General features: G+C 69.5%; 51 protein-coding genes (1 of these 51 running past the window's edge). 30 read left to right on the plus strand and 21 right to left on the minus strand.

What is annotated here, in order from left to right; translation table 11 throughout:
* On the minus strand, positions 1 to 73 hold the beginning of the coding sequence (locus tag AB0D53_RS17805) for a glycoside hydrolase family 18 protein (RefSeq protein WP_362447089.1). 1,595 nt of this gene lie to the left of the window's left edge; the window shows 73 of its 1,668 coding nt (coding positions 1-73); the start codon lies at positions 71 to 73; the stop codon falls past the left edge of the window.
* Between the two features lie 760 nt (positions 74 to 833).
* Between AB0D53_RS17805 and AB0D53_RS17810 the strand changes: the two genes are divergently transcribed.
* From AB0D53_RS17810 to AB0D53_RS17880, 15 genes are all read left to right on the plus strand, one after another.
* Positions 834 to 1,700, plus strand: coding sequence for a hypothetical protein (locus AB0D53_RS17810; protein ID WP_362446943.1), 867 nt, complete (start codon positions 834 to 836; stop codon positions 1,698 to 1,700).
* 75 nt (positions 1,701 to 1,775) lie between these two features.
* Positions 1,776 to 2,483, plus strand: a complete 708-nt coding sequence (gene cpaB / locus AB0D53_RS17815) for a Flp pilus assembly protein CpaB (protein ID WP_329818179.1) — start codon at positions 1,776 to 1,778, stop codon at positions 2,481 to 2,483.
* A 7-nt stretch (positions 2,484 to 2,490) separates the two neighbouring features.
* On the plus strand, positions 2,491 to 3,786 hold the full coding sequence (locus AB0D53_RS17820) for an AAA family ATPase (protein WP_362446947.1): 1,296 nt from the start codon (positions 2,491 to 2,493) through the stop codon (positions 3,784 to 3,786).
* A gap of 90 nt (positions 3,787 to 3,876) precedes the next feature.
* Positions 3,877 to 4,269: a TadE/TadG family type IV pilus assembly protein gene (locus AB0D53_RS17825; RefSeq protein WP_362446950.1), complete on the plus strand. Its 393-nt coding sequence runs from the start codon at positions 3,877 to 3,879 to the stop codon at positions 4,267 to 4,269.
* Entirely contained in the window at positions 4,266 to 4,664 is a 399-nt protein-coding gene (locus AB0D53_RS17830; RefSeq protein WP_362446952.1) for a TadE family protein, read from the plus strand. The genes AB0D53_RS17825 and AB0D53_RS17830 overlap by 4 nt, the downstream gene beginning before the upstream one ends.
* A 59-nt stretch (positions 4,665 to 4,723) precedes the next feature.
* Entirely contained in the window at positions 4,724 to 6,061 is a 1,338-nt protein-coding gene (locus AB0D53_RS17835; protein WP_329818175.1) for a CpaF family protein, read from the plus strand.
* A 10-nt stretch (positions 6,062 to 6,071) separates the two neighbouring features.
* Positions 6,072 to 7,010, plus strand: a complete 939-nt coding sequence (locus tag AB0D53_RS17840; RefSeq protein ID WP_362446955.1) for a type II secretion system F family protein — start codon at positions 6,072 to 6,074, stop codon at positions 7,008 to 7,010.
* Between the two features lie 14 nt (positions 7,011 to 7,024).
* Positions 7,025 to 7,912 (plus strand): DUF5936 domain-containing protein, encoded by an 888-nt coding sequence (locus tag AB0D53_RS17845; RefSeq protein ID WP_362447092.1) that lies wholly within the window; start codon positions 7,025 to 7,027, stop codon positions 7,910 to 7,912.
* A gap of 51 nt (positions 7,913 to 7,963) precedes the next feature.
* Positions 7,964 to 9,280 carry a histidine kinase gene (locus tag AB0D53_RS17850; protein WP_362446958.1) on the plus strand — a complete coding sequence of 439 codons (1,317 nt, stop codon included), beginning with the start codon at positions 7,964 to 7,966 and terminating at the stop codon, positions 9,278 to 9,280.
* 53 nt (positions 9,281 to 9,333) lie between these two features.
* Positions 9,334 to 10,431, plus strand: coding sequence for a response regulator transcription factor (locus AB0D53_RS17855; protein WP_362446961.1), 1,098 nt, complete (start codon positions 9,334 to 9,336; stop codon positions 10,429 to 10,431).
* A 245-nt stretch (positions 10,432 to 10,676) separates the two neighbouring features.
* Complete coding sequence (locus tag AB0D53_RS17860) at positions 10,677 to 10,907, plus strand: hypothetical protein (protein ID WP_329818171.1); 231 nt, start codon at positions 10,677 to 10,679, stop codon at positions 10,905 to 10,907.
* Entirely contained in the window at positions 10,907 to 11,521 is a 615-nt protein-coding gene (locus AB0D53_RS17865) for a pilus assembly protein TadG-related protein (RefSeq protein WP_362446965.1), read from the plus strand. Before AB0D53_RS17860 ends, AB0D53_RS17865 begins: the two co-directional genes overlap by 1 nt.
* Positions 11,522 to 11,552: 31 nt before the next feature.
* The gene (locus AB0D53_RS17870; protein ID WP_362446968.1) at positions 11,553 to 12,167 is read left to right on the plus strand and encodes a hypothetical protein; all 615 of its coding nucleotides are present in this window, start codon (positions 11,553 to 11,555) and stop codon (positions 12,165 to 12,167) included.
* A 23-nt stretch (positions 12,168 to 12,190) separates the two neighbouring features.
* Entirely contained in the window at positions 12,191 to 12,826 is a 636-nt protein-coding gene (locus tag AB0D53_RS17875) for an OmpA family protein (protein WP_362447095.1), read from the plus strand.
* Between the two features lie 125 nt (positions 12,827 to 12,951).
* Positions 12,952 to 13,848 carry a helix-turn-helix domain-containing GNAT family N-acetyltransferase gene (locus AB0D53_RS17880; RefSeq protein ID WP_362446971.1) on the plus strand — a complete coding sequence of 299 codons (897 nt, stop codon included), beginning with the start codon at positions 12,952 to 12,954 and terminating at the stop codon, positions 13,846 to 13,848.
* A gap of 62 nt (positions 13,849 to 13,910) precedes the next feature.
* Here the strand turns inward: AB0D53_RS17880 and AB0D53_RS17885 are convergent, their stop codons facing one another.
* Both AB0D53_RS17885 and AB0D53_RS17890 read right to left on the minus strand, forming a co-directional pair.
* Entirely contained in the window at positions 13,911 to 14,102 is a 192-nt protein-coding gene (locus AB0D53_RS17885) for a hypothetical protein (protein WP_329818166.1), read from the minus strand.
* 11 nt (positions 14,103 to 14,113) lie between these two features.
* A complete protein-coding gene (locus AB0D53_RS17890; protein ID WP_362446974.1) occupies positions 14,114 to 14,965 on the minus strand; it encodes a helix-turn-helix transcriptional regulator in 852 nt (283 codons plus the stop codon).
* A gap of 318 nt (positions 14,966 to 15,283) precedes the next feature.
* Here AB0D53_RS17890 and AB0D53_RS17895 point away from each other — a divergent pair, with 318 nt between their 5' ends.
* Positions 15,284 to 15,838: an ATP-binding protein gene (locus tag AB0D53_RS17895; protein WP_362446977.1), complete on the plus strand. Its 555-nt coding sequence runs from the start codon at positions 15,284 to 15,286 to the stop codon at positions 15,836 to 15,838.
* 134 nt (positions 15,839 to 15,972) lie between these two features.
* Here AB0D53_RS17895 and AB0D53_RS17900 read toward each other — a convergent pair whose 3' ends face one another.
* From AB0D53_RS17900 to AB0D53_RS17930, 7 genes are all read right to left on the minus strand, one after another.
* Positions 15,973 to 16,383 carry a VOC family protein gene (locus AB0D53_RS17900; protein ID WP_362446980.1) on the minus strand — a complete coding sequence of 137 codons (411 nt, stop codon included), beginning with the start codon at positions 16,381 to 16,383 and terminating at the stop codon, positions 15,973 to 15,975.
* A gap of 48 nt (positions 16,384 to 16,431) precedes the next feature.
* A complete protein-coding gene (locus tag AB0D53_RS17905) occupies positions 16,432 to 16,824 on the minus strand; it encodes an AraC family transcriptional regulator (protein WP_329818162.1) in 393 nt (130 codons plus the stop codon).
* Between the two features lie 53 nt (positions 16,825 to 16,877).
* Complete coding sequence (locus tag AB0D53_RS17910; protein ID WP_362446984.1) at positions 16,878 to 17,450, minus strand: dihydrofolate reductase family protein; 573 nt, start codon at positions 17,448 to 17,450, stop codon at positions 16,878 to 16,880.
* 242 nt (positions 17,451 to 17,692) lie between these two features.
* Positions 17,693 to 20,122: a hypothetical protein gene (locus tag AB0D53_RS17915; protein WP_362446987.1), complete on the minus strand. Its 2,430-nt coding sequence runs from the start codon at positions 20,120 to 20,122 to the stop codon at positions 17,693 to 17,695.
* Positions 20,123 to 20,289: 167 nt separating this feature from the next.
* Positions 20,290 to 21,012 carry a DUF6333 family protein gene (locus tag AB0D53_RS17920; protein WP_362446990.1) on the minus strand — a complete coding sequence of 241 codons (723 nt, stop codon included), beginning with the start codon at positions 21,010 to 21,012 and terminating at the stop codon, positions 20,290 to 20,292.
* A gap of 64 nt (positions 21,013 to 21,076) precedes the next feature.
* The gene (locus AB0D53_RS17925) at positions 21,077 to 22,315 is read right to left on the minus strand and encodes a serine hydrolase domain-containing protein (protein ID WP_362446995.1); all 1,239 of its coding nucleotides are present in this window, start codon (positions 22,313 to 22,315) and stop codon (positions 21,077 to 21,079) included.
* 118 nt (positions 22,316 to 22,433) lie between these two features.
* Entirely contained in the window at positions 22,434 to 23,105 is a 672-nt protein-coding gene (locus tag AB0D53_RS17930) for a hypothetical protein (RefSeq protein ID WP_362446997.1), read from the minus strand.
* 61 nt (positions 23,106 to 23,166) lie between these two features.
* Between AB0D53_RS17930 and AB0D53_RS17935 the strand changes: the two genes are divergently transcribed.
* Positions 23,167 to 24,036: an LLM class F420-dependent oxidoreductase gene (locus AB0D53_RS17935; protein ID WP_362447000.1), complete on the plus strand. Its 870-nt coding sequence runs from the start codon at positions 23,167 to 23,169 to the stop codon at positions 24,034 to 24,036.
* 27 nt (positions 24,037 to 24,063) lie between these two features.
* Here the strand turns inward: AB0D53_RS17935 and AB0D53_RS17940 are convergent, their stop codons facing one another.
* Complete coding sequence (locus AB0D53_RS17940) at positions 24,064 to 24,567, minus strand: DinB family protein (protein WP_362447003.1); 504 nt, start codon at positions 24,565 to 24,567, stop codon at positions 24,064 to 24,066.
* Positions 24,568 to 24,788: 221 nt separating this feature from the next.
* On the opposite strand from AB0D53_RS17940, the gene AB0D53_RS17945 reads away from it, so the two are divergent.
* The 3 genes from AB0D53_RS17945 to AB0D53_RS17955 all read left to right on the plus strand — a co-directional run bounded on the left by AB0D53_RS17945 (position 24,789) and on the right by AB0D53_RS17955 (position 28,725).
* A complete protein-coding gene (locus tag AB0D53_RS17945) occupies positions 24,789 to 25,382 on the plus strand; it encodes a hypothetical protein (RefSeq protein ID WP_329818154.1) in 594 nt (197 codons plus the stop codon).
* A gap of 232 nt (positions 25,383 to 25,614) precedes the next feature.
* Positions 25,615 to 27,945 (plus strand): Tox-REase-5 domain-containing protein, encoded by a 2,331-nt coding sequence (locus tag AB0D53_RS17950; protein ID WP_362447007.1) that lies wholly within the window; start codon positions 25,615 to 25,617, stop codon positions 27,943 to 27,945.
* A 51-nt stretch (positions 27,946 to 27,996) separates the two neighbouring features.
* Entirely contained in the window at positions 27,997 to 28,725 is a 729-nt protein-coding gene (locus AB0D53_RS17955; protein ID WP_362447010.1) for an Imm52 family immunity protein, read from the plus strand.
* A gap of 30 nt (positions 28,726 to 28,755) precedes the next feature.
* Here AB0D53_RS17955 and AB0D53_RS17960 read toward each other — a convergent pair whose 3' ends face one another.
* From AB0D53_RS17960 to AB0D53_RS17980, 5 genes are all read right to left on the minus strand, one after another.
* On the minus strand, positions 28,756 to 29,205 hold the full coding sequence (locus AB0D53_RS17960; RefSeq protein WP_362447013.1) for a DUF3592 domain-containing protein: 450 nt from the start codon (positions 29,203 to 29,205) through the stop codon (positions 28,756 to 28,758).
* A gap of 20 nt (positions 29,206 to 29,225) precedes the next feature.
* Positions 29,226 to 29,807 (minus strand): hypothetical protein, encoded by a 582-nt coding sequence (locus AB0D53_RS17965; RefSeq protein ID WP_362447016.1) that lies wholly within the window; start codon positions 29,805 to 29,807, stop codon positions 29,226 to 29,228.
* Between the two features lie 45 nt (positions 29,808 to 29,852).
* Entirely contained in the window at positions 29,853 to 31,856 is a 2,004-nt protein-coding gene (locus AB0D53_RS17970) for a hypothetical protein (protein WP_362447019.1), read from the minus strand.
* 196 nt (positions 31,857 to 32,052) lie between these two features.
* The gene (locus tag AB0D53_RS17975; protein WP_362447022.1) at positions 32,053 to 33,483 is read right to left on the minus strand and encodes an APC family permease; all 1,431 of its coding nucleotides are present in this window, start codon (positions 33,481 to 33,483) and stop codon (positions 32,053 to 32,055) included.
* Complete coding sequence (locus AB0D53_RS17980; RefSeq protein WP_362447025.1) at positions 33,480 to 34,628, minus strand: zinc-binding dehydrogenase; 1,149 nt, start codon at positions 34,626 to 34,628, stop codon at positions 33,480 to 33,482. The genes AB0D53_RS17975 and AB0D53_RS17980 overlap by 4 nt, the downstream gene beginning before the upstream one ends.
* Before the next feature lie 225 nt (positions 34,629 to 34,853).
* On the opposite strand from AB0D53_RS17980, the gene AB0D53_RS17985 reads away from it, so the two are divergent.
* Positions 34,854 to 35,438 (plus strand): XRE family transcriptional regulator, encoded by a 585-nt coding sequence (locus AB0D53_RS17985; protein WP_329818146.1) that lies wholly within the window; start codon positions 34,854 to 34,856, stop codon positions 35,436 to 35,438.
* A gap of 170 nt (positions 35,439 to 35,608) precedes the next feature.
* Here the strand turns inward: AB0D53_RS17985 and AB0D53_RS17990 are convergent, their stop codons facing one another.
* Positions 35,609 to 35,992, minus strand: coding sequence for a DUF192 domain-containing protein (locus AB0D53_RS17990; RefSeq protein WP_362447028.1), 384 nt, complete (start codon positions 35,990 to 35,992; stop codon positions 35,609 to 35,611).
* A gap of 112 nt (positions 35,993 to 36,104) precedes the next feature.
* Between AB0D53_RS17990 and AB0D53_RS17995 the strand changes: the two genes are divergently transcribed.
* From AB0D53_RS17995 to AB0D53_RS18005, 3 genes are all read left to right on the plus strand, one after another.
* Positions 36,105 to 36,902: an A24 family peptidase gene (locus tag AB0D53_RS17995; RefSeq protein WP_362447031.1), complete on the plus strand. Its 798-nt coding sequence runs from the start codon at positions 36,105 to 36,107 to the stop codon at positions 36,900 to 36,902.
* A gap of 69 nt (positions 36,903 to 36,971) precedes the next feature.
* The gene (locus AB0D53_RS18000; RefSeq protein WP_362447034.1) at positions 36,972 to 37,772 is read left to right on the plus strand and encodes a class I SAM-dependent methyltransferase; all 801 of its coding nucleotides are present in this window, start codon (positions 36,972 to 36,974) and stop codon (positions 37,770 to 37,772) included.
* A 74-nt stretch (positions 37,773 to 37,846) separates the two neighbouring features.
* A complete protein-coding gene (locus AB0D53_RS18005) occupies positions 37,847 to 38,305 on the plus strand; it encodes a hypothetical protein (RefSeq protein WP_362447037.1) in 459 nt (152 codons plus the stop codon).
* Positions 38,306 to 38,315: 10 nt separating this feature from the next.
* On the opposite strand, the gene AB0D53_RS18010 is transcribed toward AB0D53_RS18005, so the two are convergent.
* Positions 38,316 to 39,467 carry a winged helix DNA-binding domain-containing protein gene (locus AB0D53_RS18010; RefSeq protein ID WP_362447040.1) on the minus strand — a complete coding sequence of 384 codons (1,152 nt, stop codon included), beginning with the start codon at positions 39,465 to 39,467 and terminating at the stop codon, positions 38,316 to 38,318.
* A gap of 51 nt (positions 39,468 to 39,518) precedes the next feature.
* On the opposite strand from AB0D53_RS18010, the gene AB0D53_RS18015 reads away from it, so the two are divergent.
* On the plus strand, positions 39,519 to 40,058 hold the full coding sequence (locus AB0D53_RS18015) for a hypothetical protein (RefSeq protein ID WP_362447043.1): 540 nt from the start codon (positions 39,519 to 39,521) through the stop codon (positions 40,056 to 40,058).
* Positions 40,059 to 40,272: 214 nt separating this feature from the next.
* Here AB0D53_RS18015 and mgrA read toward each other — a convergent pair whose 3' ends face one another.
* Positions 40,273 to 41,313 (minus strand): L-glyceraldehyde 3-phosphate reductase, encoded by a 1,041-nt coding sequence (gene mgrA / locus AB0D53_RS18020; RefSeq protein ID WP_362447046.1) that lies wholly within the window; start codon positions 41,311 to 41,313, stop codon positions 40,273 to 40,275.
* A 200-nt stretch (positions 41,314 to 41,513) separates the two neighbouring features.
* Here mgrA and AB0D53_RS18025 point away from each other — a divergent pair, with 200 nt between their 5' ends.
* The 4 genes from AB0D53_RS18025 to AB0D53_RS18040 all read left to right on the plus strand — a co-directional run bounded on the left by AB0D53_RS18025 (position 41,514) and on the right by AB0D53_RS18040 (position 46,645).
* Positions 41,514 to 42,275 (plus strand): isoprenyl transferase, encoded by a 762-nt coding sequence (locus AB0D53_RS18025; RefSeq protein ID WP_362447098.1) that lies wholly within the window; start codon positions 41,514 to 41,516, stop codon positions 42,273 to 42,275.
* A 340-nt stretch (positions 42,276 to 42,615) separates the two neighbouring features.
* On the plus strand, positions 42,616 to 43,938 hold the full coding sequence (locus tag AB0D53_RS18030) for a PhoH family protein (RefSeq protein WP_362447049.1): 1,323 nt from the start codon (positions 42,616 to 42,618) through the stop codon (positions 43,936 to 43,938).
* Positions 43,939 to 44,328: 390 nt separating this feature from the next.
* Positions 44,329 to 45,039, plus strand: a complete 711-nt coding sequence (locus tag AB0D53_RS18035; RefSeq protein ID WP_362447052.1) for a lytic transglycosylase domain-containing protein — start codon at positions 44,329 to 44,331, stop codon at positions 45,037 to 45,039.
* A 136-nt stretch (positions 45,040 to 45,175) separates the two neighbouring features.
* The gene (locus AB0D53_RS18040) at positions 45,176 to 46,645 is read left to right on the plus strand and encodes an AI-2E family transporter (protein ID WP_362447055.1); all 1,470 of its coding nucleotides are present in this window, start codon (positions 45,176 to 45,178) and stop codon (positions 46,643 to 46,645) included.
* Positions 46,646 to 46,726: 81 nt separating this feature from the next.
* Here AB0D53_RS18040 and AB0D53_RS18045 read toward each other — a convergent pair whose 3' ends face one another.
* Together AB0D53_RS18045 and AB0D53_RS18050 are read right to left on the minus strand one after the other, a co-directional pair.
* Entirely contained in the window at positions 46,727 to 47,260 is a 534-nt protein-coding gene (locus tag AB0D53_RS18045; protein WP_072483998.1) for an alkyl hydroperoxide reductase, read from the minus strand.
* Positions 47,261 to 47,272: 12 nt separating this feature from the next.
* Positions 47,273 to 47,827, minus strand: coding sequence for a peroxiredoxin (locus AB0D53_RS18050; protein WP_150487917.1), 555 nt, complete (start codon positions 47,825 to 47,827; stop codon positions 47,273 to 47,275).
* A 131-nt stretch (positions 47,828 to 47,958) separates the two neighbouring features.
* On the opposite strand from AB0D53_RS18050, the gene AB0D53_RS18055 reads away from it, so the two are divergent.
* The gene (locus AB0D53_RS18055) at positions 47,959 to 48,927 is read left to right on the plus strand and encodes a hydrogen peroxide-inducible genes activator (RefSeq protein ID WP_362447058.1); all 969 of its coding nucleotides are present in this window, start codon (positions 47,959 to 47,961) and stop codon (positions 48,925 to 48,927) included.
* Positions 48,928 to 48,962: the final 35 nt, after the last annotated feature.

A 48,962-nucleotide genomic window follows, 5' to 3' on the forward strand; every position in this document is an offset into this window, starting at 1 on the left:
CGTTGATGTCGGCGGCCTGGGCGCTTCCGGCGAGACCCGTGGCGGTCAGCGCGCCGGCCGCGAGGACGGCCATGGTGGCGCCGAGCCGGATTCGGCGGCGCCTGTGGATTCTGTGGCCGCTGAGGGGGGAACGTTCCACTTGCTGCCTCCGTGGGGAGTTGGGGATGCCTGCCGGGGGTGCCCGGGGAGGAGCCGGCGGGGGACCGGCGGTACTCCGGACCGTCCTGGAGGTGACGGGGAGAAGAAGGGGATGTGGAGTTGAGGAACGGTGGCCACCGCTGGCCGATAAACTGGTCCAGACCAATCAAGTTGTCAAGACCTCTGGCAACGAGACCTGCGGTGATCGTGTCCGCCGGATGTGTCCGTGCGTGCTCCGCTTGCGCCCCGCGGTGGCCTCCGCGGGCCGTCGAAGTCCAGGCGGCGCGCCTGTGAATTGACGTTTTGTTGACCTCTCGGGGTCGCGCACGGGTGAAGAGGCGGGGTGCTCGGACAGTGACGATCCGGCCCCCGGCGCGAAGCCGGTGCGCAAGGTTCCGTATCCGCGCTGACGTGCGCGGATGAATTCCCGGGGCAAGGTGGCCGGGAGGTGGACCCGTAACCCTCCGCAGTTGTACAGAAGTTGACCATTTTCGATTTGATCCGATTTAGCACTCAGGCGTTACGCGGGCGCCTCGCACATGTTGTCGGACTGGCCTCCGAAAAGTGTTCTCTGCCAGGTAAGACGTGGATAAAGTGCTGAGGCAGAACCGCGGAGCAGGAGCGATTGCGGCCGACGTCATGACCGGCGTCCGGCCGGAGCCGAAACGGGGAACAGCGTGCCGACCGCAATAGCAGTGACCAGTGCTGACTTGGTACTACCTCCGACCGATCAGCAGACACCGACAGCCGCCCTGCTGCAGGCACCCGATGCCCAGGCGCTGGAGATGGCCATCGGTGACATGCACGTGCTGCTCGAACAGCACGGCTATGTAGTCGCCGTCTATCCGTCCGGCATCTCGCCCGCGCACGAGCGCCGGCTCTACTCCGTGCGCTCGGTCCTGGAGAGCGACCGCATCGCCCTGGTGAAGGTGGACCTCCCGCCGCTGGGCGTCGCCGTACTCGTCAGGCAGCTGCGCCAGTTGTCCATCTGTGACTTCAGCCCCGGAGTGGTCGCCTCCGCCGCCCGGCTGCTGACGCACTACATCCACGCGGGCGCCCTGCTCCACTCCGTCACCAAGTTCGACCGGGTCCCGGTCGACCTCAGGACCCATGCGAAGTCCTGGGTGCCCGGCTCGCTGTTCGCCGTGGTCGCGGGACCCGAACCGCAGCTCGTCAGGGTCGGCCCGAAGGCCGACCCGCCGACCGGACCCGAATTCGGCACCCACCTGATGACTGCCAAAGGGCAGTCCCAGTCGGAGTGGGTGAAGGAGACCCTCGCGCCCGCGTGGCAGGTCCAGTCCATTCACGAGTCCGCACTTCCGTCCGAATCCCCGGCATGGTGGGGAACCGGAAAACTGGTGGAATTCGCCGCCTACCTGCCAGACATCTCCGTCCTGTACCAATTGGTGGCCTCCGTACGCCGTGAGAACTGCCACTGGTGCGGAATGGAACTCATCGGTGACCGCTGCGGGTTCTGCTCCTCCCCGCTACCCGCAGCCGAGAACCGAATGCACTCTGCCGGTGTCCTCAGCCATGGAGCGCTCGCACCACCGCAGTCCTAGCGCTTCCGCTTTCCTCCGTAGACGCCCTTCTGTCCGCTGCCCCAAGCATCCGAATCGAACGAGGTTGTCCGGCCCATGAACTCCCGTCAGCGCCGCGGCGTGATACTCCTGCTTTTGTCGGTTCTGTGCGCCTTCGGCGCCTTCGCCGGCGTGCTCTCGGTGATCAGCGATGTCAACTCCAAGGTCGGGCCGGAGGTCTCGGCCTACCAGCTGAAGTCCGACGTAGCGCCCTATACCGCACTGTCCTCCGGGCAGTTCGAGAAGATCTCGATGCCCAAGCGCTGGCTGTCCCAGAACGCGGTCACCGATCTCTCCGAGGTGAACGGCAAGATCGCCGTCACCCAGCTGCGCAAGGGCTCCCTGCTCCAGTCCGACATGATGCAGCGCCGCCCCGAACTGCAGCCCGGGGAGCAGGAGATCGCCATCATGATCGACGCCGCGACCGGTGTCGCGGGCAAGATCACCCCCGGCGCCACCGTCAACATCTACGCCACCTTCGCCGGTGAGCGCGACGGCGATCCCTCCCAGTCGAAGGTCATCGTCTCCAACGCCAAGGTCCTGGACGTCGGCAAGCTGACCGCCCTGGAGCCCAACCACGACGGCAAGTCCAACATGGGCACCGAGGCCGTGCCGATCACCTTCGCGCTCAACACGCTCGACACCCAGCGCATCGCCTACGCCGAGTCCTTCGCGGAGCACGTACGCCTCGCGCTCCTCGCCTCCGGCAGCGACAGCACCATCCGTCCGGGCGACCGCACCTACACGCTCGACAAGGACAAGTGAGGATCGAATGACCACGAGGATCCTCCCGGCCGTCGGTGACGTCGACGCGGCCAGATCCGTCACCACCCTGCTCAGCCAGCTCCCCGAGGCGGAGCCCGCTGCTCCGGTCAGCGACTCGACCCAGCTCATCGACACCCTCGCCCGCCTCGCGGGCGAGTCGCTCGACGATCTGCCCGAGGTCGTGCTGGTCCACGAGCGGATCGGACCGGTGCCGGCCCTGGAACTGATCCGGGAGGTCTCCCTGCGCTTCCCCGCCATAGGGGTCGTGCTGATCACCGCCGATGTCACCCCCGGTCTGTTCTCGAACGCGATGGAGTCGGGCGCACGAGGCGTCGTCACCCTCCCCCTCAGCTACGAGGAATTGGCCAACAGGGTTCAATCCGCGGCCCAATGGTCCGTCGGAGTCCGCCGCCACCTGACCACCGGGAACGATGTCTTCACCGGTCCCGGCGGTACGGTCATCACCGTCAGCGGCGCCAAGGGCGGTGTCGGGACCACCCTCACCGCCGTACAGATAGCCCTGGCGGCCCAGGCGTCCGGGCGCAGCGTCGCCCTGGTCGACATGGACCTCCAGGCCGGTGACATCGGCTCGTACCTCGATGTGCAGTTCCGGCGGTCCATCGTCGACCTGTCGACGATCACCGACATATCGCCGCGCGTCCTGTCCGACGCCGTGTTCAGCCACGGCACCGGACTGGCGCTGCTCCTGGCACCCAGCGAGGGCGAGAGCGCCGAGGAGGTCAGCGACCGCTCGGCCCGGCAGATCGTCAGCGCCATGCGCTCGCGCTACGAGGTCCTGATCGTCGACTGCGGCAGCCAGCTCCAGGGCGCCAGCGCGGCGGCCATCGAGATGGCAGACACGGCACTGCTGGTCACCACACCCGATGTGATCGCGGTGCGCGGCGCCAAGCGAGTCGTACGGATGTGGGACCGGCTCCAGATCCGCAAGGCGGAGGAGACGGTCACCGTCGTCAACCGCTTCATCCGCAACACCGAGATCCAGCCGCAGCTGATCGAGAAGATCACCGGCACCAGCACGGCCAACACCGCGATTCCGGCGAACTTCAAGGAACTCCAGGCCGTCGTCGACGCCGGCCGGCTGCACGAACTCGACTCCAAGAGCACGGTCAAACAGGCCCTCTGGGCCCTTGCGGGCGAGCTCGGCATCGTCAAGGTTCCTGAGAAGGAGAAGAACGGCGCGAAGACCGGCGTGAAGACCGGCGCGAAGTTCAAGAACGACCGAGGCTCGATCGGGCGCCGACGCGACCGCGACGGCGACTCCAGGAAACGGCCGACGACCTAGGGGGCAAGTTGACCAATGGCACTTACCGAGACGAAAGACACGGAGATACGGGGAAGGCGTTACGGTGACGCCGCCCCGGCCGGGGACGGAATGCGCGCCCGTCTCCTCGGCCGTGGGCGTGACCGGGGGCAGACCGCGATCGAGTTCCTGGGCGTCACACCGCTGATCATCCTGCTGCTGATCGCGCTGTGGCAGTGCGCGCTGATCGGCTACACGTTCTCCCTGGCGGGGAACTCGGCGGACCAGGCGGCGCACAAGGGTGCCATCGCACAGAGCATGCGTGGACAGGCATGCCGGGACGCGGCCGAGGAAGACCTGCCGACGGTCTGGCGGGAGTCCATGAAGCGGACGAAGTGCGAGAGCTCCGGCGCGCTGTACAAGGCCACGGTGAAGCTGCGGGTGCCGGTACTGGTACCCGGAGTACTCAACTGGCCGATGACCATCGAGGGCAACGCCGCGTCACCGCTGGAGGCCGAGCGATGAGCATGCGCGCACACACACCGGACCGGAAGACCGCCGCAACCCGCCGGGACCGCGGGCAGGTCGCCATCGAGTACATGGGTTTCATCCCGCTGCTGCTCCTGGTGGGCCTCTTCGCGATTCAGCTGGGGGTCGCGGCCTACGCCGCCAACCAGGCGGGCACGGGTGCTCGCGCGGCCGCGCGTACCGCCACCCAGGACATGTCGCGCGGGGATTCCGAGCAGGCGGGGCGCGACGCGATGAGCGACTGGCTCGGAAGCCACAAGAACTCGAAGTTCAGGCGCCACGGTGGATCCGGCGACGTCACGTACACCACTCGCGTGCGGATTCCCTCCGTCGTGCCCGGAATCGACGACTGGGGTTGGGCCAGCCGGAGTTCCACCATGCCGCGAGGGTGAGCGGGGCCCGCATCGCAACACCGGAGCACTACAAGCACGTCTGAGCGAGGAGTTACGCAATGAGTCTGCGGGCACGCATGACCGCCCCCGAGAAGAACGGCGGGGCGCGGGAGGACAGCCACATGGTGGCCACCTACCGCGCCAAGCTGCTCGAAGAGATCGACCTGGCCGAGATGTCGTCGCTCGCCGCCGCAGACCGGCGAGCGCGGCTGGAGCGCGTGCTCAGCCACATCATCAGCCGCGAAGGGCCGGTCCTCTCGACCGTCGAACGCACCCAGCTGATCCGCCGGGTCGTCGACGAGGCCCTCGGGCTCGGCATTCTGGAGCCGCTCCTCGAGGACGCGTCCATCACCGAAATCATGGTGAACGGACCGGACCAGATCTTCGTCGAGCGCAGCGGCAAGGTCGAGAAACTGCCGATGCGTTTCAGTTCGCACGAGCAGCTGATGCAGACGATCGAACGCATCGTGTCGACGGTCAACCGCCGCGTCGACGAGTCAAACCCCATGGTTGACGCGCGTCTACCCAGTGGTGAGCGTGTCAACGTCATCATCCCGCCGCTCTCGCTCACCGGTGCGACGCTCACCATCCGACGGTTCCCGAGGGCCTTCACCCTCCAGGAAATGATCAACGTCGGCTCGCTCGACGACCAGATGCTGATTCTGCTGTCCGGGCTCGTCCAGGCGAAACTCAACGTGATCGTCTCCGGAGCCACCGGTACCGGGAAGACGACACTCCTCAACGCGCTCTCCGGCCTGATCCCCGACAGCGAGCGCATCGTCACCATCGAGGACTCCGCGGAGCTCCAGCTCCAGCAGAGCCACGTCATCCGGCTGGAGTCCCGGCCGGCGAACGTCGAGGGGAAGGGCCAGATCACCATCCGTGACCTGGTCCGCAACTCCCTGCGTATGCGTCCCGACCGCATCGTCGTCGGTGAGGTCCGTGGCGGCGAGTCGCTCGACATGCTCCAGGCCATGTCGACCGGTCACGACGGCTCGCTCGCCACCGTCCACGCCAACAACGCCGAGGACGCGCTCATGCGTCTGCAGACCCTGGCCTCGATGTCGGAGATCGAGATCCCGTTCGAGGCGCTGCACGACCAGATCAACAGCGCCGTCGACGTGATCGTCCAGCTCACCCGCCACGCCGACGGTTCCCGCAAGATCACCGAGATCGCCGTTCTCGACTCACACGGCAGGGACCCCTACCGCATCGTGTCCGTTGCCCGGTTCGACGCCCAGCCCATGGACGCCGAAGGACGGATCAACGGCGAGTTCAAGTACCTCCCGATTCCGCGCAAGATCGCCGAGCGCCTCTACATGGCCAGCCAGCCCATCCCGCAGGCCTTCGGGGTTGCCGAATCCGCCGAACAGCTCGCCACCCGAGAGGCCAACTAGGTACCGAGCCATGACGAATCTCCCTCTTCTCTCCATCGGCGTCACGCTGCTCGCCGGTGTCACCGGCGTCGCGGGTCTGCACGCCTACAGCGGTGGCAGGGCCGACCGGGACGCCCTGGTGGACCGGCTCTCGCACACCGGGCACATACCGGAGGCGGGCCGCCGTCGCCGGTTTCGGGCACTGGACAGCCGGCTGCGGAAGACCGGCCTGGGCCGGAAGCTCGAACTGAAACTGGCCGCCACCGGCCTTGAGATCACCCCGGGCGAGTTCTTCGTCTACGCCGTCGTCGCCCTGGCCGGGCTCTGGATGATCGCTTCGGCCATGCTCGCCAGCTTCTTCGGTCCGGTCGCCGCGCTCATCGGCCTCTGGGGAACCAACGCCTTCCTGAACTGGCAGCGGACCAAGCGCACCGAACACTTCATCAACCAGCTTCCCGAGCTCGCCCGCATCCTGGCCAACGCCACCCAGGCCGGCCTGGCGCTGCGTACGTCCATCGGCATGGCGGCGGATGAGATGGAGGACCCGGCCGGTGAGGAACTGGCAAGGGTTTCCCGGCGTCTCGCCGTGGGCGAGCCCCTTGAGGACGCGATGAGCGAACTCACCGACCGCCTGCCCTCCCGCGAGCTCGTCGTCCTCGTGACCACCCTGGTCCTCTCCAACCGGGCCGGCGGTACGGTCGTCAGCTCGCTGCGCAACCTCACCGAGACATTGGAGGAGCGCAAGGAGACCCGGCGCGAGGTCAAGACCCAGCTCTCCCAGGTGACGGTCACGGCCTACGCCGTTCCCGCCTTCGGCCTGGGCGCCATGCTCCTGATGAACGCGGTCATGCCCGGCGCTCTCGACCGTATGACCGGGGCGTTCATCGGCCAGGTGGCGGTGATCGTCTCCCTTGCCCTTTACGCGATCGGGTTCATAGTGATCCGACGCCTCTCCAGGATCGACGTCTGATGGGCGGCGCACACATGGACCTGCTGCTGGCAGCCGTCATAGGACTCGCGGTCTTCGGAGCCATCGCGGGCGTCCGCATGTACCGTGCCGACGCGAAACTCCCCGGTGACCTTGCGATCGCTCTGGAAGTCGGCTCGACCCGTACCAGTGCGGTCGGCTCCGGCATCGACCGTCTCGGCATGCGCTGGGCCCCCATGGTGCTTCGGATGATGGGCCCCAAGGCGGTCAACAAGAAGCGCCGCCAGATCGACATGGCGGGTAACCCCGGCGGTCTGACCATCGACCGTTACGCTGCCCGCCGAGCCGTCTACGGTGCACTCGGCCTGCTCGGCGCCTTCTCAATGATCATCCGCGGGCAGGTCCTGCTCTCCCTGGCGCTGATCGCCTTCGGACTGTTCTGGGTCGAGGTCGGCATCTGGTCCGCGGTCCGCATCCGGCGCGACCACATCGACCGGACGCTTCCGGACTTCCTCGACGTGCTCGCCGTCGTGGTCTCCGCCGGTCTCGGCTTCCGGCAGGCACTGGCCCGGGTCGCCGACAAGTACGAGGGTCCCTGGGCCGACGAGCTGCGCATCACCCTGCGTCAGATGGACATGGGCGTCAGCCGCCGCGAGGCGTTCGAGCAGCTGCGCAAGCGCAATGACTCGGAGCAGGTCGCGATGTTCGTGACCACGCTCCAGCAGGGCGAGGAACTCGGTGCGCCGATCGTCGAGACGCTGATCCAGATAGCCAACGACATGCGGCGCACGGATGCCCAGAACGCCCGCCGGAAGGCGGCCAGGGCCGTTCCCAAGGCGACCTTCGCCGTCACCACGTTCCTTCTCCCCGGAACGCTCGTGATGCTGACGGTCGGCTTCGTCTACGGGGTCAACGTCGACTTCAGCACCCTCATGGGCGGATGACGTGAACGAGGCGGACGGTGGGCAGATCCGCCGAGGGGAGGTGAGACGTTCATGTCGTTCCAACTCGGCAGCATCCAGTCGGGACTGAACGCGCAGGTGCGTCAGGCGATCGCCGACCCCGGGGCACGACCGGCGTTCGCGATCCAGCTCAACGCGCTCCAGGCGATGTGCCGCCAGGTCTTCGGCTTCCGGCTCGCCATGATTGCCGTCGCCACACCGTTCGCCATCGATCACACGGCCGCGGGCCTGGCCACCTGGCTGATCGGCTCGGCCATCCTCGTCACCTTCATGGGCAGCTACGTGCTCTTCCGTGACTGGGAGCGCTTCGGCCCGGTTCTGCTGCGTCACCCCTGGCTGCTCGGCATCGACGCCTTCTTCGGTGCCCTGCTGCTGATCACCGCCTCCCCGGAATCCACTCTCGCCTACGTCACCGTGTGCACCCCGATGCTGGCCGGGCTGGTCCACGGCTGGCGGGGTGCCGCCATCTTCGCGGCGCTCCAGACCGCGATCGTCCTCGGTGTGTACGGGACCGACCCGAGGCTGGAGGCTGCGGGCGCGACGGCCTTTCTCCTTCCCGGTTTCTGCGTGATAGCCGGAGCGGTGGGAGTCACGTTGCGTAACCTCCTCCTCCGCTTCGGTTCCGCCAGTCAGGCCCTCACCGAGACCAAGGCACGGCTGGCCGTCAGCGAGGCGGTGGAGGGCGAACGCGCCCGTCTCGCCCGGGAGATGCACGACTCGGTGGCCAAGACCCTGCACGGCCTGGCGCTGGCGGCCGACGGCCTGGCGATGTCCTCCGACCGGATGGACCCGCTCACCGTCAAGCACCAGGCCGAACTGGTCGCCCGTGCCGCCCGCCGGGCCGCCGCCGAGTCCCGTGAGCTCCTCTCCGACCTGCGCCGCGAGTCCGGACTGGACGGAGACGTGGACGTGACACGCGAGCTCCGGGCCCGCGCCGACGACTTCACCCGACGCCACGAACTCACCGCCACCTTCCGGCTCCTCAACGACATCCCGATCCCACAGGTCCCACAGGTGGTCGCCCGGCAGCTGCTCACCATCGCCTCCGAGGCGATGGAGAACGCCCACCGTCACGCACAACCCACCTACCTCGTCGTACTCGCAGGTGTGAAGGGCGATGTCCTGCGCGTCAGCGTGTACGACGACGGGCGCGGCCTGCCCCCGGGCACCACGCTCGACGACCTCCGGCACGCCGGGCACTTCGGCCTGGTCGGAATGGTCGAGCGGGCCGCCTCCATCGGCGCCCGAATCCGTATCGGAAAGGGGAAGGCGACCAAGGGCACCGAGGTCCGCCTGGAACTCCCGATCGCCGCTCTGCTCGCCACTGCCGGCGCGGAGCAGCCCGACTGAACCGCTCAGTCTTCACCCTCACCCCCCATCAGACCCTTGAGAGGAGGTCGCAGATGCCGGACGACGTCTCCCGCGCGTCGGGCCAGAACTGGGCCGCACAGCACCACGCGTCCCAGCACACGTCCCCGCACGTCACACCACTCACCTCGGAGCCCAGCTCCCACGCGTTCCCCGTCTCCCAGCAGCCCGCGGCATCCGAGCCCATGTCCCCCTTTCCCGCGGCGGCACCCATGGCCGTGCCCGGTGCCCTGAGGGTCGTCGTCGCCGACGACAACCCGGTGGTCCGGGCCGGCCTCGGCGTCCTGCTCTCCGGCCGCGACGACATCGAAGTCGTCGCGGAGGCGACGGACGGGCGCCAGGCCTACGACATGGCCGTCCAGCACCGTCCTGACGTCGTCCTGCTCGATGTCCGGATGCCCGGCGTGGACGGCATCTCCGCACTGCCGCACCTCGTGCGGATCGCGCCCGTGATGATGCTGACCTACAGCCGTGAGAACGAGATCGTCCACGAGGCGCTGCGCCTGGGCGCGAGCGGCTATCTGGTCCACGGCGAGTTCACGGCCGATCAGCTGGTGCAGGCCGTACGCGACACGAAGGACGGCCGGGCCCACTTCACCGCCACCGCGGCGAACGCCCTCCTCGCCCACATGCGCCAGGGGCCGGGCACACAGGGACGACCGCTCCCCGAGGGGCTCGGGACGGCTCTGACCACGGGCGTTCCGTACCAGGGGCCCGGGTACGACGGCCACGGCCCGAGTTCCGTTCAGCAACACGGTGCGCCTGCACATATACCCAGGCCCGAACCGTCTCCACCTGCGCCGCGACCCGTTCGAGCATCGCAGGGTCTTTCGCATCTGCAACCAGTTGTGGCACAGTCTTCCATGACCGGGGAACCGGGTGCGAAGCTCAACAGGCAGCAGTACGGGCTGAGTTCGAGGGAGGTGGAGGTCATGGAGCTGATCGCTTCCGGCATGAGCAATCAGCAGATCGCCGCCACCTGCTTCATCAGCGAGAAGACGGTCAAGAACCACATCAACCGCATCTTCACCAAGCTGCACAGCGCGAGCCGTAGCGAGGCCATCGCCCGCTGGCTCGGCACGGCCCCCTCCACGGGCGGCGGAGTTCGCGAGGCCGGTGGTCACCGTGGCTGAGCAGAAGAGCGTGAACGTAGCCGTGACGGGAAATGGGCCCTGGCGACATGTAGGGGTGCCGCAGACCCAACTGACGCTTTGGGCCCGGGAATGGGTCCTGGGACCCTCCGGCGTGCGGGTCGCGCCGCCGTATGTTTCTCATGTCGCCAGCGGCACCGGCCAGGAGGAAGCCGGTACCGCAGGCGACACCCAAGAAACTTGCGAGTCGGCCGGCTACCGGTCGGCCGAACCCGGAGGGGATCACCATGTCGAACATCACCCTGAAGACCGCCGTTCGCATCAACGGCTGGGCCAACACCACGGTCAGCGCGATCCAGAAGCGCTACGAGGCCAAGGACCGCGGCCAGACGGCGTTCGAGTACCTGGGCATCATCCTGGTGGTCGTGGCGATCATCGGCGCGATCGCGGCCTCCGGCATCGGCGGCTCGATCTCGAGCAAGATCTCCGACCTGGTGTCGCAGATCAAGGCCGGCTAATGACCGCGAAGCTTCGCGGCGAGGCAGGGCAGGCTTTCCCCATCTATGTTGTGATGGTGGCGGGCCTGCTCTTCCTCGCGTTTGCCTTCTTTACCGTCGGCAAGGCCGCTGCCTTGCGCAATGGGGCCCAGGGCGCGGCAGATGCTGCCGCGCTGGCTGCCGCTCAGCAGTCCCGCGAGCAGCTGGAAGGCCCGTTCCTCGCTTCTCTTCCCGAGAGCATGCTGGACATGTTCCTCCAGGCGCACCCGGTCACGGGATGCCCTGCGGCGCAGGCGATGGCCGCAGAGAACGACGCGAAGCTCACCCCGCCCGGATGTGTTCCCATGCCCGGCGGCGAGCGGGACAAGATCAGGGTTGACGTCAAGACTCTCAAGCCTGTGGGTGCGTCTGTTGTTCCCGGCATGAAGCGCACGTTCGCCAAGGGGCACGCCACCGCCGTCATCGAGTGGCGCTGCCCCACGTGGAGGTCCGTCGACTACAACGACGACACCGTCCAGGACATGTACTTCTTCTCGTGCAGGGGAGGGGAGATGCTCCAGATCAGCCCGAGCAGCCCCCCGCCCTGGGAGCAGGTGAGCAAGATTCTCTTTGACGTGCACCTGGTCGACAGTTGACAGTGAACGACGAGTAAAGGAATCAGAAGCGATGAGCATTCGGCGCTCCATCAAGTCCCGAAGGGTAGTGGCAGCCGTCTCGATGACGGCGGCACTGGCCCTGGCCGTCACCGGCTGCGGTGCCGACGACGGCGGAGGGACGAAGGACACCGGTTCGCCGTCTTCCCCCGCGTCCCCGAAGGCCTCCGACGAGGACAAGGGGCAGAAGCAGGAGGACACCGCGGCCGGCGAGAACGTGGACCCGAATGTGAAGCTCGCTGAGGCCAGGGGCGACAAGAACATGCTGCTGGTCGTCAATCAGGTCAAGCGGGACTCCGGCGGCTTCGTCACGGTTCAGGGCGAGTTGAAGAACCAGGGCCAGACCGTGGTCAACCCGTCCGCCTGGGCCGGCGGCGAGGCCGCCATCGTCAGCAAGAACCTGAACTCCGTCGGTGGGGCGACGCTCGTGGACAAGGCCGGGAAGAAGCGCTACTACATCCTCCGGGACACCGATGGTCGTTGCCTGTGCACGACCGGGATGTCCGCTGTCCAGCCCGGCGCGTCGGTCCCGGTATTCATGCAGTTCCCGGCGCCGCCCGCTGCGACGACCGAGGTCGACTTCAACCTGCCGACGTTCGCCACCACGTCGCTGAAGATCTCCGGGTGACGGGCGAGATGACATACACCTGCATGCGGAGTGGTCCGATTCAACTGGCAGGCATGACCATTGCGGCGGTAGTGCTGATGGCCGGCACATCCGTCATGGGCGCCTCGGCCGCTCTGGCCGATGACGGACCGAGCGTACCGCCGGGTACCGAGGCATCTGCGGCTCCGCCGGTAGCTGTGGACGGCAAGGACCCCGACCTCAAGATGGTCGACGGTGCCACGCTCGCCCCCGCCAAGGTCCTCGACATCATCCAGGTCGTCGAGGACATGGGCGGCGAAGAGCGTCGCGAGGACAGCAACGCGAGCATCAAGTTCGCGCTCCAGGCCGAGGTTCTGTTCGGCAAGGACAGCGCGAAGCTGAGTTCCGCGGCCAACTCCCGTATCGCCGCCATCGCGGCCGAGATCAAGAAGCAGAACGCCACCAAGGTGCGTGTCTTCGGCTTCACCGACAACCTCGGTTCGTCGGCCCACGGTGACGTGCTGTCCAAGCAGCGCGCCAACGCGGTGCAGGCGGTGTTGGTGAAGGATCTCGGCTCGACCGTCACCTTTGAGATCCGTGGCTACGGCGAGCAGTACCCGATCGCCGACAACAGCACGGAAGAGGGCCGCAAGAAGAACCGTCGCGTGGAGGTCTCCTTCCCGCGCAGCACGTCTTCCTGAGGAACCGCGCCACAGCTGGGGCCCGGTACCGCGAGCACATCGCGGTGCCGGGCCCTTTGCTTGCGGCAGGAGTTCCTTTTGCACTCGACTGGCCTCGCACATCATTCTCTGACTAGAGTCAGAGAATGGATGCGCAAATCGATCAGGTGCGCCGGTTCAACCGCACCGTCACCGAACGTGTGGGCGTGCTCCACGACCGCTACCTGGGCCGCGACCGGCCTGTCGGCGAGGCCCGGCTGCTCTGGGAGATCGGTGAGCAGGGTCAGGACGTGCGGCGCCTGCGTGAGCGTCTCGGGCTCGATTCCGGTTACGTCAGCCGGCTGCTGCGTTCCCTTGAGGCCGACGGCCTGGTGAAAGTGGAGCCGCAACCTCGCGACAGGCGTGTACGCAGCGTGCGGCTCACCGAGAAGGGGCAGGCGGAGCACGCCCTGCTCGATGTCCGTAGCGACGAACTGGCCGGCTCCCTCCTTGAGCCGCTGAACGCTGCACAGCGCGCCCGGCTGGTCGCGGCCATGGCCGAGGTCGACCGGTTGCTCACCGCGGCGACCGTCACGCTGGATGTCGTCGACCCCGACCACCCCGATGCCACGTACTGCCTGTCGGCCTACTTCGCCGAGGTGCGCGGGCTCTTCGAGACCGGATTCGACCCCGCGCGCAGCCTGCTGCCCGACGCGGGTGAACTCCGCCCGGACCGGGGCCTGTTCCTGGTCGCCCGGCTGCACGGCGAACCCATCGGCTGCGCTGGTCTGAAACTGCCGACCGGCGCACCGGCGGAGATCAAGCGCATGTGGGTCGCCCCCGATGCCCGCCGGCTCGGCCTCGGCCGTAGGTTCCTGGCCGAACTGGAGGCGCGGGCCGCCCAACACGGCTGTGACACATTGCGGCTGGACACCAACAAGGCGCTCGGCGCCGCGATCAGCCTGTACCACTCCTCCGGCTTCCAGGAAGTCGCCGCCTTCAACGACGAGCCGTACGCCCACCACTGGTTCGAGAAGCGGATCGGCGCATCGTCGTCGGGGTGACGGCGGGTGGCCATGCAAGGGCCGGGCACCGCGAGCGCATCGCGGTGCCCGGCTGTTTCTGTCTACAGCAGGTGGTCGGCCTTGCCGGCCTTGATGTCGCGGATCAGCTGCTGGAGGGCTTCGCGGCTGTCGGTGAGGAAGTGATCCTCGGAACCCGCGACGGCGACATAGCTGTTGCCCGCCTCATCGGTTCCTATCCGGTAGCAAGAGTTTCCTTCGCCACAGAACGAGTCTTCCCAATTGACGTCCGGCATGGGGTATCTCCTCAGAGTTGGCGTGCGATGTTGTGGATGAAGGCCCGCGACTCGACCGGCGACAGCGCAATCCCTTCCATCCAGTCCAGGTGGGCGCGGTACTTTGCCAATTGGACGTCGGAGTGGACAAAGACGGGCCCGTGCGAGTTGTCGATCTGCACAGTGTCGAGCTGAGGTACAGGCCCCTCTGTGTACAGGACGGTCTGTCCGGCACCGGGGAACGCGCCCGCTTCGAAGGGGATGACCAGCAGTGTGATGTTCGGCTGCTCGGACTTGTTCAGCAAGTGCTCCAGTTGGGCGCGCGCCACGGTGCGGCCGCCGAACTGCATGCGGAGTGCTGCCTCGTGCACGATGCCTGTGTACGGAGGCGGCTTCTCCCCGTTCAGGATCTCCTGCCGTTCCGCGCGATGTGCAAGCCTGAGCGCAATCTCTCGCTCCGGCAGCTGGGGGATCACCACGCGGAACAGGGCCAGGGCATGGTCCGAGGTCTGCAGGAGGCCTGGCATGTGTACGGAGTAGGCAGCTCGCATGCGTACCGCGCACATCTCCAATTCCGCAATGTCGAGAAGACCTTGGGGAAGCAGTCCTCGATATCTCTCCCACCAGCTGCGTCCGCGTGACTGGGCCATCTCGACAAGTGCTTCGACGTACTTGGCGTCGGTGCAGTCGCAGTTGCAGGCCAGAGTGCGCAGTCGATCGGGGCTGATGGGACGGGTTCCGGCCTCGATGTTCGAGATCTTGCCCCGGTCCACGCCGAGCAGGCCGGCCGCGTACTCGGCTGAGACGTCGGCCGATGTGCGCATCCTTCGCAGCTCGGCGCCGAGCCGCCTCTGACGTTCGGTAGGAGACGTCCTTGCTGCCATGCCGTTCCTTTCCGCATGCGGTCATCGGCAGTCTGCCGCTTGCGCGTCCCGCTCGACCACGAAAGGGTTCATTCTCCGATAGAGAGGGGTAATTTTGCCCTCTGAGTACTACGTTAGGTGACGCACCGCTCACCCAGTCAAGACGAGCCGGAAGTGCATCACGCGGTCCTGCCCGCAACCTCCTGCCCTGGGAGGGGCGGTCCCGCGTCAGGGAGACAGGCCACTGCTCGTCCGCAACACAACAGGTGAGCCACCCGTGCGCGCCCACGCGAAACGAGAGACACCGCCAACTCACCACTCACATCAGGGGAGTCAGCCATGCACTCATCTCCGATCGCCGCACTCTGTCCGGCCGCCGCCGAGACACGTATGCCGGTCCCGTTCACGTATCCGTACCCGTATCCGCAGGCCACCCTGCGAACGAACCCGCAGCCGCACCCCCGGCCCTATCTCCGCCCGAAGGGCCGTTCCGGGCGTGGGCTCGGGCTGAGTTTCACGTTGCCGGGTGACGTCCGCAGCGCGTTCATCGGGCGGACCGTGGTCGGCGCCGCGCTGGAGGCGCACGGGCTCGCCCCGTACGTCTGGCCGGCCACGCATGCCGTGGACGAGCTGGTCGCGGTCACCGCCAGGATGAGCCCGGGGAAGGAGCTCTACGTCTCGCTGCGTCAGCGGGACGACGCCGTACGACTCCTGGTGTGGGACCAGCATCCGCATCACGCCGAACCCGACCTGGCCACGCTCTGCGAAGCCCGGCGTCGGCGGGCGCTCTGGCTGCTGGCGGCCGTGGTGGACGACTGGGGCGGGGAGTGGGGATCGGGCGAGGCCAAGCTGCCGCAGCGCGGCACCAAGTCGTGGGTGCAGTTGCCTCGCTGACACCGCCCCCTGAACAGATCGGTCAGAGCCCTCGGCGAGGCCGCAGCGGTCGTCGTCCGCGCCCGCCCGGGCAACATATGCGCGGGGGCCGGAGCGTGTCCGCTCCGGCCCCCGCTGCGCGATCGGGAAGGTGCTCAGCTCTTCAGCTGGGTGAAGCGGATGCGGTTGCCGAAGGGGTCGCGCAGGCCGCAGTCGGTTCCGTACGGGCGGTCCGTGGGCTCCTCGGTGAACTCGACGCCCTGGGCCAGCAGCGTCTCGTACGTCTTGCGGCAGTCGTCCGTGGTGAAGATGAGCCAGCCGCCCATCGCGCCCTTGGTCACCAGCTCGCGTACCTGCTGGGCCGTTTCCTCGGACATGGCGGGGGCGCCCGGCTTCTCCAGCATGATCTGGCGCTCGGGGTGGCCGGGGACACTGACGGTCAGCCAGCGCATGATGCCCATGTCGACGTCGGCTGCGACCTCCAGGCCGAGCTTGCCGACGTAGAAGTCGAGGGCCTCGTCCTGGTCGAGGACGTAAATCTGTGAATGTGTGATGGCGTTGAACATGTGCATCACGCTACGGGGCACACTCGGAGAAAACTTATCCAAATCTGCTCAGGTGCTCGGCCGCATCCATGCCATGGTGAAACATATCGGGACGCCCGTCGGCGTCGCTTCCTTGCGGTACGTTCTCGGCGACCGGCCGACGATGTCGTGGAACGTGCGGCTGAACGTCCCCGGGCTGCCGAAGCCGACCTCGTAGCAGATGTCCGTCACACTGCGGTCGGTCTCCCGCAGGAGGAACATCGCGCGCTCGACCCGGCGGCGCTGCAGGTAGCGGTGGGGTGTCTCGCCGAACGTGGCCCGGAACGTACGGGTGAAGTGCGCCTGGGACACGTGCGCGATCCGGGCCAGGGCCGGGACGTCCAGCGGCTGCGCATAGGCGCGGTCCATCGCATCCCGCGCCCTGAGCATCCGGCGGTTGGTCTCTTCCACGGCGCGGTTCACGGAGCCATGACACCACACGGCATCCGCATCCGCTGGCCGGAGTCCTCCGGGCTTCAGCGGACGACGTCGAAGACGTTCTTCTGCAGGCCGTTGGAGTACGCCTCGTGCTCGACGAGCTTCAGCTTCTGGCTGTCCTTGTCCGCGTCGCTGAACAGGCGCTTGCCCGCTCCGAGGAGGAGGGGGAAGACCAGGAGGTGATAGCGGTCGATCAGGCCGGCGTCCGAGAGGGCACGGTTGAGGGTGGCGCTGCCGTGGATGATGATCGGGCCGCCCTCGGTCTCCTTCAGCGCGGCGATCTCGTCGAGCGAGCGCAGGATCGTGGTCTCGCCCCAGTTCTGGACCAGGTCGTCCTCGGTGAGGGTGGTGGAGACGACGTACTTCGGCATCAGCTTGTAGTCGGCGAAGTCCGCCATGTCCGGCCAGACCGGGCTGAACGCCTCGTAGCTGACCCGGCCCATCATCATCGCGGCGGCTTCCTGCTGCTCGCGGCCCTTGATCTCGAAGGCCTCCGGGACGAACTCGATGTCCTTGAAGGTCCACCCCGAGTTCCGGTAGCCGGGCTCCCCGCCCGGGGCCTCCACCACTCCGTCGAGCGAGATGAAGGCGGTGCTGATCAGGGTGCGCATCTGGAGTCTCCCGAGGTCACGTGGTGCGGTGCATCAACTGTCTACTGCTTGATGACTGCCGATCGTGGCGAGACTCATCGGTGGTTGCCAAAACGATCAGTGATCAGCGATCAATGATCAATGATCTCCGATCGGGGATGCGGACGATCGGGGCCCCACCCCCTTGAGTCAGGGAATGGGGCCCGTCGATCGGGTGCTCAGGTGCTCAGGTGCTCAGGTGCGCCGTGCCGGTGCCTGCCCGGTCAGCTCGTTCCCGTACGGCGTCGGCGCATCCACCACACCAGTCCTCCGCCGACCGCGACGACCGCCGCGGCGAGGGCGGAGAGCAGGCCGACGGGGGTGTCGGAGCCGGTGTGGGCGAGGTTGCCCTCCGGGGCCTTGCCCTGCGGGGTCGGCTTGTTGTGGTCGCCGCCCGCCGGGTGGGACGGGGACGGAGACGGTGCCGGCCTGGACGGCGGGTCGGTCGGCTCGGGATGGGTGGGGGTCGGTGTCGGGGTGGGGTCGGCGCCGCCGGTGTCACCCACCGAGTCGCTGCCCATGTAGAGGATGTCGGTGTCCCGGTAGGACGTGTCGTCCGACGTCAGGGACGTCCTGGTGGTGGTGTCCAGGGTCCGGTTCTCCACGTTGAACCGGGTACGGGTGATGTTGCGCTTCGGCGACTTGGAGAAGTCCACACCGCCGACGCCCTGGTTGTAGACCTGGCCGCCGTACTCCAGCTTGAACCACTCGACGCCTTCGCGCAGAGACTTCATGTACCGGTCGTACGTCCCCTGCTTGGTCCACGCCTCGTTGGGGGCGCGCAGCGGCCACCGGTCGACCTTGTTGCTGTTGATGATCGGGCGGAAGTCGGTCTCCTTCTTCGCGTCCTGCAGGCGGATCCACTCCGCGGCGACACGGGAGGTGTAGACGCGTCGCAGGTCCGCGTATTTCGGGTCGTTGTTGACCCGCCTGTCGACCTCCGGCATCACGTTCGTCCGCAGCAGGGTCTCGCTCGCACGCTTTTCCGGATCGGTCAGCTTGCACTCACGGGCGCCCGGCACCGACCAGTCCATGTCCATCCACTCGGTGGACACCTTCAGCGGCGCGTCGAGGATGTAGATCCCGCCGTCCTGCTCGCGGACCTGCGCCGGCTCCGGCTCGATCCACAGGCGCACCTCGGGGAAGCAGGGCATGCCGTCCCGGCGCGGTGCGTTGTCCCAGAAGCGCTTGGCGGAGTCGAACTTCTCCGGGTTGATGGCCGCGGCGAAGTCGTGCTTCATCTCCAGGTCGGCCTCCAACAGGACCCGGCCCGCGTCCGTCTTCGCGAACGAACTGTCCATGATCTTGTCCGGCTGGTCCGGGTTCAGATTGACCCAGAACTTCTCGGGCGTGAGCGCCAGCCAGGTGAACAGCGAGTCCGAGGCGAGGGTCATGTTGGCCTCGCCGCCGAAGCCCGGGTTGTTGTCCGGGTCGGGCATCATGTCGGCCTTCATGGAGTACTCCATGCCCTTGCCCTTGGCCAGGCCGCCGACGTAACGCAGTTCGAGCGTGGTGAAGTCGACACCGCCCGGGCCGCCCCGGGGAAGCGTGCCGCGGGTGTCGAGACGCCGGGCCTCGGCCTGGAAGCGCTTGGCCTCCTCCAGGGTGCGCCCGGACTCCCGGATCCGGTCGTTGACCGGTCCGCGGGTTCCGCACGAGGAGGCGGCCGCGGCCTGGAGCGTCGGTGTGCCGCTGCCGGCGCAGCCGGGGGCGAACCAGCGGTCGTACTGCGAGTAGCCGCGGATGGGCTTGGTCTGCGGGATCGCGTTGTACTGGCGCTGGAAGCCGCGCACCTGGTTGGTCCTGCCCGGCCGCATCCGCTCGACTTCGGCGTTGAAGTCGTTGATCTTCTTGATCTGCCCGGCGCTGAAGTTCTTGGCACCGGAGTAGCGGAAGGTGTGGTCGGGCATGGACCGGGCGATGATCCGGTCCTGGCCGAGCTGCTTGTTGCGCAGCACGCTGTTGGACTTGAACTCGTTGAACTCCTTGCTGACCTTGTTGTACGCGTCGTACTTGCGGTACCCGGTCTTCTTGCCGTTCTCGTCGAAGATGTCCACGTACACCTCGCACAGCCAGTCGGGGCCGACGAGGTTGAAGTCCTTGACCAGGCGTCCTTCGAAGGAGGCGCCCTTGCTGTTGTTGATCTCGTTGCGGATGTAGATCTTGTCGAACCAGCGCTCGAAGGTCTGCGGGCGCTGCTTGGACAGGTAGCGGGCGTAGATCTCCATCGCCTTGTCGGCGGGGTTCCCCGACGCCTTGGCCTGGGCCTCCCAGGCGTCGACGTTCTTCTCCGGGTCGGGGTCCTTGGACAGGGCCTTGGCCTTCTCGGCCGCCGTCGGGGCCTTCAGGCCGTCGAACGCCTTGCCCGGCAATGGGTAGTTGAAGTTCTTCGGGTTGCCGGCCCACTTGTCGAAGTTCGTCGTTCCGGAGGGGAATCCGGAGTTGGACGGCGTCTTGTCGTAGGTCCTGCCCAGGTGCTTCTGGTCGCAGCGCTTCCCGGTGCCCGGCCTGAGCTTGGCCGTGGGCGCGGCGGAAGCGGTCTCGACCGGGCTGCCGGGAAGCCCCGTGAGCGTCACGGCCCCGGCCAGGCCGAGGGCCGCGGTCAAGCGGGCGGCGATCCGCCAGCGCTTCGGTATGTGCAGAGTTCTGTTCAAGGTGCCGCTCTTCCCTCACTGATGGGGGCTGGAGGGGGTGTGTGGGCGGCACGATGAGGCCCCCGTGACATGTACGCGCCGCGCCCATCACCCTAGGGCGGGGCCGGATGTCAAGCACGGCGTTGACGGAGTCGGCGTGGCGTCAACACAGGGTTCTCACAGGTTGGTTATCCGCCGAGGAAGTACAGCTCCTCCATCGCGCGGGTGCGGGACCGGGTGTGGCGGACGCCGAAGGCCGATGTCTCCAGGTGGGGCCAGGGCCAGGGGTCGGCCTCGCCCAGCGCCAGGGAGACGAAGTCCGCCCATTCGACCTCGCCGGGCTCGGCGTCGAGGTCGACGTCGATGTCCTCCAGCTCCAGCGCGGTGACGCCGAGGGCGGCGGCCACGGCGTGCGGGTCGCCGGACAGCTCCCAGGGTTCGCCGGTGGGCCAGCCGGAGGCGTGGAACATGGTGCCGTCCGGGAGCCAGACGATGTCCTCGGTGTGGTCCTCCCCGCAGTCGACCTCGACCCGGCCCACGATCCGGGCGTCGGGGAAGCGCTCGCGCAGTTTCTTCGCCTCGTGGAACAGGGGGGTGTCGTTGCCGTTGTCGACCAGGGCCGGATCGCTGATGCCCAGCACATTGCCCCAGACGCCGGCCCGCACCACATCGAGATCGGCGCGCGTGGCGAGTTCGGGCGACTCGCTCGCGGGGCGGAGCCCGAGGTCCTCCAGGACCGCGTCGACGGTGGGGAAGGCCTCGGCGAACCGGCGTGCCACGGCGGGGTCGTTGGGCGGAAGGCTCCGGGCGGTGACGGTGAAGGGCGGCTGGAGGACGGTGATGTCGTGGCGCGCCCCGCTGCCGCGGACCATCCGGTCCGCGGGCGACGTCCAGAAGGTGTTGTCGGTCATGCCGACACCGTAGCGGCGGCTTGCGCCATCGCTACGGCGAGTTGGCGTCCCGGACGCGCCGGGGTCAGCCCCCGGAGCGGGCGAGGGAGTCGGGGAGCGGGGTGGCGGACCGTCGCGTCGGGAGCGATGTCCTGCCGCAGAACTCCGCCTCGATGGCATTGACGTAGAGCGATCCGTCCTGCAGCCAGTCGCCGTTGACGTTGAACGTCAGCTGGTGCTTCCCGTCCGGTGTGCCGACCATCGCGGACAGCGAACCGTTCGTACGGCCGCTCTTGCCCACCACCTTCACGCCGCAGGACAGCTGAGCGAACTCGACCCCGAGTCCGTAGCCGGTCCCATCGCCGGAAGGCACCTCGTCGAGCATCTCCTCCATCTGTGCCGGAGGCAGCAATTTCCCTCGTATCAGGGCACGTTGGAAGTGGTTGAGGTCCCCGGTGGTGGAGATGACGTCGCCGGCCGCGCCCAGCCAGGTCATGTTCTGCTCGGTGGTGTCATGGATCTCGGCGTCCGGGGCGTCCTGGTGGAAGCGGGAGTACGCGACGGGGTGCGGGTCCGGCATCCGCGGCGATGTCCCGGGGAACGACGTGCCGCGCAGCTTCAGCGGCCGGATGATGCGGCGGGTGACCTCCTGCGCGTACGAATGGCCGGTCGCCTTCTCGACGACCATCCCGGCTATCACGAAGTTGGTGTTCGAGTACGACGGTGTCGTCTCCGGGTCGGGGAGCGGCGGGTACTTCAGCGCGATCGCCACCAGTTCCTCGGGCGTGTGGGTGTCGTACCGGTGCTCGGGGAAGCCGGGGCCCGCGGCGTTGTGCACGAACTCGGGGTCATCGGTGTAGTTGGCGATGCCGCTGGTGTGGTTGAGCAGTCGGCGCAGGGTGATCCGGCTGCCGTCGTACCCGTTGCCCCGCACCAGGCCGGGCAGCCATGTCTCGACCGAGTCGTCCAGGCTCAGCCGCCCCTCCGCCTCCAGCTGGAGCAGTACGGTCGCGATGAACGTCTTGGTGATGCTGGCCCCGCGGAAGTGGTCGCCGGGGGAACGCTCGCGGCCGGTCGCGATGTCGGCGTAACCGGCCGATCCGTACCAACTGCCCTCGCCGTCGACGGCCTTGGCGGCGACCCCGGGCTGTCCGCCCTTCTCGACCAGATCGCGCAGGGCCGCCGAGGTCGCCTCGTGGCCGGCCGACGACCGCACCGCGTGCGGTGCCTGCACCGCGTGTGCGGGCGGGGCGAATGCGGATGCTCCCACGACCGCGGTCACCGCCAGGACGAGTGCGGAGATGCGTACAGCCCGTTGCCTCATGCGTCTTGCCTCCAGGTCACCGAGGGGGCAGGGGCTGCCCCTCGGTGCCATTGACGCGCAACTGGGCTCTCAGGGTTGATCGTTGGGCGGTGCGCGGGGCCGCCGTCCGCCGTGAGCGTCACAGCTCGGGGGTCCTGGCCCTGATCATCGGGGCGGCGAGCAGGCTCGCGAGCAGGGTGAGGCCGGCCGCCCACCAGAGGGTTGCGGAGTACCCGCTCACGACCGCCCTGTCGATCAGCTCCGGGGTGCCGGACGGCGACGGCAGGCGCTGCCCGAGCGGGAGACCGGCCTGGGCCGCGTCGATCAGCTGACCGGGAGTGCTCTGGACACCGGAGAGCCGCGCTGGGATCACCGAGGCGAGGACGGTGCCGAACAGCGGCCAGGCGGCCCGGCCACCCGGATTCCGGGCCGCGAGGATCACCGCCGAGGTCCCGCCGGAGTCCTGCGGGGAGTTTTCGCCGGTCGCGGTGGCGAAGAGCGGTGCGAAGGCCGGACCGGTGCCGAAGCCGATGAGCAGCGTGCCGGGCGGCACCTGTGCGGTGTACGAGCTGTTGGCGTCGATCCCGGTCAGGGCCGCCGGGCCGACCGCCGTCAGCAGCAGGCCCGGCACGATCGGAGTGCGGGGCGCCGGCCGGTGGCGGAGCCGGGCGTCGACCTGGGTGGAGGCGATGACGGCCGCTCCGGCCATCGGCAGCAGGGCCGTGGCGGCCGGGCCGGTGCGTAGTGGCGCCGGGCCGCCACGCGGAACCCGTCGCTGCGCCGCACCGCCCGACATGCCGACGACCTGCACCCCGCGTAGCGTGAGCGCCGACTACGCAAGGTGGCCGACGGCGTCGGACGGGAGGCGGGACATGAAGCTAGGTCTGCACTACTGGAACTACTCGACACCGGCCGACCCCGCGCTCATCGCGCCCACGCTCGCGGAGTCGGTGCGGATCGCCGAGCAGGCGGAGATCGCGTCCTTCACCGTGATGGACCACTACTTCCAGATGGAGACCGGGCAGAGCGTCGCCGACGAACCGATGCTGGAGGGCTACACCACACTCGGCTACGTGGCGGCGCTGAGCCAGCGGATGACGCTCGGCCTGATGGTCACGGGCGTGATGTACCGCCACCCCGGCCTGCTGGCGAAGATCGTCACCAGCCTCGACGTGCTGTCGGGCGGCAGGGCCAGGCTGGGCATCGGCGCCTCCTGGTACGAGCGGGAGCAGTACGGGCTCGGGGTGCCGGTGGTCCCGGTCGCCGAACGGTTCGAGCGGCTGGAGGAGACCATCCGGATCTGCCTCCAGATGTGGAGCGACGACAACGGCCCGTTCCGGGGCCGGCACTACCAGCTGGCCGAGACGCTGTGCGTACCCGAACCGATCGGCGGTCACCCGCCCATCATGATCGGCGGCGGGGGCGAGCAGAAGACCCTGCTCCTGGTCGCCCGCTACGGGGACGCCTGCAATCTCTTCGCCACCGGCCAGGAGGAAGTGGCCCACAAGCTCGACGTGCTGCGCGCCCACTGCGCCGCGGAGGACCGCGACTACGACGCCATCACCAAGACCGTGATGTACAACGGCCCGGTGCTGGAGAAGCCGGCCGCGTTCCTCGCCGACGCCGAGGCGTACGCCGCCCTGGGCATCAGCGAGATCCAGGTGCTGCCCGACCGGCACCCGGTCAGCTACACCCACCAGATCGCCGAACGCATCGCACCCGCCGTCGCCGCGATCGGCTAGCGGGCGGGTGCGGGGCGCCGGGCGGTCCTACGCGCCGGTGGTGCCGTCGACGATCTCCCGGATCAGGTCGAGGTGGCCGTTGTGCCGGGCGGTCTCCTCGATCAGGTGCAGGACGATCCAGCGCAGATCGGGGTGGTCGCCGTCGCCCCGCGGGCGCGCGGCCAGGGTGTCCAGGTCGTGGGAGGCGACCAACTCGCTGTAGCGGGTGGTCCGTTCCTCGTACAGCGACAGTACGTCGGCGAGCGGCATGTCCACTGCGATGCGCATCTCGCGGTCGGGGTCCTCGTCCGTCCACGGGCCTTCGTCCGCACCGCCGAGGAAGGCCACCTCGAACCAGTAGTACTCGACCCAGCTGAGGTGGTTGAGCAGCCCGGCGATCGTCATCAGCGGAGAGCCGGGCAGCGGGGCCCGGCGGGCGTCGTCCGGCGAGACGCCCTCGCATTTCGCGCGTGCGGTGTCGCGGGCGTAGTCGAGGAAGGTGGTCAGCTGGGTGCGCTCGTCCCGTGCGGGAGGCGTGTCGGTGCGTGTCATCGGCGTACACGATCTGCGACGGGACGCCTCCTGTCCACCGGATTGTCCATTGGGGCCCGCCCCTGGGTCCCTGGGCCCACGCCCCGCGGATCGGGCCTCATTAGGCTCGTGCACGACCAACTGCGAGCCACCTGACCGGCGCCCGGACGAGCGCCTGCCCGGCATGCCCGCACGCATCTGGAACTTCACGCTCCACCTGTCTCGCATGGGGTGATGTGTCGATGAGTGACGGATTCTTCTACTCGTACCACCTCGGCTGGAGTCGCCCGGACTCCGAGTCGCTCTTCAATGATCTCGACGCGGCGGGGCTGCGGCTCGCCCACCCGGTCACGAGGCGGGTCACGCTCCTCGGCCCGGGGCCGGGTCCGCGGGGGACCCCGTCGTGGGTGACCAGGGAACAGCTCGTGCTCCTGGCCGGACTGCAACGGCTCGACAGCGTCGAGTTCCTGTTGTGGGTGAACAGTGGGACCGACGTGCCCGCACGGGTCCGCCGGATGAGGGACGGGGTCGTCGCGCTGGAATTCGGCTTCGGCCGGCTGACCCGGGACGAGCAGGAGGTGGCCGCGAGGGCGATCAGGGAGGCGATAGGGCGGGCCTCCGTCCTCTGCATCGGCTTCGTCGTCGACCGCGAGGGCGCCTCCGTGGCGACGGACTGGAGCGGTGTCGTCATCAACGGCACGACGTACTTCGACAGTTGGCCGGACACGCTGGCCGTCCGGCACGAGATCGCCGCGATGCAGCCGCAGTTGGCGGGCGTGGCCTCGTACGACCAGTCGCCCTGGATGCTCTTCGGGAGCGAGGTGCCCGTCCGGTAGCGACAGCCCCGCCGCACGTGATCCGTTCCGTGACTTCCGTCGTATTCGGCAACTTTGAGCCTTGCATTGGGTCCTGAGGCCCATGCCCCGAAGGGTGCCGGTGTGGTCGGATGCGTGGAGTGGCTGAACTGTGGCCGTACACCGGCAAGCTGGGGGACTCGTCGTGTCTGGCATAGGCGGATTTGCGGTTTCGGGCGGTGCCGGCGGGGGAGTCGTCGGCGGGGATGCCGCCATGGGGGGCAGGCACTCCCTGCCGCGCCCGCTGCAGGCGGTGCTGATCCTCGTACGGTTCCTCTTCGCGGCCGCCGCCCTTGGCGGCATCGGAGTGCTGACGGTGGCGTCGGCGGTCGACGAGGTCGACGGCCAGCTGCTCGGGCTGCTGCTGTACGCGGCACTGCCGAGCGTGTTCGCGTTCGTGCTCTCGTTCTACGTGCGCACCGGCGGCGTCTGGGTCCGGCGCGGGCTGCTCGCCGTACACGTCTGGCTCGTCCTCGGCGCGCTGGCGACCCTCGGCGGGGACGGGGGCGGACGCGGTGTCACACAACTGGTGATGCCGGTCGCCGTCGTCGTCCTGCTGTTCCGGTCGAGCTCGCGCGAATGGTTCGAGCTGCCCCTCGAACAGCGGGCGCCGCACCGGCGGTTCAGCATCGCGCGCATGATCAGGTGGCGCCGGGACGACGCCGGTCAGACCGCGATGGAATACCTCGGCATGGTCCTGGTGGTCGTGGCCCTCATCGGCGGGCTCGTCGTCACGGGGATCGGTGCCCAGCTGACCGGCGGGATGCAGGACGCGATCTGCCGGCTCACCGGCAGTGCCTGCCCCGCGCCCGGCAGCAATGTGGAGGCGGGCCACGGCAAGGACTCCGGCGGTTCGTCCGCCTCCGGCGGCAAGGACTCCGCCGGTACGGACGCGGGCGGAGCGGTCGCCACGGGCGGCACGGACTCCGGGGGCTCGGACACGGCCGGAGGCTCCAATGCCGCCGGGGGTTCCAACGCGGCCGGAGGCTCCAACGCGGCCGGCGGGACCGACGCCTCCGGCGGAACCGGTTCGGCGGGCAGTGCGGGCAACGCGGGCAACGGCCCGGGCGGCTCCGGAAGCTCCGGCGGGGACGACACCGTCACCCAGGTCGACGACGGCGGCGACGACGTGGACAGCTCCGGCGAGCCGGACGGCGGCGACGCCCAGGACCAGGGCGGCGACAGCGGCGACGACAAGCCCGGCGAGAGCTGCACCTCCGGCGTCGGCGCGTTCTTCTCCTGCGCCGCGCACCAGACCGGGGGCTTCTTCAAGGGCCTGATCGGCGACGGGCTGTGGGGCGACATCACCGGCACGATCGACACGGTCATCCACCCCATCAAGGCCTGGAACGGCCTGAAGGACTACGGCAAGAGCCTCGGCGACAAGTGGAGCCAGGACTCCAAGGGCGCCGGCGACAAGTGGTCCAAGGGCGACTACCTCGGCGCGGTCTGGGACTGGACCAAGGCGTCCGGCGGCACCGGCATCAAGGTCCTCGACGACGTGTTCATCGGCGACGACGTCCGGGAGATGTGGAAGAACGGCAACGAGGGCCAGGCGATCGGCACCGGTCTCTGGAACATCGGCTCGCTGTTCATCCCCGGCTACGGCGAGGGCAAGCTCGTCGGCAAGCTCGGAAAGCTGGGCAAGCTCGGGAAACTCGGCAAGCTGGGCGAGTTCGCGGAGAAGGCCTCGGAGGCCGCGTCCAAGGCGAAGAAGGCCGCCAAGGCGGGCGACGTCACGGCCGCGGAGAAGGCCGCGAAGGAAGCGCAGCAGCACGCCGACGACGCCGCCGAGAAGGCCGGCCTCAAGGGCTGCACCGTCGGGATGGGCGGTCGCGTACGGATCCCGTACGGCAGCGGCGCGGGCGTCGGACTGCCCGGCTCCGGCACCGGCCTCCTGGCCGCGCCGCCCGCCTCCGTGCCCGTCGGCTTCCTCATGGGCAAGTGCGACGAGGTCGACCCGGAGAAGAAGGCCGCCGCCGACGAGGCCCAGAAGCTGGCCGACGAGGCGAAGAAGGCCGCGGACGCGGCCAAGCGCCGCAAGGCCCTGCAGGACGCCCAGAACCAGCCGAAGCCGGCCTGGTACAAGGACCTCAAGGACCCGCCGGCCGGGGCCAAGGACGGCGGTTCGGGCAACTGGCAGGAGATCAAGCCCGGCGTCTGGAACTACCCGACCGAGATGGGTGCCCGCTACCAGGAGCAGATCTCCAAGGTGGGCCGCGGCAAGGAGTACCGGGTACCGCTGGACAAACTCACCGGCAAGCCGGTCGACTTCGACGGCTGGGACGCCTCGCGGGGCACGTACCTGGAGGCGAAGTACGGGTACAAGGGCAAGGACTTCTACAACGCCGACACCGGGACGCTCACCTCGAAGGTCGCCGACCGGTGGGCGGACCAGGCGCGCCGCCAGGTCGACGCGGCACGCGGCAAGCCGGTCGAGTGGCACCTGTCCGACCCGGACGTCGCCGAGGCGGCGCGAGAGATGTTCGAGGAGAAGGGCATCCCGGTTAAGGTGATCCACACCCCGGGGGATGTGACCGGCTGAACACCGGACGGGGTGTGGAACCGCGGACCGGAGCCCTAGGGAGAACGTGTCGTGCTGTACGTCGTCGTCAACGGTTTCTGGGGCCTGCGCGGGGAATCGGTGCCGGGCATCGCCGAGCGCTGGGCCGATACGCTCAGCGCGCTCGAGGGCATCGACGGCCCGACGTTCGACGTATGGCACGAGGCCGGTGACGACCTGCCGTCCGATCCCGTGCTGGAGCCCTCGGTCCCCGTGCTGACGGAGTACATCGAGCGGAAGAACACGGGCCCCGACCTCGACGTGGTGGGCTACACGGCATCGCTGTGGGCGCAGAACCCCGCCGCGGCGCGAGTGTCCGTGGCCCTTCACGCGGGCAGTACCTCGCACTACGCGCTGAACTCCGTCTCGCTCGCCTTCCGGTCGCGCGAGGTGGACGAAACCGCGGAGGCGATCCGGCGCGCCCCGGAGATCCTGCGCCTCCTCGCGGAGAGCTGGGAGATCGACGCCGGGCAGGTCTACAGCAAGCCCCAGTACCGGGCGGTGGCCGAGCGCTTCGACCTGGCGAACAGCGCCCCCCGCTGCGGCCGTGCGGTCTTCCTCTCCGCCGGCCGTGCCGCCCTCGCCCCCGACGATCTGCCCGGAACGTACGTCCGCACCGCGCACGGGGGACTGGTCATCGACCTCACCCGCGGCGGTACGGAGTCCCCGGACATCGAGACGATCATCGAGGCGAACACGAGACTGCGAGGGGCCGGGGCGCTGGCGCCGCTCCCGGAGCCCTTCGACCGCGACAGGTTCTGACCCCGCCGCCCCGGCGCACGCGGGCAGCTCTCAGAACCAGCCCCGCATCGCCGCGAACCCCACCAGCAGCCCCACCGCGAACACCCCGAGCCCGAGCGCGAACACCGCGGGCATCACCACCGGACCCCACGCCCCGGGCCCGGCCACCGTGGCCTTCCTCGCCGGGTCCGCCGGGTCGTAGCTGACCCGGACCGGCGCCCCGACCTCGAAGCCGAACGGGCCGGGGGCATGGTCGGTGAACTCGATGTCGCGGCCGTCGCGGGTGCGGAACGCGAAGACGTACTCGGTGGCGTAACTCCGCTCCATGCCCGGCCCCCGGTCGACCGTGCGGCGGTCCGCGCACCGCCCCTCGGCGTGCTCGCCGTGCCGCACCAGCCGCAGCACCCGGTTCAGGCGCAGCGCGGAACGGATCGCGAACGCGCCGAGGAACAGGCCGAACAGCAGCAGGAACGTGGCCGTGCCGCCTGGCAGGATCTGCATGGACGAGCGCTCCCGGTCCGCTACTTGACCGTGATCGAGTCGACGAACGCGTCGAGGTCCTGCGCGCTCAGCGAGCCCTTCACCGCGTTGATCCGGACCGCGAACGGCACGTCCTTCGAATCGACCCCCGCCACCACGACCCCCGTCATCCGGGTGCCCGGCGCCGGGGTCCGCTCCTCGCCGCTCGACGTGAACTCGTAGTCGATCCGGCGGGCGTCACGGGCGCTGTCCGCGCCCGCGAGCCGCACCTCCTCGGTCCCCTTGCGGGTCGCCCCGAGACCGATGCCGGCGCCCGCCGCGGACGCCGCCTCGGCGGCGCTGTCCACGCCCGTGGCGAAGTCGAGCTGCACGGAGACCATTCCGGTCCGCAGCCCGCCCTCCTCCTTGAGCGCGACGGCCGCGTTGGCCTTGGCCCGGTCGGCCGCGGGCTGCTCCTTGTAGCCCTTGTCCCCGGGGTAGCCGACGGAGAGGCTCTTGGTGTCGAGCTTGCTCCAGCCCTCCGGGAGTGCGGCGGAGTCCCCGCCGCAGCCGGTGAGCAGGGCGAAGCCGATGGCGGCGGCAGCGGTCGCGCCGATCGTCCGGTACGTCTTCTTCGTCGTCATCGCCTATCGCCTCTTCGTCGTGCGCGGTTGGTGCGTCCCGTACGGCTACTTCGCGCAGTAGCTGTACGGAAGGTACGAGCGCTTGTCGCCCTGCGGAGCCCCGAGGAACTCCGCGTCCGTCAGTGTCTCCTTCTTGTGCTCGTCGGAGATGGAGAATCCCAGACTCATGCCGAGCGAGACCTCGAAGCCGAACTCCTGGGCGTCCGTCTGACCGTTGTACTTCATCTTGCTCGACAGGCCGTCCTGGTACATCAGCTGGTCGAAGGGGTCGGTTCCGGTGGGCTTCTGCTCCAGGGAATGATCGCCGAACATGTACTCGAACGGGGCGGTGTTGTTGCCGGAGCCGTCCAGCCACTGCTCGGCGATGGCCCGCTTGTCCTCGGTGGCCTTGTCGGTGTCCTTGCCGAAGACGATCGAGTTCGTCTGGACCTCGATGCCGGTGTCGCCGGAGGAGTCGGAGCCGCTGACCTTGCCGCCGCGCTTGTCCTTGCCCGTCTTGCCGTTGTCGCCGCTGATGTCGCCCTTGTCGGTCGTCGAGCCGGTCTCGACGGTCTGGGTCATGTCGATGCGGACGATCTTGCCGGTCTCCTGGTCACGGGTGACGGTGACCGCCCCGGTCCGGCTGTCCTTCGCGGAGGCCGTGCCGCCCAGCGGACCGGCCGAACCGCCGACCTTGCCCTCCAGGTCGAGCTTGGCGGTGTACGTGTACGACTCGTTGCCGTTGACGTCGTCCTTGGTGATGGTGACCTCGGGGGAGAACTTCGCCTTGCCGCCCAGCTTCGCGCCGAGCTTGGCCTCGTCGCCCGCGCTGATGGAGAGTCCGCCGTCCGCGTAGACGTTGAGACCGATGGTCGAGTAGGAGATCTTCTTGTCCCCGATCTTCTTCTCGACGTCCTTCTTCTTGTCGGCCCACTTCATCCCGGAGTACCAGCCGCCGCCGTAGCCGCCGCTGTACTTGGTGGAGGTCTCCCACATCTTCATTTCTTCGATGTCGTCCCGCATCTTCTTGGCTTCTTCCTCGCTCTTGAAGACCCAGGTGTCACCGTTGGTGATCTTGATGCCGCCGCCGACGTCCACGTCCGCCTTGCCCAGCTTGCCGAGCTTGACGCCGGGGGTGCTTGCGGTGGCACCGGCCGAGGCGGCGTCCGTGAACGTCATGTAGACCAGCTTGTCGTTCTCGTCGACCTTGCCGTCGCCGTTCACATCCGTCTTGGCCTGGCTGACCTTCTGCTGGAAGCCGTACTCGTTGCCCCACTCGAACCAGCCGATCTTGACCTTGTCGCCGACGGTGTCGGAGACGCTGGAGACCTGGCACATCTTGGGTTCGTAGTCGGCGTCCGTCTTCGGTTTCGCGGTGGTGTCGCCGCCGCCGCCCGTGGAGCAGCTGCCACCGCCGCCGCCCAGCGAGCTGATCGCGCAGCGGATGCGCTCGCCGATCTGGCCGCCGACACCCGCCATGGACATCGCGCCGATCAGCGTGACGACGAGGACGACCACCCCGAGGTACTCCATGGCGGTGGCGCCGCCGTCCCGCCAGGAGTACGGGTGGTACGGAGCGGGCTCCGGCTCGTCCGCGCGGTCGTCCAGGAGCCGGTCGACGGCCAGCCCCGCCGCCGAGCCGGTCGCCAGCGCGACGAACGGCATCAACGTGCCCTCGACGTCCACGAGGTGCCAGGACACGGCCAGCCCGTAGACGAGCGCGGCCACCGGGACGGTGAGGGCGGCGGCGAGGGTCAGTGGACGCGACTCGCGGTACTCGTCGGGCAGGACGCGGGCGGAGGCCAGGACCGTGAGAACGGTCGTGATGACGCTGGGCACGTGGATCAGGGCCAGGCGCCAGCCGAAGCTCATCAGCCGCTCGTCGCTGGCCAGCAGCTCCACCAGCCCGCGCGACACCAGATACCCGGCGGCGATGTAGACCAGGGCGCCGGCGGCCCAGCTGCGGGTCAGTGCGAAGAACACGCCACTGCTCGCGCCGGAGCCACCACCCCCGTTCCGCGGTGGTATACGGCCCGCGCCTCCGCTTCCCCAGCCCCCGCCACCAGTCACGGTTCTTCCTCTCCGACGCCCACTCGCCATGCCTGCGCCCGCAGTTCGGCATGCGGGTCGACGTGAGCGTACGGGTGTACGAGCCGGGTGACCTGGGCCCTTGGCCCCAAAGTCGGGCCCAACGGTGATGCCCCGCCCCGCCGCGAGGAGCGGGGGGACGGGGCATCGGGGAGGGGAGCGGGGTACGGCCGGGTGGTCAGTCCAGGTCGTCCGCGAACGTTCCCGCGCGCTCGGCGACCTCGGGTCTGCGGACCCGCAGTACGGCGAAGCCGACGACGCCCACGACCAGCGCGCCGACGAACACGTACGGCAGCACGTTCAGCGGCCAGGCCGGGACCGGCCACAGGTTGCGGTAGAAGACGTAGATCATCGCGGCGGCACCGATCAGCCCCAGGCCCCAGGTGACGATCAGGCCGCGGGCCCCGATCCGGCGTACGAACAGCGGAGCGGCCAGACACACCAGGGTGTAGCTGAGCATGTAGCCGAAGACGCCGATGGTGTCGATGTACGACGTCGCGTTCAGCGGCGCGGTACCGGCGCCGACCACGAGCACCGCGGGGACGACGACGAACGGGGTGATGGTCCAGATCGCGGCGGACGGGGTGCGGTGGCGGGGGTGGGCGACACCGAGCCGGGCCGGCATCACGCCCTCCTTCGCCATGCCGAACAGCAGCCGGGCGGCGACGGTGATGCAGGCCATCACCACGGCCACGAACGACGCGGCGAAGCCCGCGTGCAGGAAGAACTTCAGGAAGCCGAGACCGGACATCTCCGCCAGTTCGTCCATCGGGTCGGAGCTCCTCCCGAGCGCGTCCGCCCCGCCGAACCCGGCGACCTGCGCGTACGTGGCGAACATGTAGAGCACACCGGCCAGCACCGCACTGCCCATCACCGAGCGGGGGATCGCCTTGTACGGGTCGGTGGCCTCGGCGCCCAGCGAGGCGGCGCCCTCGAAGCCGACGAAACCGAGCACACCCAGCACCACGGCGAAGACGATGCCGTCGAGGGTGGAGCCGCTGAGGGTCAGCTGGTCGGTGTCGATGATGTTCCCGCTCTTGAAGAAGGCGGGGAGCAGTACGACCACGATCAGGACGATCGACACGACCTCCAGCACCGAGGCGACCCGGGCCGCCGTCCGCACACTGGCGATCGTCAGCCGCATCGCGACGGCGGCCAGCAGCACGTCCAGCAGGATCTGACCGGTGATCCCGGTGAAGATCCCGATGCCGATCTGGTCGAGGGCGCGCGCCGTGTAGTAACCGGCACCGGCGAGCGAGCCCGAGCCGATGCACACCGCGCCGATGAGCAGCGCCCAGCCGGTGACGAACGAGCCGGGCGCCCCGAGCGAGAGCCGGGAGAAGGCGTACAGCGAACCGACTCCGGCGCGCCTGCGGGCGAAGACGCAGATGCAGTACGCGATGGCGAGTACGGCGGCCATGGCCAGGAAGAAGGAGAACCAGGCGCCGTTGCCCGCGGAGGCCGCCATGCTGGCGGGCGCGAACGCGATGACGGCGCTGGGGGCGACGTTCGCGACGCTCTGCGCACCGACCTCGAAGGTGGAGACGGAGCGGTGGGCCAGGCCGTCGGCGGGCTTCGCGGCGCTGGACTGCTTTCCGGCGGTGCTCATGTCCGGTCCTCCATCATCAGCAGCTGGCGCAGGGCGTGGCCGGCGGCGAGGTCGGCGAGTGCGTCGGCCGCCTCGTCCAGCGGACGCCGTGCCGAGATCATCGATTCCACGTCGAGCTCGCCCGACACCACGAGGTCCACCAGCGCGGGGATGTCCCGGCCGGCGTCGACCGAGCCGTAGTTGGAGCCGAGGATGCGCTGGTCCGCCTCGGCGAGCGCGAGCGGGTCGAAGCGAGCGGTGCGGCCGGTCGGCGGGAGGCCGACGATGACGGCGGCGCCGCCCTGGCCGAGCGCCGCGATGGACTGCTCGGTGGTCTCGATCTTGCCGATGGCGTCGAACACGTAGTCCAGGCCCTCCGGGACCAGGGCGCGCAGCGCCTCGACGACGTCGCCGTCGCGGGCGTCGACCGCGTCCGTCGCGCCGAGCCTGCGGGCCAGCTCCAGCTTCTCCGGGACGACGTCGACGGCGACGATGCGGCCGGCCCCCGCCAGCCGGGCGCCCTGCACGCAGGACAGGCCCACGCCGCCGCAGCCGATCACCGCGACGGTGGCCCCGGCCTCGACGCCCGCCGTGTTGCGGACCGCGCCGACACCGGTGGCGATGGCACAGCCGACCAGGGCGATCACATCGAGGGGCGCGTCCTTGCGCACCCTGATCGCGCCGGAGGCAGGGACGACGACACGCTCGGCGAAGGAGGAGACGCCCAGGTAGTGGTGGGCCCTCTCGCCGTCGACCGAGAGCCGGCTGGTGCCGTCGTACAGCACTCCGCCGGGTGCCACGACCTCGGCGACCAGGCTGCACGCGGCGGGGCGTCCGGCCAGACAGAAGCGGCAGGTGCCGCAGGAGGGGACCCAGGACAGGACGACATGGTCGCCGATCTCCAGGCCGGTGACGCCGTCGCCGAGCGCGGTGACCACGCCGGAGCCCTCGTGCCCCATCACGACCGGGGTGGGGTGGTCCCACTCGCCGCGCAGGACATGGAGGTCGGAGTGGCAGACGCCGGCCGCCGCCACGGCGACCTCGACCTCGCCGGGGCCGGGCGGGGCCAGGGTGACGTTGGCGACGGCCACCTCCTGGCCCGGGGAGCGGAAGACGACGCCGCGCACGGTGCGCGCGGTGCTCTCTTGGAAGGACGGGGAGCTCATCGGCTTACTCCTCGGGTGGTGCGGAAGGGGCGGGGAGCGCGGTACGGCCGGCGCTCGGAGGCGGGCGGCACAGCGGTCCGCCAAGACGCCTTGTTTAGCGCCATTAAACTTTCGTCAAGTTTTACAGCACTAAACTCGATGGGTAAAGACCCTTCTGCGACCCTTTTGGCCTGCGTCTTCCCCCGGCCACCGACCGTGACGCCCCCGACAGGTAGCGTGTCCGCCATGTCCGAAGCTCCTGACAGTCACATGTCCACGATCGGTCCGCGACTGCGCGAGCTCCGCCTGGCGCAGCGGCTGACGCTCGCTCAGGTCGCCGAGGCGGCAGGTGTGACCAAGGGGTTCGTGAGCCTCGCCGAGCGCGGCAAGACCTCGGTCTCCGTCCCGACCCTGATCCGGATCTGCGAGGCCCTGGGCACCGGCATCGCCACGCTCTTCGACTATCCGGACCAGGACGTGGTCAAGGGCGGCCTGGGCGCCAAGCTGGAGATGGGCGGGCACGGCATCGAGGAGTTCCTCCTCACGCCCGCCGAGGAACGGCACGTCCAGGTCATGCGGACGATCCTGCGGCCCGGCGGCGGCTCCGGCGGCGCGTACAGCCTGGAGGCCGAGACGGTCTTCGCCTACATGGTCCGCGGCACGTTGCGGCTGAGCGTGGACGGAGAGCCCAGGATCCTGGAGGCCGGCGACTCGACCACCTTCTCGGCGCGGGCCGCCCACGCCTGGGACAACCCCGGCGAGGACGAGGCCGAGGTGCTGTGGTCCATCGCACCGGCCCTGCCGCTGTCCCGTACGAAGCTCCGGCCGTAGCGGGGGCGGCGGCCGGGCCGGGCCGGCCGCGGCGCCCCGGGTCCGGCCGGGATCGGAACGGTTCGACCGCCCGTGCGCCCGGTCACCGGACTAACCCCGCCACGGGGGAGACCGGCGACGCCGCCGTGATCACACCGCGGTGCAGGGGCGCGCGCCGCCGGTCCGCGCACTCACTTCCGGTCGGTCTCGTTCTGGACGACCGCCACCCGGACCCCCGGACGGATCCCCCATTTCTCCATCGCCCCGGCCTCCGCCTCCACCACGTGCCGGGCCCGCAGCCGGGGCATGCCCAGCCGGCCGGGCTTCATCGTGTGGACCGCCACGACCTTGAACTTCCGGTCCAGATACGCCACATCGATGGTGAACCGCATCCGGAAGCTGTGCACACTCCCGCACGGGGTGATCAGAAGAGCACCGTCGATCCCGTCCTGCCCGAGCAGCCCGCGGCTCCGGGCCCGGTACGAGGCCGCGATCCGCAGCGGTATCTCCTCCCCCTGCCCGCCCTGTCCGTCGGTGACCGTCAACGTGCCGTTGCCATTGCGCCATTGAGCCATGGCCACGAAGGTAGCGCCAGGTGACCGCCACTGGGTCCGGAACGGGTGGCAGTGGGCCCCAGGACCCATGACCGGTGCCGGGCGCCCGCCTAGGGTCGGCACCGTGGACGTCATGCTGACAGTGCTCGCCGCACTCTGGGGCGCAGCGGCCGGACTGCTGGTCCCGCGCGCCGCCTACCGGTTCTCCGTCGAGCCGGAGGAGCCCTGGCGCGACGCCTGCCCCGAGGGCCATGCCCTGACCGGGGCCGCCCGCGGCTGGCTCGGCTCCACCCGGTGCGCCCCGTGCGCGGCCGTGCCGGTGACCACCACCCCGGGCGACGCGGCGCGGGACCCGGACGACGCGGCGGGCCGCACGCAGCCCGCCGCGCGCTACGCCCCCGGCGTCCTCGGCCCCGTAGTCACCGCGCTCTCCTGCGCGGTCCTCGCGGCGGCCACCGGGCCCCGCCCCGAACTGGCCGCCTGGCTGCTGCTGGCACCCGTCGCCGTACTCCTGGCGACCGTCGACCGCCGCGTCCACCGGCTGCCCGACCGGCTCACCCTGCCCGCCGCCGGGGCCCTCGCCGTACTCCTCGGCGCCGCCGCGCTGCTCCCCGAGCACGCCGGATCCTGGCTCTCCGCCCTGCTCGGCGGTGCCGCGCTCGGCGGCTTCTACTTCCTGCTCTTCGTCATCAACCCGAACGGAATGGGCTTCGGGGACGTCAAGCTCGCCCTGTCGCTGGGCATGGCCCTCGGCTGGTACGGCTGGGCCGTGGTGTTCGCCGGCGGCTTCGCCGGCTTCCTGCTCGGTGCGGCGTACGGGTTCGGGCTGATGGTCCTGAAGCGGGCCGGGCGCAAGACCGGCATCCCGTTCGGCCCGTTCATGATCACGGGCGCGCTGCTGGGCATGCTGCTCGGCGCCCTGGCCGCCTGACCTCGCCGTATCCGCGGCCCCGCCGCAATCCGGTCGCGCCGCCGGGCACCCGGCTGCCACCATTCCCGTATGCCCGGAGCACCCGAAGAAGCCGCAGCCGAAGCAGAACACGCACGATTCGAAGCCCTCGTCACGGAAGCGGCCACCGTCTCCGTCGACGGCTGGGACTTCTCCTGGCTCGACGGCCGGGCCACCGAGGAGCGCCCCTCCTGGGGCTACGCCCGCGCCATGGCGGACCGCATGGGCCGGGCGAGGGCCGCGCTCGACATCCAGACCGGCGGCGGCGAGGTCCTCGCGTCCGTGCCGAAGCTGCCGCGGCTCACCGTCGCCACCGAGTCCTGGCCGCCGAACGTCGCCCGCGCCACCGCGCTCCTGCACCCGCTCGGCGCGGCCGTGGTGGCCGACCCGGACGAGCCGCCGCTGCCGTTCGGCGACAACGCCTTCGACCTGGTGGTCAGCCGGCACCCCGTGACCACCTGGTGGACGGAGATCGCGCGGGTGCTCACCCCCGGCGGCACGTACTTCTCGCAACAGGTCGGCCCGGCAAGCGTCTTCGAGCTCGTCGAGTACTTCCTCGGCCCGCAGCCCCCCGAGGTGCGCGGCTCCCGCGACCCCGAGCAGGCGCGCGCGGCCGCCGAGGCGGCCGGGCTGGAGGTCGTCGGTCTGCGGACGGAGCGACTGCGCACCGAGTTCCTCGACATCGGCGCCGTCGTCTACTTCCTGCGCAAGGTGATCTGGATGGTGCCGGGCTTCACCGTCGAGGAGTACCGGCCCCGCCTGGCCGAGCTGCACCATCTGATCGAGACCGAGGGGCCGTTCGTCGCCCACACCACCCGATTCCTGATCGAGGCCCGCAAACCGGACGCCTGACTCCGCGTCGCACCCGCCGCTCACGGCCGGAGGATGCGACCCTGGGCGGTGAACCCTGGGGAAGGATCTGGCACATGAGGGTGGGGAACGAAGAGGACGCACCGCGGGTCCCGCGGCAGGGAAGGGCCGACTGGCTCAGAGGTGCGCGGATCACCGGAGTGCTCGGTGTCTACTACCGCCCGGAGGGACGGCTGGCGGAGCCGGAAGCCGTGGAATTCCTGCTGGCCGACGGCCAGTCGGTGCTGCTGACCTGCGCCTCCGACTGGACCCTGCGCGTCGGACCCGGTGCCTGGCCGCAACTGCCCGAGTGGTGCGTGCCGTCGGGGCAGTGGGAGTTCGCCACCGTGTCCACCCTGCCGCAGCCGCCCGACGGCGGCTGGACGGTCACCCGCACCGAGGAGCGCGGGGACGAGAACGGCCAGGTCCGCGAGGCCGTCATCCGCTGCGAGGGCGGCAGCTTCGTGGTCGTCGGCGGCGACACCATGGCGATCCGCTTCACCCGCGGCCACCGCGGCGCACCGGCCACCACCTGAGCCCCGCGCGTCACGCGTGCGCCCCCACCGTCACCGCGCCCACCGTCAGCTCCGCGTTCCCCTCCAGCACCTCGCCGACCCGTGCCGCCTCCGCCTCCAGCTCCCGCAGCTGCCCGGCCGTCAGGGGCGCCAGCGGCTCCACGGTGACCGCGATCCGGCGGCCCGAACGCCGCTGGTGCCACACCCCGGCGGCCGTGCCGTCGACCAGCAGCACCGGGAAGTTCCCCGCCTGGCCGCCCGCCAGCGCCCGGGTGTACGCCGCACCGGGGAAGAGCCTCTCGCGCGGCTGGGACGCGATGAGGAACGCGTCGAAATAGGGGAGCAGCCGCACCCCGCAGACCGGCTCCGCCGGGAAGCCGGTGTCGCCCGCCACCACCCAGGCCGGCCCGCCCTCGTACGTCACCGGCTCGATCTCCCCGCGCGCGGCCGTCCCCGCGAACAGCTCCGCCGCCCAGCCGGCAGGCAGCGCCAGCCACTTCGCGAAGTGCGCGGGCGTGGCGGGCCCGTACGCGTACAGATAGCGGCGTACGAGTCCGGCGAGCGCCTCGGGCCCGTCCAGCGGTACGACACCGGGGCGGGTGTAGGTGACCTTGCGCCCGCGATCCGGCGCGAAGCACAGCACCCCGCGGTGTCCCGCCAGATGCATCACCTGCCGCCAGCGCGGCCACATCCCCTGGAACGCGGGCATCACCAGGTCCCCCGCCCACGCCCCGGCCCGCTCCACCACCGCCTCGGACAGCTCGTCGACGGTCAGCTCGGCCCCGGCCAGCGCCTCCCCGATCGCGGAGAGCACCGCCCCGACCTGCTCCGGAGTCATCCGGGCGTCCTTGGCGAACGGATTGCGCCCGGCCGGCAGTGCGGACAACGCTCCCGTCCACAGCGGGAGTTCGGCCATCGGCAGCAGATGGACGGTGCCGCGCGGGCCGAAGGTCTTGACCAGGGTGCGGTCCTTCCACAGCGCGTCGCGCACATCGGCGCGGGTCACGCCCGTCGTCCGCAGCCCGACGGAGAGCTCGGCGGCCGAGAGGACCTGGGCGTGCGCGGCCGGCAGTGCGCCCACCACCTCGGCGGGGGAGAGGAGGCCGGGAGCGGTGAGCCCCTGGCGCGCCATCCGGCGGGCGTTCGCGGCGGACCAGGTCACGGTTGCGGTTCGGCTCGTCATGACCGGGAAACTAGCGTCCCATCAGGTCAGCCCCTGTCCCATACTCGGCCCATGACCTCTGCGAGATGTTCCGCCCGCGCCCTCGCCGCAGCGGCGGCGCTCGTCCTCGTCCCCGTCCTCGCCGGCTGCGGCACGGAGCGGGCCGGGTCCGGGGCGCCGGCCGGGGGGCCCGGCGCGAGCGGCGGCCCGCCCTCCGTGGCTGCCTCCCCCCAGGGCGAACCGGTCGACGGGAGCGACGCCTCGAAGTACCGGGAGAACCACGCCTTCCAGTCCACCGCCGAGCTGACCCCTGCCGACCGGGCCCGGGCCGAGGCCGAGGTGAAGAAGATCAAGGCCGGTCTGGCCGGGATCGCCGAGGGCCGGCGGACCACCGAGCCCCGGATCCGGGCGGCCCTCACCGGCCTGGGCTACGCGCCCGGCGCCATCACCACCGGTACCTTCGGTCCGCACCGCAGCACCTTCGTCCTGGACCTCGGCGCGATCTGCGTGGAGGGCGCGTTGGACGGCGAGGCCAACGGGCTGGTCACGGCCGAGGCACATGGCAAGTACCTCGAAGGGACGGGCTGCGTGAAGCCGGTCGGCGGCCACTGAGAGACCGGCGGGCGCCGACCGGACGGCATGCGCGCAACGGAGTCCGCCGAATTCGCAGAGTGATTGTGGAGTGGCGTGGCGCGCAGCATCACTTACGAAGGGTTATGGTGGAAACCCCCCCTCGGGCCGGTCCGTATCCCCCCCCACGGACCGGCCCGTTTTTTTCGGCCCGCGGCGCCGGCTGCGAACCGGCCCCGCGCGACCGTCTGTCCCGTCAGCCCCGTCCGGCCCAGATGTTGGTGCCCGCGGTGTCCACGGCGAAGGTGTCGATCTCCTTCAACTCCTCGTCGGTCAGCGGCGGTCCGGCGAGCGCCGCGACGTTCTCCTCCAGCTGCTTCACGCTCGACGCACCGATCAGGGCGGACGTCATACGGCTGTCGCGCAGCACCCAGCACAGCGCCAGCTGGGCGAGCGACTGACCGCGCCGGGCGGCGATGTCGTTCAGCCCGTTCAGCCGGCGCACCACCTCGTCCGAGAGCAGACCCGGATCCAGGGACTTGCCCTGGGTGGCGCGGGAGCCCTCCGGGATGCCCGTCAGGTACTTCCCGGTGAGCAGGCCCTGGGCGAGCGGCACGAAGGAGATGCAGCCCATGCCGGCCGTCTCCAGGGTGTCGAGCAGGTCGTCGTCCTCGATCCAGCGGTTGATCATCGAGTAGGACGGCTGGTGGATCAGCGCCGGTACGCCCATTTCCCTGAGCAGCCCGGCCGCCTCGGCGGTCTGCTCCGCGTTGTACGAGGACACCCCCACGTACAGCGCCTTGCCCTGCTGGACGGCGGAGGCCAGTGCCCCCATCGTCTCCTCCAGCGGGGTCTCCGGGTCGAAGCGGTGGGAGTAGAAGATGTCGACGTAATCCAGCCCCATCCGGTTCAGCGAGGCGTCGAGCGAGGACAGCAGGTACTTGCGGGAGCCCCACTCGCCGTAGGGGCCGGGGTGCATCTCGTAGCCGGCCTTGGTGGAGATGATCAGCTCGTCCCGGTACGGGCCGAAGTCCTGGCGGAAGAGCTTGCCGAAATTGAGCTCCGCGGAGCCGGGCGGCGGCCCGTAGTTGTTGGCCAGGTCGAAGTGGGTCACCCCGAGGTCGAAGGCGCGGCGCAGGATCGCCCGCTGGGAGTCCAGCGTGCGGTCGTCGCCGAAGTTGTGCCAGAGACCGAGGGAGACGGCGGGCAGCTTGAGACCGCTGCGGCCGCTGCGGCGGTACTCCATGGAGTCGTAGCGCGAACCGGCGGCTTGATAGTGGAGAGGAGAATCAGTCACGTTTCTCTCCTTATCACGGACTTGTGACAGGCCGGGTTGGGCCGGTGCCCCGCCTGCGCAGTAATGTGGCGGCCTCGGGGACTGCCACGGCACGGCGGGGCGATGGACTCTGTGGACCAGTGCGGCGTTCCCCAGGGGGACGACCCCGGACCCCGGGCAAGGGGGCGGGCGGGCCCGCACGGAACCGAGAGGTGAACTCAGTGAACTTGCGCGACCTGGTGTACGGGCTCTACGCGCGCCGGGTGGAGGCCCGCCTCGACCACACCCAGGTGCCCAAGCACATCGGCGTCATCCTCGACGGAAACCGGCGCTGGGCGAAGGCGTCCGGCGGCACGGCCGCGCAGGGACACCAGGCCGGCGCGGACAAGATCAAGGACCTGCTCGGCTGGTGCAGCGAGACGGATGTGGAAGTCGTCACGCTCTGGCTGCTCTCCACCGACAACTTCGACCGCCCCGAGTCCGAGCTGAAGCCGCTCCTCGGGATCATCGAGAACACCGTGCGCGACCTCGCGGCGGACGGCCGCTGGCGGGTCCACCACGTCGGCACGCTCGACCTGCTGCCGGCCCACACCCAGACGGTGCTCAAGGAGGCCGAGCAGGCCACTCTCGATGTCGACGGAATACTGGTCAACGTCGCCGTCGGCTACGGCGGGCGCCAGGAGATCGCCGACGCGGTCCGCTCGCTGCTGCTGGACCACTCCGCCAAGGGGACCTCGTTCGAGGACCTGGCGGAGATCGTCTCCACCGACATGATCTCCGAGCACCTCTACACCCGGGGCCAGCCCGACCCGGACCTGGTCATCCGCACCAGCGGCGAGCAGCGGCTGTCCGGCTTCATGCTCTGGCAGACCGCGCACTCCGAGTACTACTTCTGCGAGGTCTTCTGGCCGGCCTTCCGCAAGGTCGACTTCCTCCGCGCGCTGCGCGACTACGCGGCCCGTGGCCGCCGCTACGGCGGCTGACCCACCGCGGACTCCCCGGGCCCGGCCCCACGTGCCCGGGGCGCAACTCCCGGCTCACCCCGCCGGCCCAGGACGGCATGGCTTCGCGTGTTCGAGGGAATACCCCTGACAGGTCGACGTCCGGTCAGGAACCAGGCGGACGTCGTGTCCAAGTGAGCGGCATGGAGTCCGCTCGCCCGGGAGGCCCTTTGCACACGAAGGACCGTACGAACCGCACGGCCGACGCGGAGGGCCGGTGCCCGGCCCGCGCATCGGGGCCCACGCCCGGTCAGTCCTCTCCCATTGGGATGCTCCGCGACGCCGTCGCACCCCAACCTCGTCCGAGGGGGTACGTCCTTCCGTGGTGACCAGCACAAAGCGCCGCATGTCCGACAGGCGCACCTATGTTCTCGACACCAGCGTCCTGCTGGCCGATCCCAACGCCATGACCCGGTTCGACGAGCACGAGATCGTGCTCCCGATCGTCGTGGTCACGGAACTGGAGGCCAAACGGCACCACCCGGAGCTCGGCTACTTCGCCCGGCAGGCCCTGCGTCTGCTGGACGACTTCCGGGTCCGGTACGGCCGGCTCGACGCCCCGATCCCGCTCGGGGACCTGGGCGGGACGCTGCGCGTCGAACTCAACCATTCCGACCCCGGCGTACTGCCAGCCGGCTACCGGTTGGGGGACAACGACTCACGGATCCTCGCGGTCGCGCGCAACCTCCAGGCCGAGGGGTACGACGTCACGGTCGTCTCCAAGGACCTGCCCCTGCGCATCAAGGCGTCCTCGGTCGGCCTCCTCGCGGAGGAGTACCGCGCCGAGCTCGCCATCACCGACTCCGGCTGGACGGGCATGTCGGAACTCTCCCTCGGCGGCGAGCAGGTGGACCTGCTCTACGGAGAGGAGACGCTCTACGTCCCCGAAGCCTCCGAACTGCCCGTGCACACCGGACTGGTCCTCCAGTCCGAGCGGGGCAAGGCGCTCGGCCGGGTCACCGCCGAGGGCAATGTGCGCCTGGTGCGCGGCGACCGGGAGGCCTTCGGCATCCACGGCCGCAGCGCCGAACAGCGCATCGCCCTCGATCTGCTCCTCGACCAGGACGTCGGCATCGTGTCACTGGGCGGCCGGGCCGGCACCGGCAAGTCGGCGCTGGCGCTCTGCGCCGGGCTCGAAGCCGTCCTGGAGCGCAGACAGCACCAGAAGGTGATGGTCTTCCGCCCGCTGTACGCGGTCGGCGGGCAGGAGCTGGGCTACCTCCCCGGCACCGAGGCCGAGAAGATGAGCCCCTGGGCGCAGGCCGTCTTCGACACGCTCTCGGCGGTCGCCGGGCGCGAGATCCTCGAAGAGGTGCTGGGGCGCGGGATGCTGGAGATCCTGCCGCTCACCCACATCCGGGGCCGCTCGCTCCACGACGCCTTCGTGATCGTCGACGAGGCCCAGTCGCTGGAACGGAACGTACTGCTGACCGTGTTGTCCCGGATCGGGACGAATTCCCGGGTGGTGCTCACGCATGACGTGGCCCAGCGGGACAACCTCAGGGTCGGCCGGTACGACGGAGTCGTCGCCGTGGTCGAGAAGCTGAAGGGCCATCCGCTCTTCGCGCATGTCACCCTCACCCGCTCCGAGCGCTCGCAGATCGCCGCACTGGTGACCGAAATGCTGGAGGAAGGCCAGATCTGATACGGGATACGACAGTTGGTGCCGCCCGGCGAGCGAAGCAGCTTAGCCGGGCGGCACTGTGCTGCGGCGCCATTTCCGTAAATCACTTGCTCCAAACGAGGTGTGAGCTTTCACACGCAACAGAGAATTGCTTCCCGGCGTGCCGTTCCGGCAGAGTCTTGCTTCCGTCAGGCCCCGCATACGGCACACCCGCACCTCCAGAGGTGCCACGCACCACACAACTCAACAATCGACGCCCGTATGCCGCCCGCGAGCACCACGCGGCGCTCCCTCCGGGGAGTCGCCCACCGGGTCCGTGCCTCCCGTGACCCAAGCAGTAGGGAGGCCAGCGCCAGGGGCACGATTGCGTCCGCGAGGTCACCTAAGCGGGCGATGCTGGAAGGACACCGTGTGAGCCGGATCTCGGTCCGGGGGTTCGCCGTGGCATCCGCCACCGCCGTAACCACCGTTGGCGCCGTCGTTGGCGTTGCCTCGGGCAGCACTCCCGCTGTCGACGACAACAACTTCGAGGCGACCGCAGCCGACACCACGCTGCTCGCAGACATCCCCGCGGGCCAGCAGGCCCAGGTGCAGACCGCCTCGCTGACGCAGCAGGCCGACGCCCAGGCGTCCGCGGCCGATGCCGCGGCGAAGAAGTCCGTGGAGGAAGCGGCCCGCATCCAGGCCGCCAAGGACGCCAAGTCGAAGAAGGCGGCGGCCGAGGACAAGCTGGAGCAGGAGCGCAAGGAGAAGAAGAAGGAAGCGGACGAGCGCGCCAGCCGCTCCTCGATCCGCAGCGCCTCCTCCTTCGCCCAGCAGAGCTCGTACACCGTGGCCGAGGTCCAGGCGATCGCGCGTCAGATCGTGCCCGCCGATCAGTTCCAGTGCTTCAGCAACATCGTGAACGTCGAGTCGAGCTGGAACTACCGGGCGAGCAACCCGTCGTCCGGCGCCTACGGCCTCGTGCAGGCGCTGCCGGGCTCGAAGATGGTGAGCGCCGGCGCCGACTGGCAGACCAACCCGGCCACCCAGATCAAGTGGGGCCTCAGCTACATGAACGGCGCCAAGTACGGCAGCCCGTGCGGCGCCTGGTCCTTCTGGCAGGCCAACCACTGGTACTAGAACCTCCCGAGGTTCCGGTCCCGATCGTGCAGAGCCCCTCTCCGTCCTACGGTGAGGGGCTTCGTGCATGTACGGTCGGTCCGGACGGTGCGGCGGGGGAGCGGCCGGGAGAGAAGACGGGGGAAGAGGTACGAACATGTCGAAACTTCCGGGGTGGCTCGGCCGGCTGGGCGCCGAACTGACCGAACTGGGCGATCGGCTGGAGCAGCGCCGGGCCGAGGCCGAAGGGGACGAGACCGCGCGGACCGAGGCGCCGGTGACCGCTTCCGCCGCGCCCGCCGCGGCCGTTGCCTCCGGAGCCGTCGCGTCCGGCACCGTTCCTGACGAGGAGGCCCGGCACGGTGCCGGGGCGGGCCATGTGCCGCCGCCGCCCTCGTACGCCCCCTCCGTCGCCGCCCGGCCCGATCCGGTCGCGGCGATTCCCTGGGGGATGCGGGTCGCGGCCGAGGCGGGCTGGCGGCTGCTGGTCCTGGCGGGCACCCTCTGGGTGCTGATGCGGGTCATCAGTGCCGTGCAGCTGGTGGTCCTGGCCTTCGTCGCCGCGCTGCTCGTCACCGCGATGCTGCAACCGACCGTCGCCCGGCTGAGGCACCACGGGCTGCCGCGCGGGCTGGCCACCGCCGTGACGGCGATTCTGGGCTTCGTCATCATGGGCCTGGTCGGCTGGTTCGTGGTCTGGCAGGTCATGGACAACATCGACACCCTCTCCGACAAGGTGCGGACGGGTATCGACGATCTGAAGAACTGGCTGCTCGACAGCCCCTTCCACGTCACCGAGCAGCAGATCAACGATGTCGCCAAGAACCTCAGCGACACCATCGGCACCAACACCGAGCAGATCACCTCCGCCGGGCTGCAGGGCGTCACCGTGATGGTGGAGCTCCTCACCGGGATGCTGCTGGCGATGTTCTCGACGCTCTTCCTGCTGTACGACGGGAGGCGCATCTGGCACTGGGTGCTGAAGCTGGTGCCGGCCCAGGCCCGGCCGGGCGTCGCGGGCGCCGGGCCGCGCGCCTGGCGGACGCTGACCGCCTATGTGCGGGGCACCGTCATAGTGGCGTTGATCGACGCGATCTTCATCGGGCTCGGGATCTTCTTCCTCGATGTGCCGATGGCGGTGCCGCTGGCGGTCTTCATCTTCCTCTTCGCCTTCATCCCGCTGGTCGGCGCCGTGATCTCCGGGGCGCTGGCAGTGGTCGTCGCACTGGTCACCCAGGGCGTGTTCACCGCCCTGATGGTGCTGGCGGTGGTGCTCGCCGTGCAGCAGATCGAGGGCCATGTGCTCCAGCCGTTCATCCTGGGACGCGCGGTGCGGGTGCATCCGCTCGCCGTGGTCCTCTCGGTCGCCGCGGGCGGCATGATCGCGGGCATCGGCGGCGCGGTCGTCGCGGTGCCGCTGGTCGCGGTCACCAACACGGTGGTCGGCTATCTGCGGGCGTACGGACAGGAACAGGCGTTGCGCTACGCGCCGTCCCCACGCGGGGCGACGGCGGTCGATGTCGCCCCGACACCCGCGCCCGGATCGCCGCCCGAGGACATCGACCACGGCGACGACGCCCAGGACCGCGCCGACGGGGACACGAAGAGGAACGGGCCCGGCAAGTAGGCCCACGGGCACAAGAGAGAAGGGCCCCGGGGACGGTCGGTCGTCCCTGGGGCCCTTCTCGTACAAGGGGTACTGCTGGTCCTACTCGGCGAGCACGGCCTCGGCATCGAGGGTCACGCCGACCGCCTGGATCACCGAGGCGATCTTGACGGCTTCCTGAATGGTCTCACGGTCCACGCCGGCCTTGCGCAGCACCTGCTCGTGGGAGTCCAGGCACTGGCCGCAGCCGTTGATCGCGGAGACGGCGAGCGACCACAGCTCGAAGTCGATCTTCTCCACGCCGGGCTTGCCGATGACGTTCATCCGCAGACCCGCCCGGAGCGTCCCGTACTCGGGGTCCGACAGCAGGTGCCGGGTCCGGTAGAAGACGTTGTTCATCGCCATGATGGCGGCGGCCGACTTCGCGGCGGTGTACGCCTCCGCGGAGAGGTTGGCCTTGGCCTCCGGCTCCAGCTCGCGCAGCACCTTCGGCGAGCGCGAGGCGATCGCGCAGGCGAGGACGGTGCCCCAGAGCTGCTGCTGCGGAAGTTCGCTGTTCCCGATGACCGAACCGAGGTTCAGCTTCAGGTCCTTGGCAAAGTCCGGAACGGCGGCCTTCAGTTCGTCGAGTGCCATGTCGCTGTCAGCTCACTCGCCCGAGAGGAGGGCGACCGGGTCGAGGGTGTTCTCGCCCTTGGTCCAGTTGCAGGGGCACAGCTCGTCGGTCTGCAGGGCGTCCAGGACCCGCAGGACCTCCTTGGGGTTACGGCCCACGGAACCGGCGGTCACCATCGTGAACTGGATCTCGTTGTTCTGGTCGACGATGAAGACGGCGCGCTGGGCGAAGCCGTCCTCGCCCTCGATGCCGAGGTCACGCATGAGCTCGTGCTTCGAGTCGGCCATCATCGGGAAGGGCAGGTCGGTCAGGTCCGGGTGGTCCTTGCGCCAGGCGTGGTGCACGAACTCGGAGTCACCGGAGAAGCCGAGGACCTGGGCGTCACGGTCGGCGAACTCGTCGTTCAGCTTGCCGAAGGCGGCGATCTCGGTGGGGCACACGAAGGTGAAGTCCTTCGGCCACGCGAAGACGATCTTCCACTTGCCCTCGTAGGTCTTGTGGTTGATCTGCTCGAACTCCTTGCCGCTCTCCAGCGAGACACAAGCAGTCAGGTCGAACTCGGGGAACTTGTCACCGACAGTGAGCACGCGCTCTCCTTGTAGCGTAGGAATTCCCTTTTGGGGGTTTTCCTGAGGGTTGGACGGAGTCCACCTTGGCACAGAGTGCATTGATCGCGGAAATAGCTACACTCGGCCGTGATGATCGGAGGTGCCTATCAGTGGCTCAGAGCAATCCGGGCAGTCGGCCCAAACAACCCAGCCTGTCGCAGCTGCGCGCCTTCGTGGCCGTCGCGGAGTACCTGCACTTCAGGGACGCGGCGGCAGCAATCGGGATGAGTCAGCCGGCGCTCTCCGGGGCGGTCTCGGCGCTGGAGGAGGCACTGGGTGTCCAGCTCATCGAGCGTACGACGCGCAAGGTGCTGCTCTCGCCGGCCGGGGAGCGGCTCGCGGTACGGGCCCGGGCGGTGCTGGAGGCCGTCGGTGAGCTGATGGAGGAGGCGGAGGCGGTCCGGGCGCCGTTCACCGGGGTGCTCAGGCTCGGCGTGATTCCGACCGTCGCCCCGTACCTGCTGCCGACCGTGCTGCGGCTGGTCCACGAGCGATACCCGGAGCTCGACCTCCAGGTGCACGAGGAGCAGACCTCCTCGCTGCTGGAGGGGCTGGCCGCGGGACGGCTGGACCTGCTGCTGCTCGCGGTGCCGCTCGGAGTACCCGGAGTGAGCGAACTCCCGCTCTTCGACGAGGACTTCGTGCTGGTGATGGAGAAGGACCACTGGCTGGGCGGGCGCGCCGACATTCCGCGCGAGGCGCTGCGCGAGCTGCCGTTGCTGCTGCTCGACGAGGGGCACTGCCTGCGCGACCAGGCGCTGGACATCTGCCGGGAGGCGGGCCGCACCCAGGGGGCGCCGGTCACCACGACCGCGGCCGGGCTCTCCACGCTGGTCCAGCTGGTGGCCGGCGGGCTCGGTGTGACGCTGCTGCCGCGGACCGCGGTGACGGTCGAGACCGGCCGCAACGACGCGCTGGCCACCGGGTACTTCGCGGAACCGGCGCCGTCGAGACGGGTGGCGCTGGGGATGCGGACGGGGGCGGCGCGGCACGAGGAGTTCGAGGAGTTCGCGGCGGCGCTGCGGGAGGCGATGCGGGGGCTGCCGGTGCGGGTGACGGCCGGCACGCGGAGCGACTGAGAGGTGGAGGGGGTGCGGTCCCGCGGGACCGCACC

It is taken from the genome of Streptomyces sp. NPDC048295 (genome assembly GCF_040652135.1).
Classification (GTDB): domain Bacteria; phylum Actinomycetota; class Actinomycetes; order Streptomycetales; family Streptomycetaceae; genus Streptomyces.

Coding starts and splice junctions, on each gene's coding strand:
- AB0D53_RS18040 (WP_362447055.1), top strand. CDS start 45,176: ATGTCGAAACTTCCGGGGTGGCTCGGCCGGCTGGGCGCCGAACTGACC.
- AB0D53_RS18000 (WP_362447034.1), top strand. CDS start 36,972: ATGCCCGGAGCACCCGAAGAAGCCGCAGCCGAAGCAGAACACGCACGA.
- AB0D53_RS17935 (WP_362447000.1), top strand. CDS start 23,167: ATGAAGCTAGGTCTGCACTACTGGAACTACTCGACACCGGCCGACCCC.
- AB0D53_RS17860 (WP_329818171.1), top strand. CDS start 10,677: ATGTCGAACATCACCCTGAAGACCGCCGTTCGCATCAACGGCTGGGCC.
- AB0D53_RS17980 (WP_362447025.1), bottom strand. CDS start 34,628: ATGAGCTCCCCGTCCTTCCAAGAGAGCACCGCGCGCACCGTGCGCGGC.
- AB0D53_RS17865 (WP_362446965.1), top strand. CDS start 10,907: ATGACCGCGAAGCTTCGCGGCGAGGCAGGGCAGGCTTTCCCCATCTAT.
- AB0D53_RS17950 (WP_362447007.1), top strand. CDS start 25,615: ATGGGGGGCAGGCACTCCCTGCCGCGCCCGCTGCAGGCGGTGCTGATC.
- AB0D53_RS17875 (WP_362447095.1), top strand. CDS start 12,191: ATGCGGAGTGGTCCGATTCAACTGGCAGGCATGACCATTGCGGCGGTA.
- AB0D53_RS17895 (WP_362446977.1), top strand. CDS start 15,284: ATGCACTCATCTCCGATCGCCGCACTCTGTCCGGCCGCCGCCGAGACA.
- AB0D53_RS18045 (WP_072483998.1), bottom strand. CDS start 47,260: ATGGCACTCGACGAACTGAAGGCCGCCGTTCCGGACTTTGCCAAGGAC.
- AB0D53_RS17835 (WP_329818175.1), top strand. CDS start 4,724: ATGAGTCTGCGGGCACGCATGACCGCCCCCGAGAAGAACGGCGGGGCG.
- AB0D53_RS18010 (WP_362447040.1), bottom strand. CDS start 39,467: ATGACGAGCCGAACCGCAACCGTGACCTGGTCCGCCGCGAACGCCCGC.
- AB0D53_RS17960 (WP_362447013.1), bottom strand. CDS start 29,205: ATGCAGATCCTGCCAGGCGGCACGGCCACGTTCCTGCTGCTGTTCGGC.
- AB0D53_RS17890 (WP_362446974.1), bottom strand. CDS start 14,965: ATGGCAGCAAGGACGTCTCCTACCGAACGTCAGAGGCGGCTCGGCGCC.
- AB0D53_RS17995 (WP_362447031.1), top strand. CDS start 36,105: ATGCTGACAGTGCTCGCCGCACTCTGGGGCGCAGCGGCCGGACTGCTG.
- AB0D53_RS17910 (WP_362446984.1), bottom strand. CDS start 17,450: ATGCGCACCCTGATCAGCACCGCCTTCATCTCGCTCGACGGAGTGGTG.
- cpaB (WP_329818179.1), top strand. CDS start 1,776: ATGAACTCCCGTCAGCGCCGCGGCGTGATACTCCTGCTTTTGTCGGTT.
- AB0D53_RS17820 (WP_362446947.1), top strand. CDS start 2,491: ATGACCACGAGGATCCTCCCGGCCGTCGGTGACGTCGACGCGGCCAGA.
- AB0D53_RS17845 (WP_362447092.1), top strand. CDS start 7,025: ATGGACCTGCTGCTGGCAGCCGTCATAGGACTCGCGGTCTTCGGAGCC.
- AB0D53_RS17985 (WP_329818146.1), top strand. CDS start 34,854: ATGTCCGAAGCTCCTGACAGTCACATGTCCACGATCGGTCCGCGACTG.
- AB0D53_RS17975 (WP_362447022.1), bottom strand. CDS start 33,483: ATGAGCACCGCCGGAAAGCAGTCCAGCGCCGCGAAGCCCGCCGACGGC.
- AB0D53_RS17855 (WP_362446961.1), top strand. CDS start 9,334: ATGCCGGACGACGTCTCCCGCGCGTCGGGCCAGAACTGGGCCGCACAG.
- AB0D53_RS17825 (WP_362446950.1), top strand. CDS start 3,877: ATGCGCGCCCGTCTCCTCGGCCGTGGGCGTGACCGGGGGCAGACCGCG.
- AB0D53_RS18005 (WP_362447037.1), top strand. CDS start 37,847: ATGAGGGTGGGGAACGAAGAGGACGCACCGCGGGTCCCGCGGCAGGGA.
- AB0D53_RS17900 (WP_362446980.1), bottom strand. CDS start 16,383: ATGTTCAACGCCATCACACATTCACAGATTTACGTCCTCGACCAGGAC.
- AB0D53_RS17880 (WP_362446971.1), top strand. CDS start 12,952: ATGGATGCGCAAATCGATCAGGTGCGCCGGTTCAACCGCACCGTCACC.
- AB0D53_RS17870 (WP_362446968.1), top strand. CDS start 11,553: ATGAGCATTCGGCGCTCCATCAAGTCCCGAAGGGTAGTGGCAGCCGTC.
- AB0D53_RS17885 (WP_329818166.1), bottom strand. CDS start 14,102: ATGCCGGACGTCAATTGGGAAGACTCGTTCTGTGGCGAAGGAAACTCT.
- AB0D53_RS18015 (WP_362447043.1), top strand. CDS start 39,519: ATGACCTCTGCGAGATGTTCCGCCCGCGCCCTCGCCGCAGCGGCGGCG.
- AB0D53_RS17850 (WP_362446958.1), top strand. CDS start 7,964: ATGTCGTTCCAACTCGGCAGCATCCAGTCGGGACTGAACGCGCAGGTG.
- AB0D53_RS17940 (WP_362447003.1), bottom strand. CDS start 24,567: ATGACACGCACCGACACGCCTCCCGCACGGGACGAGCGCACCCAGCTG.
- AB0D53_RS17945 (WP_329818154.1), top strand. CDS start 24,789: ATGAGTGACGGATTCTTCTACTCGTACCACCTCGGCTGGAGTCGCCCG.
- AB0D53_RS17925 (WP_362446995.1), bottom strand. CDS start 22,315: ATGAGGCAACGGGCTGTACGCATCTCCGCACTCGTCCTGGCGGTGACC.
- AB0D53_RS17840 (WP_362446955.1), top strand. CDS start 6,072: ATGACGAATCTCCCTCTTCTCTCCATCGGCGTCACGCTGCTCGCCGGT.
- AB0D53_RS17830 (WP_362446952.1), top strand. CDS start 4,266: ATGAGCATGCGCGCACACACACCGGACCGGAAGACCGCCGCAACCCGC.
- AB0D53_RS17965 (WP_362447016.1), bottom strand. CDS start 29,807: ATGACGACGAAGAAGACGTACCGGACGATCGGCGCGACCGCTGCCGCC.
- AB0D53_RS17920 (WP_362446990.1), bottom strand. CDS start 21,012: ATGACCGACAACACCTTCTGGACGTCGCCCGCGGACCGGATGGTCCGC.
- AB0D53_RS17990 (WP_362447028.1), bottom strand. CDS start 35,992: ATGGCTCAATGGCGCAATGGCAACGGCACGTTGACGGTCACCGACGGA.